Genomic DNA, 57671 nt, shown 5'->3' with positions numbered 1-57671 from the left:
TCGCGATAAAGTCGTGGCCCTGCGCGGTGAAATGCACCAGCGTCTCGTGCCCGAGCGGTTCGGTGACCGTCACGGTGCCCTCAAGGACAATCGCGGATGAGCTGCTGGGCACGCCGACCTTGAGATCCTGCGGCCGGACGCCCGCCATCACCGCCGGTTCCCCTTCCGCCAGCGTCACCACGCCGCCCGACTGCTGCGCCGGGAAAATGTTCATCGAGGGGGTGCCGATGAAGCGCGCGGTGAAGATGTCGACCGGGTTGTCGTAGATCTCCATAGGGGGTGCGGCCTGCAGAATATGGCCGTCACGCATCACCACGATGCGGTCGGCCATGGTCATCGCCTCGACCTGATCGTGGGTCACATAGGTGATGGTCGTGCCGAGCCGCTGGTGCAGCGCCTTGATCTCGATGCGCATCTGCGCGCGGAGCTGTGCGTCGAGGTTCGAAAGCGGCTCGTCGAAAAGAAAGGCCGCGGGGTCGCGCACCATGGCGCGCCCGATGGCTACGCGCTGGCGCTGCCCGCCCGACAGCGCCGATGGCCGCCGCTCGAGCAGCGGCGTCAACCCGAGCGTCGCCGCCGCCTCCTCGACGCGCTGCGCCTTTGCCGCCTTGGACAGCTTCGAGGTGTAGAGGCCAAAGGCGATATTCTGGCGCACGCTCATGTGCGGATAGATCGCGTAGTTCTGGAACACCATGGCGATGTCGCGCTGCTTGGGGTCCACCTCGTTGACCCGGCGGCCGCCGATGGAAATGTCGCCGTCCGAGACCTCCTCGAGCCCGGCGATCATCCGCAGGGTGGTGGACTTGCCACAGCCCGATGGGCCGACAAAGACCACGAACTCGCCGTCGGGGATGTCGAGGTCGATGCCGTGGATCACCCGGGTGCGCCCGTAGGCCTTGGTGAGCTTGCTCAGCTGGATGGTGGCCATCAGCGCGCCTCCGTCAGTTCGTTGAATGCCGCCTCGAGCGCGGCGGCGGCGCGGGTTTCCTTCGCGGCCTGTGCCTCGGCCCGTGCGGTGAACCCGGCCAGCGCCTCGCGGTAACTGGCGAGGGCCTCGGCCATGGCCGCGGGCGCGGGCCCGCCGAACCGGTCGCGCACCGACACGAAGTACTCGGGCGAGACGATCTCACGAAAGCTCGCCTCGTCGAGGGTGGAGGCACGCCCGGCATGGGCGGCGAAGGCCGCGGCGAAGGGCGCGAAGCCGCCCGCCGCGAGGCTGGTCTCTGCCGCCACAACCGCCCGCGCCGTATCGGCGGCGATCTCGTGCGCGAGCCGGAACGAGAGCCCCTCGCGCCGGACCAGCGTGTCGGCGAGCTCAGTGATGGTGATGCAGGCGCGGTCGATGTTGGCCGCGACCCGGGCCTCGTTGACCCGCAGGCTCGGCACCAGCGCCGCCAGCAGGCGCAGCACCCGGCTGCCGGTGTCGAAGGCGCCGTAGCCGGCGGACTGGCTCTCGCCCTCGCTGTCGTTCATGTCGGTGAAGGGCGTGTTGTGCATGATGTCCTTCATCATCCGCGCCTTGCCCACCGCCTGCGACGCGAGGTGGCGCATGTGCTCGATGGGGACCGGGTTGCGCTTCTGCGGCATGATCGACGAGATCTGCACGAAGGCATTGGGCACGTGGATCTGCGCGACCTCGAAGCTCGACCAGACCTGAAGGTCCTGCACCAGCCGCCCGAGGTGCAGGAAGATCAGCTCGACCGCGGAATAGGTCGCCGTGGTGTAGTCCACCGCCGCGATGCAGGAGTAGGAGTTGCGCTGCGGAGCAGCGAAGCCGAGCAGTTCGGCCACCAGCGCGCGGTCGAGCGGGAAGCCCGAGGTGGTGATCGCCGCCGCCCCCATGGAGCACAGATCGCAACTCTCGCGCGCCGCCTCGAGCCGGGCCATGTCGCGGATCAGAACCTCGATGGCCGCGCCGAGGTAGTGGCCAAAGGTGGTGGGTTGCGCCGGCTGGCCGTGGGTGTAGGCGACGATCAGTGTCTCGGCCTCGCGCGCGGCGGTCTCGGTCAGGGAGGCCAGCAGCGCCCTCGCCTCGGCCAGCAGCGCATCGATCCGCGCCTTCAGGGCCATCTTGAACAGCGTGTGGTCGATGTCGTTGCGCGAGCGCGCCGTGTGCAGCCGCCCGCCGGTGTCGGGGCCGACGCGTGTCTTCAGCTCGGCCTCGCGCAGGAAGAAATAGTCCTCGACCTCGCCGGTATAGACGAGCTCGGCCGGGTCGATCTCGGCATCGATGGCGACGAGCGCCCGGGCGATCTCGGCGGCGACGGCGCGCGGCAGGATGCCGGTGCGCACGAGCATGACCAGATGCGCCCGGTCGATGCGGCGGAAGCCCTCGGCGTGATCGTCCTTGGCATGGGCGAAGAGCGGAGCGAGCACCGTGTCCTTGTAGACCGGGTCGGGGAACACCGAGGTGTCGGCGTGGCTAGGATCGGTCATGCCGGTCATCCTTTCAGGCCCGCCAGCATGACGCCGCGGACGATGTAGCGTTGCAGCAGCAGGAAGACGATCAGCGTCGGGATCGTGGCCAGCGCCGCGCCGGTCATGATCATCTCCCACTGGATCGACTGCTCCACCGCGAAGGAGGTGAGCCCCACCGGAAGCGTGTAAAGCTCGCTCGAGGTGATCGAGATCAGCGGCCAGAAGAAGGCGGTCCAGTTGCCGAGGAAGGTGAAGATCGCGAGCGCCGAGAGCGCGGGGGTGACCAGCGGCATCGCGATGCGCCACCAGATGGTAAACTCGTTGAGCCCGTCGATCCGCGCCGCCTCGATGAAATCGTCGGGCACGGTCTCGAAGAACTGCTTCATCAGAAAGGTGCCGAAGGCGGTCATCATGCCGGGGAACATGATGCCCCAGTAAGTGTCGAGCCAGCCGAGGTTCGAGGCCATGAGGTACCACGGGATCACCAGCATCTCGGTCGGGATCATCAGCGTCGAGAGGATGGCGATGAACACGAACTGACGGCCGCGGAAGCGGAACTTGGCGAGCGTGTAGCCGACGAGGCTGTCGAAGAAGCAGTTCGACAGGGTGACGCAGATCGCGACGAGGCTGGAGTTCAGGAACCAGCGGAAGAATTTCCCCTCCGAGAGCACCTCGACGTAGTTGGCGAAGCTCGGCTCCTGGGGGATCAGGCGCAGGTCATAGATCTGCCCGGCGCTCTTCAGAGAGGTCGAGAACATGAACAGGATCGGCGTGATCATCAGCATCCCGCCGATGAACAGCACCGTCCAGAGCAGGATGCGCGCGGGCCGGATCTTCGACATGGGCAGCCCGGCACGGGCCTCGGCGGCGGAAGTTTCCACGACGGCCATCAGCGGCTCCTCAGGATCCAGAGTTGCAGCAGCGAGATCAGCAGCAGGATGGTGAAGAGCACCACGGTCTGCGCCGCGGCCGCGCCCATCTGGTAGGAATTGAAGGCGGTCTGGTAGATCATCAGCACCAGCGGCTTGGTCGTGCCCAGCGGCCCGCCCGGATCGTTGGTGGTCATGTTGTAGACCTGGTCGAAGATGCGCAGGAAGCCGATCGACGAAAAGACCACCAGAAAGACCGTCGTCGGCTTCAGCAGCGGCAGGGTGATCTTGCGCAGGATCGCCCAGTCTCCGACGCCGTCGATACGCGCCGCCTCGTAGTAGGTCTGCGGGATCGAGCGCAGCCCGGCCATGAAGATGATGACTTGGAAGCCAAGCCCGGCCCAGATCGCCGTCACCATGATCGAGGGCAGCGCCCAGGTGGTCGAGCGCAGGAAGTCCATCTGCCCCATGCCGAGCGCGCCCAGCACCGAGTTGATCACGCCGGTCGGCGCGGGCTGGTAGAACCAGCGCCAGACCCAGGCCATGGCCGAAGCGGTGGTGATGTAGGGCAGGAAGTAGAGCGCCCGCAGGAAGGCATGGCCAAAGCGTATCCGGTCGAGGAAATAGGCCACGGTGAACGACAGCACGAGGCTGATCGGCGTGCCGATGACCAAATAGGCGAAGGTGTTGCGAAAGACCTGCCAGAAGTCCGGGGAGGCGAACATCTCGCGGTAGTTCTTGAGCCCGATGAACTTTGGCGGCGACATCAGGTTCCAGTCGGTAAACGACAGCCGGAAGGCGTCGAGCGTCGGGTAGAAGCGGATGACCGCATAAAAGAGGACGGGAAGGGCCAGGAAGGCCCATACCCAGAGTGCGCGGCGTGTCCGCATGCTGAGGCGCGGCGCCCTGGCCGCCCGTGTGGTGTCGTCGAACGCCATGTCCGTTCCGCCCTCCGCTGCCCCTGCCTCAGTGGAAGCGATCGAGGATCGCCTGTTCTTCGGTTGCGGCCTCGGCCACCGACTCCTCGACCGACTGCCCCTGCAGGAACACACGGTTGGCCATGTCCATGGTCACCTGTCGCTGCGCCTGCTCGTCGAAGAAGGTCGTGGTGTGGGCGTATTCGAGACCCGCGAGGAACGGACCGTATATCGGATCGGCGAGGTTCTCCTCGGTGAGCGCGGCTTCGGGGCGCGCGGGAAGTTCGCCCACCACCTCGAGCCAGAGCTGCATCGCTTCGGGCGACGTCAGGTAGGTCAGGAACTTCGTCGCGGCTTCCAGCTCCTCTCCCTCGGCCCCGGCACCGATGCCGTTGGCAAAATAGGAGGCGTAGTTCGAGCGCAGCCCCTCGGCGTTCGCCGGAAGCTCGGCAACGCCCCATTCGAAATCTTCGATCGAGGAGAATGAGCCGAGGCGGAAGGTTCCGTCGATGGTCATCCCGGCGCGCCCGGCCCGGAACGCGGCTTGACCCTCGTCCATGAAGCCCGTGGCGCCGACCTTATGCTCGGTCGCCAGGTCGGTGTACCACTTGGTCGCGGCGATGCCCGCCTCGCTGTCGTAGGTGACCTTGGTGTAATCGTCGTTATAGGGCTCACCACCGAACTGGCGCACGAGCACTTCGCGCCACCACTGGTGGTCCTGTCCGCCCATCTCGACCGTCATCCCGACGGTGGTGAAGTTGCCCCCCGCATCCGTTTCCGTCAACTTCACGGCGGTATCGACCAGCTCGTCGAGCGTCGCGGGCGGCTTCTCGATCCCGGCCTTCTCGAACAGCGCCTTGTTGTAGAAAAGCGCCAGCGAGCGCACCGCGGTGGGCAAGCCGTAGTAGTCGTCGCCGCGCTTCATGGCGCCGACGATCGGGAAGAACTCGGATTCGATCATCTCTTCGGGAAAGGCATCCTTTGGCAGGGGCTGCAGCACGCCGCCGTTCACGAAGTTGTCCGTCCAGCCATAGAAGAGTTGCAGCACGTCGGGCCCCTTGCGCGCCATGTTCGCGGCGATCACGCGGGTCTGGTAGTCCGCGTAGGGGAAGGTCACCTGCTTCACCGTGATGCCCGGGTTCTGCGCCTCGAATTTCTCGATGAGCTGATCCATCGCCGTCACGCGGGTCTCGTAGATATACTGCCAGTATTCGATCTCGACGTCCGCCGCCGCCGCATGGGCGCCGAAGACCGCGGCACCGGCGAGAAGGCCGGCCTTCATCAGTGCTGGTTTCATGTTTACCTCCGTTGGAGACGGCGCGTCGCCGCCCTTTGTCCGCGCTTGTCCAGTTCGACCGGAGCCGCCTGCCGCGCCGTGAGCCGTGACGCTGAGCCGCCCGACCACCCGCAGGCTGTCGCATCGCGCCCCGACCTGTCAAATAAAATAAGTTACTTGAGTTATCTTTTGAGCCATGCCAGCGTTTCTTCGACGCCGGAGGTCTGCAGAATTCCGCTCTCTGGCAACAAGAAGGACAAAACAGTGCCGCCTCCAAGCAAGACGGGAGTCCCGCGGGCTCGCACCCCTGTCAGTGTCGCCATGGGAAAGAACCCCGGCCGCAACCGCAGCCACAACCGCAGGGTCGTGCTGGAGTTGCTCCGCCGCAACGGCCCGATGGGCCGCAAGGCCATGGCAGATCTGGCGCAGATCTCGACCCAGGCGGTCGGCAATATCATCGAGGATCTGATGGCCGAAGGGTTGTTGCTCGACCTCGGCCGGCTGCGCAGCGGACGCGGACTGCCGCCGATCCAGTACGCCCTGAACCCCGACGGCGCCATCACCCTCGGCTTCGAGATCGCGGTCGGCGAATTGACCGTCACCGTTCTCGACATCGGCGGCAACCTGCGCCACGAGGCGCATATCCCGCTGCCCGACATGGCCTCCGGCCCGGTGCTTTCGCTGGTGGCCGACAGCGTCGCTGGGCTGCGTGCCGACTTTCCCGGGAAGCTCATGGGGATCGGCGTCGTGATGCCCGGCCCCTTCGGGATCGAAGGCCTGTCCGGTGTCGGGCCAACGACGCTACACGGCTGGACCGAGGTCGCGGTGGCACAGGATCTGGCGCAGCGCTGCGGCGTTCCGGTCTACGTCGACAACGATGCCAATGCCGCCGCCGTTGGCGAGCTGCTGTTTGGCAAGGGGCAGAACGTCTCGCATTTCTGCCAGGTCTATTTCGGCGCGGGCATCGGCCTCGGCGCAATCATCGACGACCAGCCGCTGCGCGGGGCATTTGGCAACGCAGGAGAAATCGGCCACATCGTCGTCGCCCCCGGAGGGCGACCCTGCCAATGCGGACAGTCGGGCTGCCTCGAGCGCTACGCCTCGCTGCATCGGCTGCGCGAGATGCTGGAAGCCGCAGGAGAGCCCGCCACGCTGGACGACCTGCGGCGACATCACCGCGACGGGCACCCGGTGCTGGACGAGTGGCTTGCCACAGCGGCTCAGCACCTGTCGGCAATGATTGGCATCGTCGAGAACATCTTTGATCCGCAGACCGTCATCATCGGGGGCAAGCTGCCGGGCGCTGTGCTCGATGCCCTGGTCGAGCGCCTGACAATCCCCTCGACCGTCGCGAACCGCGCCGACCGCACACTGCCGCGGGTCCAGCGCGGGCAGACCGGGCAGGCTTCGGCCGCGCTCGGCGCCGCCGCCCTGCCCTTTTTCAACGCGATCACGCCCCGCCTCGACCGGGCGGAGGACGGTCTCGTGCCCACGACTGACTGACAGGAGACACAGATGACGATCCAGGACCGCCTCGCCCGGCGCGAGGCACAGCCCGCGCTGATGCGACTCGATACCGCCCTCTCGCGGCTTTCCGGATGCCTGACCGTCATGAACACCGGCGCCCATCCCGACGACGAGCACAGCGGGCTCATGGCATGGCTGCGGCACGGGCTCGGGCACCGCGTGGTGATCGCCTGCTCGACGCGCGGCGAGGGCGGCCAGAACGCGCTGGGACCGGAACGCGGCGCGCTGCTCGGCGTGCTGCGCAGCCGCGAGATGGAGGAGGCCGCGCGAGTGCTTGACTGCGACGTGGCGTGGCTCGGCTTCGGCCCTTCTGATCCGGTACATGATTTCGGTTTCTCCAAGGATGGCGACGACACTTTCGCCCGTTGGGGCGAGGCGCTGATCACCGAGCGGCTGGCATTGGCCTATCGCCGCTATAGGCCCGACGTGATCCTGCCGACCTTCCTCGACGTCCCGGGGCAGCACGGCCATCACCGGGCGATGACGCGCGCGGCGCTTGCCGCCGTCGCGCTGGCCGCGGACCCCGGCGCGCTGAGAGGCAGCCCTCTCGCTCCGTGGCGGGTTTCGCATGCCTATCTTCCTGCCTGGGGCGGCGGCGGGGGCACCTACGACGACACCCTTCCGCCCCCCGCGGCGACGCTCCGCGTCGAGGCCACGCCCTGCGATCCCGCGCGCGGCGTTCCTTATCAAGAGATCGGGCAGTGGTCGCGCCGCCGACATGCCTCGCAGGGGATGGGCGGCTGGTCCGACACGCCGCAGCGGGTCTGGGAGCTGCACCTGACCAATGGGCCTGCCGAGCGCAGGCTGGCCGAAGGCATCCCCGCCACGCTGCCCGAGCTTGCCGCGCTCGCAGGCCCCGCCGCGGCGGCGCTGCGGGACGCAGCCGCCGCGATCACCAGCGCTCAGGCGGCCTTTCCGCGTCGCGACGCGATCATTGCCGCGCTCGCCACAGCTGATGCGGCGCTCGAGTCCGCCGCTGCAAGCGCCGCTCCCAATTTCGCCGCCGCCCATAGCCACCGCCTTGCGCGCAAGCGCCGCGAGATTGCCCACGCCCTTTTCGAGGCCGCCGCCCTCACGCCGGTCTGCGCCCTCGCGCCGACCCGTCTGGCTCCGGGTGACTGCGCTTCACTGACCCTCCATCAGCCCGCGCCGACGCTTGCCGAAGAGGTCTCCGCCCGGCCCCGCATTCCCGGCTGCGCCGACGAAGCGCAGCCACTTCAGCCCGGCCTCACGACGATCCCCGTCGCCCTGCCCCGCGACATGGCGCTGCCCAGTCAGTTCTCCGATGGTTTCGATCCGCTCGGCGGCAATGGTCCGCACGTCAAGATCGCAGCGCGGATCGGTGGGCGCGAGGTTTCGCTTGCTCGTGATTTCGAGCAACCGCCAGTGATCCTCCCGGCGCAGGTCCTTGCTGCGCGCCCGGCCGCCTTTCTCCGGCGTCTTGGCAGGCCCGAGCCGCTCACCGCGACGCTCTCCTCCGAGGCGCCGGTGACCCTTGACACGGTCGAGGGCTGGGCTGTCGATCAGACAGGCCGTCACCTCACCCTCACGCCGCTGAGCGAAACGCCGGGGCTCGCGACTTTCACCCCGCGCATCGACGGCGCGCCCGCTTTCACCGAGAGCCGGGGCAGCTATCCGCATGTCGGCGACTTCGCGTTGTACGAAGCGGCCCAGCTTCGCGTGCTGAGCCTTGACCTCGCGCTGCCCGAGGCAGCGACAATCGCTTACATCGGCAGCGGAGATAACGTCGGCCACTGGCTGCAGGAGCTCGGAGCCGATGTGCGCATCATGGACGAGATCCCGCCCGACGAGGACTTCACTGGCTTCACGACGGTGCTGGTCGGTGTCGTCGCCTTTGGCAACCGCGCCGACCTGCGCGCCGCGATCCCGCGGCTCCACCGGTTCGTCGAGCGCGGCGGACACCTGGTCACGCTCTACCAGCGCCCGGACCAAGGCTGGCACTCAGAAACCACCCCGCCGCGGCCGATGCGGATCGGCACCCCCTCGCTGCGCTGGCGCGTCACCGATGCCGGCGCCCCTGTGACCGTGCTTGAGCCGCGGCACCCGCTCCTGACCACACCGAACCTTATCACGGAACGCGACTGGACCGGCTGGGACAAGGAGCGGGGCCTCTATTTCGCCGCCGACTGGGCGCCCTGCTATGCACCTCTGCTCTCGATGCACGATGCGGGCGAGGCGCCGCTGCTCGGCAGTCTCGTTTCAGGCCGGATCGGCAAAGGAAGGCACACCCACACCGGGCTTGTCCTGCATCACCAGCTCGACAAGCTGGTACCCGGCGCCTTCCGCCTGCTCGCCAACCTCGTCCAGCCCGCCAGAGCCTGACGCGCTCCAGCCGGGCGGCCCTTCCGCGGGTGTCGTCTGGCTCCTAACCGATATGACCCTGTTCACCGCGGTGCCAGCGGCGCCGAGGTGGCCGGCAATCGAGCTCAGGCACTACGCGGCGATACTCGGGATCGGCGTGATGGCGCTCGGTGATATGCCCGAGACCCCGCGTCATCTCGTACCATAGCCAGCTGTCGACACGACGTTTTGCCGGTCGCGTCAAGTGGAGAGGTGCGATGCTGCGCGTCCGGCAAGGATGCAATTCTCGAAAGCGGTCACTCACCTGGGATCAGCGCCGTCTCAAATCGTCACTCCGGGTCCGGACGGGAGCGGCGCGCGGAAATTGGGGGGGCCGGCTCAGAAGACCGTCGCCTGCATGGGCGCCGCCGGAAGGAGATGAGGTCGGAAATTGGAAGCAAGGGTGTCAAATTCAGCCGATGTCGCAAAGCCTTCAACTGATGACGCGCATGCGCCTCGCCAGAGCCAGGATATGGTGCAAGGATCGACAGCGCACCTGCTCACATAAGAAAGACGCCTCATGATTTCCGTTCTCGGCACCGTCTGGGCGCTGCTCCTCGGCATCCTGCTCATCATGCTCGGCAACGGCATGCAGTTCACTTTGATCGGCTTGCGCGGGGATCTCGAGGGCTTCTCGACCGCCGCGCTCGCGGTCATCACCTCGGGCTACTACATCGGCTTTCTTTCTGGGGCCCGCGTCACCCCCGTGCTGATCCGCCGCGTCGGGCACGTTCGCGTCTTTGCGGCACTGGGCAGCTTCATGTCGGCCGGCCTGATCGCCTTGCCGCTCGCGACCGAGATCTGGGCCTGGACGCTGTTGCGCCTGATCATCGGATTTTGCATGTCCGGGGTCTACGTGTCGGCGGAAAGCTGGTTGAACCACGCTGCCACCAACGACACACGCGGCAAGGTGCTTTCGGCATACATGTTCGCCCAAACCCTGGGCGTGATCGGGGCGCAATGGCTTCTGACCCTGGGCGATGCGGCGACCTCCGGCCTGTTCATCGTTGCCTCGATCTTGGTGTCGCTCTCCTTCGGCCCAATCCTGCTCTCGGTGTCCCCCACGCCCGCGGTCAAGGTCACGCGCGCGATGTCGCTCAGGGAACTTTTTGGCCACGCGCCTCTGAGCACTGTCGGAACGTTTCTGCTGGGCAGCATCTACGCAACCCAGTCGGGGATGGGGGCTGTCTTCGGCACGCAGATCGGGCTCTCGACACCACAGATCGCGCTCTTCGTCGCCATGCTCTTTGCGGGCGCGCTGTTCCTTCAGTTCCCCATCGGCTGGCTGTCGGACATCATGGACCGGCGCAAGCTCATCTTGGGGGCCGCCGCCCTCGGCGCGGCGGCCTGCGTGTTCGGCCTGACCACGGAAGGCCGGTCGGAATTGCTTCTGATCGCGGCCTTCCTTGCCGGTGGGGTGACGACGCCGCTGTATTCGCTCTTTCTGGCCTATGCGAATGACGACCTGCCAGCCGATGACATGCCCGCAGCGTCGGGGGGGCTGGTCTTCGTCTTTGGCATCGGCGCCATCGGAGGGCCGCTTCTCGCCGGTTGGGCCATGCAGCTCTTCGGACCTCAAGGGTTTTGGTTCTTGCTGGCGGTGACCTTCGGCGGGATCGTGCTTTATGCGCTCTATCGGATGACTCAGCGGCCGCCGCTCCAGGTCAAGGATACCGACAGCTACCTGAACGTTCTGCCGACGACGTCCATGGTAGCCATTGAGGCCGCAACGAGTTGGGCGGTGGAGCACGCGGAAGGCGAGCAGAGCGACAAGATCCCTGGGTAGGAACAGCGGGGCATGACAGGTCAACGCCGCACGCCCGGCACGAGAGACAAGACCCATCGAACGGATGTGGCCTGATATGGTAGACGTCCCACCCACATGCCGCAGCAGCCCCGCACGACGCGGGGCACCGAGAAGACGATCATTGACGATGCCCGCGAGATGCAATGCGCGAAAGGGATCACCTGATATGCCATTCACACGACGCGCCTTCTGCACGGGACTTGCCGCGCTTCCCCTGTCACGCCCCGCATGGGCGCAGGAGACGCCCCTGTTGACCGCCGGCCCCGCCACCGTCCAGCTCGCGCCCGAGGGCTATCCGGCGACCGAGGTCTGGGGCTACGACGGCCTGCTTCCCGGTCCGCAAATCCGCGTGCCGCAGGGCAGCCGCCTTTCTAGGCGCCTGGTCAACGGATTGCAGGTGCCGACCTCGGTGCATTGGCACGGCATCCGCATCGACAACGCGATGGACGGCGTGGCGGGACTGACGCAGGATCCCGTGCCGCCGGGCGGGCGTTTCGACTATGCCTTCGAGCTGCCGGATGCCGGGACCTACTGGTACCACGCCCACACCAACTCCATGGAGCAGGTGGCACGCGGCCTCTCCGGGGCGCTGATCGTCGAGGAAAGCACGCCGCCGGACATCGACCGGGACGAGGTGCTGATGCTCGACGACTGGCTGCTCGACCCGGAGACCGGCCGCTTCGCCGGGGATTTCGGCAATCCGATGATGCGCAGTCACGCAGGGCGCCTGGGCAATTTGCTGGGGATCAACGGCCGGTACGACTTCTCTCTCGAAGCGCGGCAGAACGAGCGCCTGCGTCTGCGGCTCATCAATGCCGCCAACGCCTGCATCTTCATGCTCAGGCTCGAAGGAATGGTGGGCTGGACGGTCGCGCTTGACGGGATGCCGCTGGCACAGCCCGAGCCGGTGAGCACCGAGATCATCCTCGCCCCGGCGCAGCGCGTCGATCTGATTGTCGATGTCACCGCCGAGGCGGGCACGCCCGCGGCGCTGCTCAGCTACGCCGACGACGACAGTTGGCAGGCGCTTGCCGAGGTGACTGTGACCGGCCCGAAGAGCAGCGCGCGGCGCGCCGTCCCCGCGCCGCTACCGCCCAACCCGCGCATGGATGTGCCAGGTGTCGCCGAGGCCGAACTGCGCGAGATGCGGATGGAAGGCGGTGCGATGCGTGGCATGGCGTCGGGCCGGTTCGAGGGGCAGGACATGGATTTCCAGAAGCTTGTGCAGCGTGGGCAATTCTGGGCGCTGTCGGGCCAGGTGGGGCGCGGCGAGGCCCCCTTTGCTCGCTACGCCCTCGGCGAGACCGCGCGCATCCGGTGGGTCAACGACACGGTCTTTCCCCATGCGATGCACCTGCACGGCATGCACTTCCGCACGGTCGCCGCCGATGGGTCCCAGGGGCCGATGCGCGACACGTTGCTGATCAAGCCGCAGGAAAGCGCAGAGGTCGCCTTCGTCGCGGACAACCCCGGGAAATGGCTTCTGCATTGCCACATGCTCGGTCATGCAGCCTCGGGGATGACGACCTGGATCGAGGTGGCCTGATCCGCCCAGGCCGACAGCGAAAAACACCGGCGGCGCGAGCGTCTCGCCCGCACCGCCGGTCCTTGGCTCAGGCCGTGGCCCGCACCTGAAGCTCTGTCATCATGCCGGTCGCCAGATGCCCCATGTGATGGCAATGCATCATCCAGCGCGCCGCCTCGCCCGCGTCGAATGCCACCGTGACCGAGCCCATCGCCGGCACGAAGACCGTATCGCGCAGCGCCCCCCGCACAGGCTGGTTACCGACCGCGACGACCTGGAAGACATGGCCGTGGAGGTGCATCGGATGCGCCATCATCGACATGTTGTGGAACATCATTTCGACCCGCGCACCCTGGGGCACCGTGATTGGGCTGTGATCCTCCCAGACGGCGCCGTTGATGGTCCAGACATAGGGGGTCATCGCGCCTCCGAGCATCACCATCTGCCGCGCATCCGGGGTCCGGGCTGCGAGCGGCGAGACGGCGCGCAGCGCAAGCTCCTGCCGCATGTCACCAGCGACGGGCGGGGTCTCGGTCGCGGCGCGGGTCGGCAGGCGCGGCACGGAGGCGCCCCGCGGTGCGAGAACGAGCCCGGTCTGTTCTTGCGCGCCCTCCCGCAGCGCGAGCACCGGTCGTGCAAGCCCGTCACCCGGCAGATCGAGCTCGATCTCCAGCCGTTGGCCCGAGGCGATCGGAAAGCGCGTGTCGAAAAACGGCTCGACCCTGTCCCCGTCCACCGCGAGCAGCCGGCCCCGCAGTTCCCCGGTGTCGATCCAGTAGGCGGTCATCGATGAGCCATTGATGATCCGCAGCCGCACCCGACCGTTGCGCTCGACGGTCACGACCTCCGGATCATCAAGCGTGCGATCGTTGGTGAGATAGGCGTCGAAATGGAAATCGTTGATGTCCATCGGCATGCCAGGCCCCCCGCTCATTCCGGGCATAGGGCCATTGCCCGAACTTCCGCCCGTCGGGGCCATAGCGTCCGACCTCGCCCCGCCGTGGTGCATGGTGGCATGGTTCATCGGCGCCGGAGCGTGGGCTCCGCCATGGTGCCCGCCGGTGCTGCCGGCGGTCTCTGCCAGCACCTCTTCGGGGGATTTGAAGCTGAAGTCATGCAGGAACATCACCACCTCCTGCCGATCGGCGGCCACGTCCTCGGCGCTGCGCACGATCAGCGGCGCGGCAAGCATGGCGATCTCCTGCTGTGGGATGTGGCTGTGCATCCAGAAGCTGCCCGGACGCGCCGTGAAGTCATAGGCGCGGCGTTCGCCGATCTTGAGCATCGGGTTGGTGTTGGGCGCGCCGTCCTGCGCATTGGGCGGGAGCTGCCCGTGCCAGTGGATGATCGTCTCCACATCGAGGTCATTGGTCAGATCGACGGCGAAGCGCTGGCCGGGGTCGAGGGTCAGCCCCTGCCCCCCCGTGCGATTCGTCAGCCCCATGACGGTCGCGGCGCGGCCGTTCACCTCAAGAGTGCGGGTGCCCGCGGTGAGCGAGAGCCGATCCGTCGCTGCCCGCGCCCTTGCGGGCAGCAGCAGCGCGGCAGACATGGCGGCAGAAGCGGCGAGAAAGCCGCGGCGGGAATACTGGGTCATGATGATCTCCGGAAAATGAAGTTTCGCGAGGCGGGACCGAGTCCCGTGGAGATCAGCTTCGGGGAGGCGGCGATGTGGGCGCGAAGTCCCGGGAGGACAGCGACACATCGGCCATCGACGCAACGATGCGCGACCCATGTGCCTTGCCGGGGCTGGGCAGATCTGCGCTGCGGGCCGCGTCCAGCGGCAGGCAGTGCAGTGCGCAGATCTGGGCGTGGCTCTTGTCGTGCATCGCGCCATGGCTAACGGCGGCTTGCTGCGCGGAATGGTCCGCATGCGCCATGGCCCTATTGTCGCAGCAGAGCGCGCTGGACGCCATGGCGCGCACCGGCCCGGCCGGCAAGGCGGTCCAGACCCCAAGAAGGGTCAGCAGTAGCAGGCGAAGCACAAGCTGTGTCATGGCGCAACGCTACGCCTTTCGCGGGACGGCGTCAGATCACGTTCGCGGCACGAGGGTGCGGTTTGCGCTTAGGTCCGCGAGGTCGATGCCACCGCGATGAGGGCGCACGCGCGGCTGAGTGCGCAGCGACGGCCCTGTGCGGAGGGATAAGGTCCATCGAGGAACCGTGTCAGGACGATGCGCGCTACCCGGGCGTCGCGGAGATCTCCGCCTGATGCGCGCGCAGCTCCTCCGGCCAAGTCGACTTGATGTAGGTGAAAATGGCCTCGATCTGCGCGTCTGTAAGCTGATCAGCGAAGCCCGGCATGTTGCTCTCATAGCCATTTCCGACCACGGCGGCGGTGCCCAGCTTGGTGATCCGGAAGAGCACCTCGTCGGGGTGGTGCCAGGTGTGACCGCTGGCGTCATGCGGAGGGGCAGGCAGGCGGCCGTCAGGGCCCGGGGTGCGCCAGTTCGGCTGGCCTTCGAGGCGTGCCCCGTGGCAGGCGGCGCAGGTTTCCGCGTAGAGCGCCTTGCCTTCGGCGATCTGGGCAGAGCCTGCCGGGGCACCTTCGGCCCCGACGAAGACAAACCAACCCGCGCCCGCAACAAGCACCAGCGCGACAAGACCCAGCCATTTCACAGCTTCACCCCCCGCAGTCGCAGCGCGTTTGCGATCACCGAGACCGACGAGAGGCTCATCGCCGCCGCCGCGACGATGGGCGAAAGCAGGATGCCGAAGAGCGGGTAGAGGATGCCCGCCGCCAGCGGCACGCCGGCCGAGTTGTAGACGAAGGCAAAGAACAGGTTCTGGCGGATGTTGCGCATGGTCGCCTCGGCGAGGTGGCGCGCCCGGACGATGCCGCCGAGGTCTCCCTTGACCAGCGTGATACCGGCGCTTTCCATCGCCACGTCCGCGCCGGTGCCCATGGCGATGCCGACGTCCGCAGCCGCGAGCGCCGGGGCGTCGTTCACCCCGTCTCCGGCCATGGCAACCGACAGCCCCTCGCGGCGCAATTTCTCGATCAGCGCGTGCTTGTCCTCGGGGCTGACCTCGGCATGCACCTCGTCGATATTGAGCTCCCGCGCGACCGCTTCGGCCGTGGCCTTCGCATCGCCGGTGGCCATGACGATGCGCAACCCGGCCTCGTGCAGGGCGCGGATCGCCTCGGGCGTGCTCTCCTTCACCTGGTCGGCGACCGCGACCAGCCCGGCGGCGCGCCCGCCCACGGCGACGAACATCGCGGTCTTGCCGTCGCGTTGAAGGTCGCTGGCGCGGTCATTCAAGGCGCCAAGGTCCACGTCTTCATCCGCCATCAGCGCCGCATTGCCGAGAGCCACGCGCTGTCCGCCAACGCTGCCAATCACGCCTTTGCCGGTGACCGCTTCGAAGTCCGAGGACTCGCGCTCGGGTGCCCCGGCTGCTCGCGCGCCAGCGGTGATCGCTTCTGCCAACGGGTGCTCGGACCCGCGTTCCAGCGCGGCGGCAAAGGCGAGAAGTTCGATCTTATCCGTCCCCTCGGCGGGCTCAGCGTCGGTAAGCGTCGGCTTGCCCTCGGTCAGCGTGCCGGTCTTGTCGACCACCAGCACATCGACCTTGGAGAACCGCTCCAGTGCCTCAGCGTCGCGGATCAGCACGCCCGCCTGCGCACCGCGCCCGGTCGCCACCATGATCGACATCGGCGTCGCGAGGCCAAGCGCGCAGGGGCAGGCGATGATCAGCACCGAGACCGCCGCGACGAAGGCGTAGGAAAGCGCGGGGGACGGGCCGAAGACCGTCCATGCGAGGAAAGCCAGAACCGCCACGCCCACGACCGCAGGGACGAAATAGGCCGCCACACGGTCGGCCATCGCCTGGATCGGCGCACGCGATCGCTGCGCCTTGGACACCATCTCGACAATGCGCGAGAGGGTGGTCTCGGAGCCGACATTCTCGGCCCGCATCAGGAAGCTGCCGGTCTTATTGAGCGTGCCGCCGGTGACGGGCTCACCTTGGGTCTTCTCGACCGGCACCGGCTCGCCGGTGATCATGCTCTCGTCCACCGAAGAGCGCCCCTCGGTCACCACGCCGTCCGCCGGCACGCTCTCGCCGGGACGCACGCGCAGGATGTCGCCCGAGGCGACCTCGTCCAGCGGCACGTCCTCCTCCCTCCCGCCCGTCACCCGCCGCGCCGTCTTGGGCGCGAGATCGAGAAGCGCGCGGATCGCGTCGCCGGTGCGCTCGCGGGCGGCCAGTTCCATGACCTGCCCGACCAGCACCAGCACGAGGATCACCGCCGCCGCCTCGAAGTAGACCGGCGTCATGCCCATGCCGTCGCGCATCGCTGCGGGGAAGAGGCCGGGCGCCAGCAGAGAAACGATGGAAAAGACATAGGCCGCACCGGTACCGAGCGCGATCAGCGTCCACATGTTGGGCGAGCGGTTGACGATCGAGGCCCAGCCCCGCTTGAAGAACGGCCAGCAGAGGATCACCACCGGCGTAGCCAGTGCGAACTGAACCCAGCCAAAGAGCCTATGTCCGATCCAGTCGGCGAAGGGGATGCCGATGTGCGCCCCCATCTCCAGCACGAAGACCAGCGCCGCCAGCGGCGCGGTGATCTTCAGGCGGCGCTTGAAGTCGACGTATTCGGGGTTCGGCCCGCTGTCCGCCGAGGGGGTCATCGGCTCCAGCGCCATGCCGCACTTGGGGCAGTCGCCGGGCGCATCGCGGATGATCTCGGGGTGCATCGGGCAGGTGTATTGCGTGCCCTCGGGCATCGGCTCGGGCGCGGGGCGGTGGCCGAGATAGGCCTCGGGCTCCGCCTCGAACTTCGACTGACAGCCCTCGGAGCAGAAGTAGACCTTCTGACCGCCGTGCTTGAGCATGTGGACGGCGGTAGAGCGCTCGACCTGCATGCCGCAGACAGGGTCTGTGGCGGCGAGATAGGCGTTTGGGTCTGTGCGGAATTTCTCGCGGCAGCCCTCGGAGCAGAAGTGGTAGTGGTGGCCGTCGTGCTCGAAGCCCGGCGTGTCGGCCCTGGGGTCCACTGTCATCCCGCAGACCGGATCGCGGGTCACGTCCTGGGCCGCGACTTCCGGCTCGGCATCACTTGTGTGGTCAGAATGGGCCATGGGAACCTCCGGGCGCGGGTGTCAGTGTCCCACGATGACTTGGGGGTTCCAGCAGGGGGAAGGTCAAGAAAAACTCGCACGGCGTTGGACCAGGATCTGCGCAGCCTCGGCGCTCAGCCCCTCCGGCGTGGCCCGCGCGAAGGTTGCTTCCGGACGCCTGCCGGCCCTTGGCCATCGCGCCCAATGCCATAAGCCGGGGATTGGCCGCCTTATCCCTTCCGTCCGGGCTCGGTCGCGACCACGCGCAAGGGGGCCGCCCGCGGTATGACCATGGTGTTCGGCCCGATCCTTTGGCTGATCGTCTTGGGGTTGGTTGTGGTCGCGGTTATAGGGCTTCGAGAGACACCAGGCCTGCCGGGACCGATCCGGCCCAGGTGGCCGCCCTGTCCGCAGCGGTCGAGAAGACGGTCACCGACCCCGACCAGATCGCCATGACCGAGTTCGCGGGCGTGACAGGCGCAGCGAGGCGCGCTTGGCCGACGATCGCGGTTCCGCGCCTGCAACAGACACATGCGCAGTTCCCGGCAACGGGGTGCGGGTCTGCGAAGGTCCCCGTCCCTCGGTCAGAAGCGAGCCGCTCCGCGCTGGCAACGCCGTCATCCGCGCGCCCGTGCGCCAGCCCCAGGCTCGGCGACGCGCTGCGCCGTCCCTTCGTTTGCCACGTTGAGGTGCTCTTCGATCGCGGCCAGGCGGCGGATCACCTCGTCACGGTAGGTATCCGTGGCGGCGTTCGATTCCTCCGCATGGGCGTCCTGCATCGAATTGACGATCAGGCCGACCACGAGGTTCACCACGGCAAAGGTGGTGATCAGGATGAAGGGAACGAAGAAAATCCAGGCGTGCGGGTGGACCTCCATCACGGGTCGGACGATGCCCATGGACCAGCTCTCCAGCGTCATGACCTGGAAAAGCGAATAGAGCGACCCGCCCAACGAGCCAAACCATTCGGGGAAGGTCGCGGCGAAGAGCTTGGTCGCGATCACCGCGGCAATGTAGAAGATTACCCCCATCAGAAGGAAGACCGAGGCCATGCCCGGCAGCGCTGAGATAAAGCCCTCGACCACGCGGCGTAATGTCGGCGCGACCGAGATCACGCGCAGAAGCCGCAAGATCCGCAACGCTCGAAGCACCGACAGCGCACCCGCAGCCGGCACCAGCGCGATGCCGACCACGAGCAGATCGAAGATGTTCCAGGCGCTGCGGAAGAACCGCAGCCCGCGCGCGTAAAGCTTGGCCACCAGCTCGGCCACGAAGATCGCGAGGCAGGCCGTATCCAGCGCGACGATCACCCCGCCCGCGGCATTCATGACCGATCCGGAGGTTTCCAGGCCCAGGATGATCGCGTTGAACAGGATGACCCCCATGATCGTGTAACGCGTCGATGGTCGATCAAGGAAATCGGAAAGGCGCTGGCGCATTGCTTGTCGGCTCCTGGCTAAAGTCCAGAGCCATCTATGATCGCCGACGCCGATATACCACCCTGACGCCGACGGCCTTTTCGCGGGCCGACCTCATCAATTCCTCGGCGATGGACCTGCAGGTCGAGCTAGTGGACCGGGGGCCCGCCCGAACGCTGAGGCTGCCCAGCGCGATGCTGCTGCCGGACTGGGCCCGCTGGGGGGCTCGATTGGTCGGCTTCACCCGGGAGCGCGCAGCGATCATCTACGACGAACGCCAATTCGACGAGGAAGACCTTCCGACCAGCCATCAAGACCTCGCTCCTTCATTCGCGAGAACGTCGGTATGCATTTTCTTCAGGATTGCAATCTCGTGATATCCCGCGCCGTCTGGGTTCCGAAGACCGCGCGGGAGCCGGAAAAACCGCTTCCCACGCATCCAGCAATTCTGCATCCGCCATCGTCCGCACGCCGGCAGCGACTGGAAAGGGCCTGTGGCGTCGCGCGCCGCTGCAGCAAGTGCCGGGTGGCGCCCTGCCCCATTTGCGAGCGCCCTGACCGCATTGGACGCACAATAATTGAGCACACCTGCCGAAAGTGCCGCATCCAGACCCTGAAACATTTTGACAGCCTCCGCAGGTTTGCGCAGACAAGAGGCAACATATTGGCAAAAGCGCCTCGCACCCTTCGGTCTGTCTTCGCGACACACGCTGGGTGCGAGGCGTTTTTCGTTTCAGGAGCGCCGCGTGACCCGCAGTATCGACATAGGACTTCTCTTCTCAACCTCCGGTCCCTACCGGCTCATGGGACAGGCCAGTCGCGAAGGCGCGCTGAAGGCAATCGAGCAGGTCAATGACGATGTTGAGATAGATATGGTCTTCTGTCCGGTGGAGCGTGACCCGGGCGGCGATATCGATGCCTATGCACCGCTGTGCGAAGACATCCTGAAAAACAGCTCGGCACGGCATGTGATCGGCTGCACAACCAGTTGGAGCCGCAAGGAAGTGATCCCCAGCCTTGAGAGGCTGGGTGGCGTGCTGTGGTATCCCACGCCTTACGAGGGGTTCGAATCCTCTGATCGCGTGGTCTATGCCCATGCCTGCCCCAACCAGCACCTGCTGCCGCTGCTCGAGCACGCCTTTGCAGCCTATGGCAGCCGGTCCTACCTGACGGGATCGAATTATATCTGGGGCTGGGAAATGAACCGCATCGCCCGCGAGGTCAGCGCGAAGCGCGGCGCGCATGTTCTGGGCGAACGGTACGTGCCGATCGGATCGACAGACATCGCCCGCCTTGTCGATGAAATCGCCGCGTTGAAGCCGGACTTTGTCCTGAACCAGCTGATCGGTCCGTCGCAATATGCGTTTCTCGAGGCAATGGCGCAGCTGCGCGCGGACGATCCCGCCTTCGGCGACAACGCGTGCCCGGTCCTGTCGTGCAATATGACCGAGGCCGAACTGGGCGCCATGGGCGCCGCGGCAGAGGGGGTCATCGCCGCCGGTCCATGGTTCAAGGGCATGGCCCCCGCGCTGCCGGGCAACGAGGGGCGTTTCGATTTCGGATCATCTTTCGAGGCGGCGGCGCACGCCTCTGTCATGATGCTGGCCCGCCTGTTGTCGAGCGTGCCGGACGCCGAAGCCCTGAGCCTGCCCGAGCTTTTGGCCATGCCGCGCGCGGCATCAGTGGGGATCAGCCCGCGCACACATCACGTTGCGCTGCCAGTGGCCATCGCCGCGGTGCGCAACGGCAGATTTGTCCCGATCGAGACCCACGCAAAGATCGAAGGCGATCCTTACCTGACGCAGTCGACGCAGCGGCCACAACCGATGCTGCGGGTGGTACGATGAGAGGACGTCTGAGCATTCCCGAACTGGGCGGCGCGCGCGCGGTGATCCTGCACCGGCCACATGCCAACGTGACCGCGCTGGTCCGCCAGTTGGAAGCGGTGGGGCTGCACGTCGAGTGTTGCTGGCCGGAGCTTCCGGCCTCGGTGCGCGGCGCCGACTTTCTCTTCATCGATGTGGACACCGCCTTTGACGACCAGTTTCCCTGGAGCCCGGGCGACGCGCCGCTTCCGACCATCGCGCTGATCGGGTCCGAAGCGCCCGGTCGCATCGAATGGCTGATGAACTTCGGCGTCGATGCGCAGATCCTCAAGCCTGTCGGCGACAACGGTGTCTATTCAGCGCTTCTGATCGCGCGGGCGACCTTCGATGCGCGGATCGGCTTGGCTGGCGAAATCCAAAATCTGCGCCAGCGCCTCGGCCAGCGGCAGACCGTGGTGCAGGCCGTGGCCGTGCTGGCGACGCGCGGAAAAACTGAAAACGAGGCCTACGAACAACTGCGCGGCATGGCGATGGCGTGGCGCGTCAGCTTCGAGGAGGCTGCCGCAAGGATCGTGGCCTCGGTCAGCGATGCAAGGACGGACAAGGATCATGGCTGACACGACGGTACAAGCGACATCAACCGCCTCTCCGGCCAGCGCCCTGCGGCGGCTCTTGCGCCGCAAGCTCGCGCTCTTCGGGCTTGCGATCATAACGCTGGTGGTGGGGGGTGCGGCCCTTGCACCGTGGATCGCGCCCTACGCACCTGACGAACAGCTGTTCGAGGGGCTGACGCTCTACGGCGAGCCCATGCCGCCCGGGGGCGACTTTCTCATGGGAACGGACCTGCTGGGCCGCGACTTGTTCAGCAGGATGCTCTACGGCGCGCAGACCTCTCTCATCATCGGGGTGGTCGCCAATGGCGTCGCGCTGGTCATAGGAACACTGGTGGGCGTGCTCGCGGGGTACGTCCGCGGTTGGGTCGGAGCCGTGCTGATGCGGTTCACCGACCTGATGATGGCCTTCCCGGCCCTGTTGCTCGCGATCTGTCTCGCGGCGATCTTCCAGCCGTCGCTTTGGATCGTGGCCATGGTGATTGCGCTGGTCAACTGGGTACAGACGGCGCGGGTGGTCTATACCGAGACCACATCGCTGGCAGAGCGCGAATTCATCGCCGCCGAAAAGACGCTGGGTGCGTCCCGGTCGCGCATCCTGTTCAAGCATATCCTCCCGCACCTCATCCCGACGCTGATCGTCTGGGGCACGCTGGGGATCTCGGTCACCGTGCTGCTCGAGGCGACCCTCAGCTTTCTCGGGGTCGGTGTCCAGCCGCCGACGCCCAGCTGGGGCAACATCATCTTCGAGAACCAGACCTATTTCCAGGCTGCACCCTGGCTGGTCTTCATCCCGGGCGCGGCGATCCTGCTGCTGGCGCTGGCCTTCAACCTCGTGGGCGACGCGCTGCGCGACGTGCTCGATCCGACCCAAAGGGGAAACGACTGATGCCCGGTTACCTGTTTCGCCGCATCATCCAATCCTTGCTGATCCTGCTGGGCGTCAGTTTCATCACCTTCGTGCTGCTCTACGTGCTGCCCGCCGACCCGGTGCGCCAGATCGCCGGGCGGTCCGCTACGGCGCAAACGGTCGAGAACATCCGCCAGCAACTGGGGCTCGACCAGCCGATGCTCGTGCAATACTGGCGCTACCTGTCGGGCCTTGTTCAAGGTGACATGGGACGCAGCTACCTGCAGAAGACCGAGGTCTCGACGCTGATCGCCGCGCGTCTGCCCGCCTCGCTGCTGTTGATGGCCGGCGGGATCTTCTGCGAGCTTCTGATCGGGCTCACGCTTGGTATCGTGGCCGCCCTCTATCGAGGCAAGCCGCTCGACCAGGGGCTGATGCTGACGTCCTTCGTCGCGGTCTCTGCGCCGCAGTTCGTGGTGGGCCTGCTGCTGCTCTATGTGTTTGCGGTGCTGCTTGGATGGTTCCCCATTGGCGGGTACGGCACCTTTGCGCATCTCGTTCTGCCGGCGGTGACGCTGGGGATCATGGGGTCCGGCTGGTATTCCCGCATGATGCGCTCCAGCATGGTCGAGGTGTTGCGGCAGGACTACATTCGCACCGCACGCGCCAAGGGGCTGAAGCGCTCGAAGGTCCTGATGCGCCATGCGCTGCCCAACGCCATCCTGCCCATCATCGCCATGATCGGCATCGATATCGGCATCTTCATGGGCGGCATCGTCGTTGTCGAAAGCGTGTTCGGCTGGCCCGGCATCGGCCAGCTCGCGTGGCAGGCGATCCAGCGCGTCGACATCCCGATCATCATGGGCGTCACCATGGTGTCTGCCACGGCCATCGTGCTGGGCAACCTGCTCGCAGATCTCATTACCCCGCTCATCGACCCGCGCATCAAGTTGCGTTGATCCCTGGGCATCTTCTTCAACTTTAAACCAACAGGGAACGATCATGAAAAAACTACTTCTCTCCACTGCTTTGCTGGCGGCCTCGGCTCTGCCCGGCTTTGCCGAGGGCTACACCGCTGATCCCGATGCCACGCCGGGCGGCATGATCACCGTCACCTACAAGGACGATGTGGCCACGCTCGACCCGGCAATCGGTTACGACTGGCAGAACTGGTCGATGATCAAATCCCTTTTCGATGGGCTGATGGATTACGTTCCCGGCACGACCGAGCTGCGCCCCGGCCTCGCCGAGAGCTACGAGATCTCCGAGGATGGCACGGTCTTCACCTTCACCCTGCGCAAGGGCGTGACCTTCCACAACGGGCGCGAGATGACCGCGGAGGACGTGAAATACTCGCTCGATCGCGTGACCAACCCCGAAACCCAATCGCCCGGCGCAGGCTTCTTTGCCTCCATCGCGGGCTATGATGCCATGGCCTCGGGCGAGACGGATACGCTGGCAGGCGTCGAAGTGGTCGACCCCTCGACGGTCAAGATCACCCTGTCGCGGCCCGACGCGACCTTCCTGCACGTGATGGCGCTGAACTTTGCCTCTGTCGTACCGCAGGAGGCCGTGGCCGAGCATGGCACCGATTTCGGCAAGCATCCCGTCGGCACTGGCGCTTTCAAGCTCGGGGAGTGGACCATCGGTCAGCGGCTCGTCTTCGAAAAGAACGAGGACTACTGGCGCGATGGCGTGCCGTATCTGGATGGCGTGACGTTTGAAGTGGGCCAGGAGCCCATCGTCGCCCTTCTGCGCCTTCAGAACGGCGAGGTAGATGTGCCCGGCGACGGCATCCCCCCGGCAAAATTCCAGGAAGTCATGGGGGACCCGTCGCAGGCCGCGCGCGTGGTCGAAGGCGGCCAGCTGCACACCGGCTACATCACGCTGAACGTCGGCATCGAGCCGCTCGACAAGCTGCCCGTGCGCGAAGCCATCAACATGGCGATCAACAAGGAGCGTATCACCCAGATCATCAACGGCCGCGCCGTGCCCGCGACCCAGCCACTGCCGCCCTCGATGCCGGGCTACACAGACGGCTACGAAGGCTATGCATTCGACGTCGAGGCAGCCAAGGCCAAACTGGCAGAGGCCGGCCTTGGTGACGGTTTCTCCACCGAGCTGTTCGTGATGAACACCGACCCGAACCCGCGTATCGCGCAGGCGATCCAGCAGGACCTGAAGGCCATCGGCGTGGACGTCGCGATCCGCTCTCTCGCGCAGGCGAACGTGATCGAGGCAGGCGGCGCGGGCGAAGCGCCGATGATCTGGTCCGGTGGCATGGCATGGATCGCGGACTTCCCGGACCCGTCGAACTTCTACGGCCCGATCCTGGGGTGTGCCGGTGCGGGCGAAGGCGGCTGGAACTGGTCCAAGTTCTGCGACGAGAGCATCGACGCCATGGCCACCGCCGCCGACAGCATGACCGACCCGTCGGCCCCGGAGCGCCTGGACATGTGGTCCGACGTCTACATGAAGGTCATGGAGCAGGCCCCCTGGGTCCCGGTGTTCAACGAGCAGCGCTACACCGTCAAGTCCGAGCGCATGGGCGGCGCGGATGCGCTCTATGTCGACCCGGTCTCGATCCCGGTCAACTACGACTACGTCTACGTGACCGAGTAAGCGCATGTGCAAGGCCTGTGATTACACGATCCACGGCGCGCAGCACCATTTCGGCTGGGACAATTCCATTGCCCCGGTCGAGACGGTCGCGCCCGGAACGACGATCTGCTTCAACTGCATGGATTCTTCGGCGGGCCAGCTTGGCCCGTCGAGCACCGTTGAGGACGTCAGGACGCTCGACTTCGGCAAGATCAACCCGGTTTCCGGCCCCATTTACATCGATGGCGCAGAACCGGGAGACGCGCTGAAGATCACGCTCGAGGGCTTTGCCCCGCGCGAGCAGGAGGGGTCGGCCTGGGGCTGGACAGCCAATATACCGGGCTTCGGCCTGCTGGCGGACCAGTTTCAGGATCCGGCGCTGACGATCTGGAAGTATGACGCGCAAAGCCTCGCTCCGGCGCTTTGGGGTGACATGGGGCGCGTGCCGCTCAAGCCCTTCACCGGCACCATAGGCGTAGCGCTGGCCGAACCGGGGCTGCATTCCATCGTGCCGCCGCGGCGCACCGGCGGCAATCTCGACATCCGCGATCTGGCCGCCGGGACAGAGCTGTACCTGCCGGTTGAAGTCGCGGGCGCACTGTTCTCCGTGGGCGATACCCACGCGGCGCAGGGCGATGGCGAGGTCTGCGGCACGGCGATCGAAAGCCCGATGGATGTGACGCTGACGCTCGATCTGGTGAAGGGGGCGAACCTCAAGATGCCGCGGTTCACCACGCCGGGGCCGGTGACCAACCACCTCGACCAGAAGGGCTACGAGGTCACGACCGGGATCGGGCCCGACCTGATGAGCGGCGCGCGCGACGCGGTAGCGGGCATGATCGACCTGCTCACGGCCAAGCACGGCATGTCGGCAGTGGATGCCTATATGCTGGTCTCGACTTGCGGCGATCTGCGCATCTCCGAAATCGTCGACATGCCCAACTGGGTCGTCTCCTTCTACTTCCCGCGAATGGTGCTCGAATGACCATGACACAAGCCGCAACCGCCCCTTCGGGGGCGACTGCACCCCTCCTGTCAGTGCGCGAGCTCACCGTCTCCGTCAGGGATCGCGGTGTGGTGCGCCCTCTGGTGGCGGGCCTGTCCTTCGACCTGCACGCCGGCGAAACGCTCGCGATCGCGGGCGAAAGCGGGTCGGGCAAGTCGATCACCTCGCTGGCGTTGATGGGCCTGCTGCCCAACAATGTCGCCGTCACCTCCGGGCAGGCGCTGCTGGACGGAACCGATCTGCCGAAGCTGCCCGAGCCCGAGATGCGCAACTGGCGCGGAGCCCGGCTGGCGATGATCTTCCAGGAACCGATGACCTCGCTGAACCCGGTTCACACGATCGGCAGCCAGATGACAGAGGCGATCCGCGCGCACGCGCCGGTCGCGGCCTCCGCGGCGCGCGCGCAGGCGGTCGAGGCCCTGCGCAAGGTGCGCATTCCCGAACCCGAGCGCCGGATGAAGCAATTCCCCCACGAGCTTTCGGGGGGCATGCGGCAACGGGTCATGATCGCGATGGCCCTCGCGCTGCGGCCGGCGCTGCTGATCGCGGACGAGCCGACCACCGCCCTCGACGTGACGGTGCAACAAGAAGTTCTCGAGCTGTTGCGCGACCTTCAGGCCGAGACCGGGACAGCCATCATCCTGATCACCCACGACATGGGCGTGGTTGCGGAAAGCGCTGATCGCGTCGTGGTGATGCGGCAGGGCCGCATGGTCGAAAGCGCGCCGGTCGACACGCTCTTTGCCGCGCCTCAGCATGACTATACCCGCAGTCTCCTCGCCGCGGTGCCGCGCCTTGGCGCGGGCGCCGAACGGGCCAAGCCCCTGCCACCCGTTTCAACAGCGCCTGCCGCGCGGCTGGTGGACGCCCGGGTGCATTTCGACATCGGCTCAGATTTCTTTGGACGCCCCACGCATCGCGTCCATGCCGTCGAAAAGGTGAGCTTTGACATCCGCCCCGGCGAAACCTTCGGGCTGGTCGGGGAATCCGGCTGTGGCAAGTCCACCATCGCCAAGGCGCTGTCGGGGCTCGTGCCGCACGTGGGACACATCGAGGTCGACGGCAAGGCGCTTGCCGGCCTGACCGACCGGGGACGCCGCGACATCTGCCGCGACATCCAAATGGTTTTCCAAGATCCCATGGCGGCGCTCGATCCGCGCATGACTGTCGGCGAAGCGGTCATGGAGCCGCTCTTGATCCATGGCATCGGTTCGGCCGAAGACCGGATCGCCCGCGCAACGGAGCTCTTCGAGCGCGTGGGCCTGAGCGCTGGTCAGATGCAGCGCTATCCGCATGAATTCTCGGGGGGGCAACGCCAAAGGATCTGCGTGGCCCGCGCATTGGCCCTCAAACCGAAACTGATCATCTGCGACGAGAGCGTCTCCGCGCTTGATGTCTCGGTGCAGGCACAGGTGCTGGCGCTGCTCGAGGAGTTGCAGCAGGAAACGGGGGTGTCCTACCTGTTCATCAGCCATGACATGGCCGTCGTGGAAAATGTCGTGGATCGCCTCGCGGTCATGTACCTGGGGCAAATCGTGGAAATGGGCACCCGTGATCAGGTGTTCGGCAACCCGCAGCACAGCTATACCCGACGCCTTCTGGATGCCGTGCCGATCCCCGATCCGTCGCGCAAGGGCCGCCCGCATGCTCGGCGGGCCACGGACCTTCCCTCGCCCATCTGGAAAATCAACGAGGGGCCTACGCCTGTCAGCCTCCGGGACATCGGTGCCGGCCATCTGGTCGCCGAGGACGGGTGAGGGAACCGAGGGCCTTGATCGGTCGAGGCGCACCAGGCGCATGGACCGCACCCGGCGGCACGCTCAACAGGCAAGCTGAGCCGCCGCACTCCTCGCCGGGAAACGGCTCACCTCACTCCAGCAGCTGCATCAGCCGGTCCGTGTCCAGCGCCCGGCAGATGCCCCCGGCGGGGCGCGCCATGGGCACATCCTCCGCGGCGCAGAGCGCGTTGAGCACGGCCTCGTCCACCGCCTCGACGGCAGCCATGTAGACCGGGTCGAGAAGCTCGTCGTTCAGGCAGGTCATATGCCGCCACGGGCCCGAGAGCTGCGGCAGCGGCATCTCGTTGGCGGTCGAGAAGGCGAGGAAGATGTCCCCCGAGTTGTTGCCCCCCGGCGTCCCGGCGCGCCCGATGCCGATGGCGGCGCGGCGCGACAGCCGTTCAAGCTGGCTCGACGAAAGCGGCAGATCGGTGGCGAGGACCACGATGATCGATCCGCGCTCGGTCACCATGTCCATGACCCGGTGCTCGGGCATCTGTTCGCCGACGCGGCGCCCGGCGACGGTGAGCCAGGGCCGTAGCCCGTGGTTGGCCTGCACCAGCGCCCCGAGGGTGAAGGCTTGGCCGTCGACCTCGAGCTGCCGCGAGGCGGTGCCGGTGCCGCCCTTGAACTCGTAGCAGATCATCCCCGCGCCGCCGCCAGAGTTGCCCTCGCGCACCGGCCCGGGCCGGGCCGCGTCGAGCGCCTGGCGCGCCAGGTCCTCGGTCACATGCAGCCCGTTGATGTCGTTGAGCACGCCGTCATAGGTTTCTGCCACCACCGGCATTGCCCAGAGGTGATTGTCCTCCCAGGTCGCGCCATAGGTCTCGACCATCCAACGCACCGCCGCCGTGTGGCAGGGACCGATGGCATGCGAGTTGGAGATCATGATCGGCCCGGCCAACCAGCCGCCGTCGCGCACCCAGTGGGCGCCGGTCATCTCGCCGTTGCCGTTCAGGCTGAACTGCCCGGCCCAGACCGGCTTCGGCTCGGGATCGCGGCCGCGCGGCAGGATCGCGGTGACCCCGGTCTGCACTTGGATGCCGCGGGTGGCGAGCGACGGATCGCGCGCCGACAGCAGTTCGGTCGTGCCCACCTCGAGGCCCGGCACATCGGTGATGGCGTTCAGCGGACCGGGCGTGCCCGGAAGCGGAATCCCCAGCGCGCGGGCGCGAGGTTTGGTATTGCAGGTCATTTCTGTCGTCTCGATCTGAAGTAGAGGCCGGCGGCGGCGATCACCAGGGTGAAGAGCAGCATCAGCGTGGCGATGGCGTTGATCTCGGGCTTGATGCCGCGACGGAGCAGCCCCCAGATGTGGATGGGCAGCGTGGTGTTGCCGGTGCCGGCGATGAAATAGGTGATGACGAGGTCGTCCATCGAGATGATGAAGGCCAGCAGCCAGCCCCCGAGGATGCCCGGCGCGATGCCCGGCAGGGTCACCTTGCGGAAGGTCTGCGCCGGGGTGGCGCCAAGATCCGCCGAGGCCTCCTCGACCGAGGTGTCGACCTCGGCCAGCCGGGCGGAGACGGTGACGAAGACGTAGGAGATCAGGAATGTCGACTGGCCGATGATGATCGTCAACATCGACAGGTTCATGCCGATGGTGATGAAGAAGATCAGCAGTGCGATGCCCAGCACGATATCGGGCATGATCATCGGCAGCATCATCAGCGTGCGGTAGAAGCGCGCCAGCCGGAAGCGGTAGCGCGCCACGGCGAGCGCCAGCGCGGTGCCGCAGACGGTGGAAAAGACCGAGGTCGAGAGCGCGACGAACAGGCTGGTGCGCACCGCGCCCCAGAGTTGGTCGGTGCTGTCGACATAGGTCGCGCTCTGGGTCAGCGAGGTCTCCATGCCGAAGAGCTGGCGGTACCAATCCAGCGTGAAGCCGTCCCAGATCATCATGTTCAGCGTGTTGGCATTGAAGGAATAGACCACCACCAGCAGGATCGGTGCGTAGACAAAGACGAAGAAGAACAGCCCGTAGAGGGTGAGCAGGCGGCGCAGGATCATGACTGCGCCTCCTTCTTCGCGAGGCGGAACTGCGCGATCAGCAGGATCAAGACCGCGCTCATCACCAGCATCGCGAGCGCCGAGCCGAAGGGCCAGTTGCGCGCCGACAGGAACTGCTGCTCGATCAGGTTGCCGATCATCAGCACCTTCGCCCCGCCCAGCACCGAAGGCACGATGAAGTTGCCCAAGGCGGGAATGAAGGTGATCACCGAGCCTCCGACGATGCCAGGCAGCGTCGCGGGCAGGATCACCTTGCGGAAGGTCTGGACGCGGGTGGCGCCAAGGTCCGACGAGGCCTCAATCTGCGCCATGTCGAGCTTTTCGATCGAGCCGTAGAGCGGCAGGAACATGAAGGGGATGAAAACATAGGTCATCCCCAAGATCACTGCGAAATCGGTGTAGAGAAACTCGATCGGCGCGCCGGTCAGCCCCAGCCCCATGAGCCCCTGATTGAGGAACCCCGTGGGCCGAAGGATCAGCACCCAGGCAAAGAGCCGCACGATCAGGCTGACGAAGAAGGGCAGCGTGACGAGGAAGATCGCGAAGTCGCGCATCCCGGGCCGCATCCGGCTGATCCAGAAGGCGGCGGGATAGCAGACCAGCAGGCTGGCCAGCACGGTCAGCGCCGCCAGCTTCAGCGAGCGCAGGAAAATGGCGATATAGACCGGGTCGAACTTCTCGTAGCGCGTGTCGGCCCAGCCGAGGATGCGTCCGTAGTTGAGATGCGAGAAGATCCAGTCGACCCCGCCGTAGAGCCCCGGAGTCAGGAAGCTGTAGACCAGCATGATCAGCAGCGGACCGAAGAAGAAGACCAGCAGGAAGACCGTCGGCGCACCCAAGAGGCCGACGAGCTGCAGCAGCTTGCGGTGGGCTAGGCTCATGCGGCCACCTCGTCGATCAGGTGCAGACCGTGAGCGGCGGCGTACAGCGTCATTTCCGAGCCGACGCCGGGCAACGCGCTGCTGCTGCGCAATAGAGCGTGCAGCGTGCCGTGGGCGGTCGTTTCCAGCGCGATCTGGTGGTCCGTGCCGGTGTAATAGGTCTCGCGGATGATGCCGGTGAATTTGAGCGCCTGGCCCTCGGGCGGCGCGACAGAAAGCGCCTCGGGGCGCAGCAGCAGCGTCGCCGCACCGGAAGCGTGGGGTGTGGCAAAGCCCTGGCCGTCGGACAGACTGGCGCTGCCGCCGGTGACCGTCACGGGCAAAAGGTTGCTCTCCCCAAGGAAGTCGGCGGTGAAAAGGTTGGCCGGGGTCTGATACAGCTCTGTCGGCGCGCCGATCTGCTGGATCTGCCCATGCGCCAGCACGGCGATCCGGTCCGACATGGTCAGCGCCTCTTCCTGGTCGTGGGTGACGAAGATGAAGCCGATGCCGAGCTCCCGCTGCAGCGCCTTCAGTTCCTGCTGCATCTTCTGTCGCAGGTTCTTGTCGAGCGCCGAGAGCGGCTCGTCGAGCAGCAGCAGCTTGGGTTTCGCCGCCAACGCCCGCGCCAGAGCGACGCGCTGCTGCTGGCCACCCGAGAGTTGCTGGATGGACCGCTTCTCCATCCCCGCCAGGCCGACCAGTTCCAGCATCTCGCCGACGCGGGCGCGGATCTCGCGCTTGTCCCGACCGGCGATCTCCAGCGCGTAGCCGACGTTGCGCGCCACGCTCATGTGGCCGAATAGCGCGTAGCGCTGGAACACGGTGTTCACCGGGCGGCGATGCGCCGGCATCTGGGTGACGGCGGCACCGTCGATCAGCACCTCGCCCGCGTCCAGCGTCTCGAAGCCGCTGATGGTGCGCAGAAGCGTGGTCTTGCCGCAGCCCGAAGGGCCGAGCAGGGTGACGAACTCGGCGCTGGCGAGCCTCAGAGAGATGCGGTCGAGCGCGGTCATGCTGCCGCCCTCGGGGGTGCGGAAGGTCTTGCGGGCGTCGATGATTTCAAGCGGAGAAGGCATGGGCGTGCGGTCCTGCGTGCCGGCGGAGAAGCCCCCCGCCGGTTGGGTGTCAAAGGGCGTCATTGCGCGGTCTTGATGCGGGTCCACTCGGAATTGTAGAGCTGCAGGTCGCGGCCCAGGTCTTCGAAGATCTGCAGCTTTTCCATGACATCCTGCGACGGGTAGATCGTCTCGTTCCCGGCGATCTCTTCGGGGATCAACTCCCGTGCGGGCAGGTTGGGGGTGCCGTTCATCTGCTGCTCGACGTTCAGTGCCGCTATCTCGGGGCGCAGGTAGAATTCGAGGAACCTCTTCGCGGCCTCCTTGTTGGGCGCGGATGCCAGCACGCACATGTCCTCCTGGTACAGGGTCGCGCCTTCCTCGGGGATGATGTAGCCGATGGTGTCGGGGTTCTCGGACACGTAAAGGTTTGCGCCCACGTACCAATGCGCCGCCGCCACGTCGCCCGAGATAACCTGCGGCACCGAGTCGTAGGTGAAGGCGGTGACGCCGCCGATGTGGTCGATGATGTAATTCGCCGCGGCCTCGACCTCGGCCGGATCGGTGGAGTTGACCGAGTTGCCGTTCACGATAAGCCCGATGCCGATGGTCTCGCGCAGGTCGTCGAGCAGCGTGATCTTCTTGCCCGCGGCGCCGAGCGCGAAGAAGTCCTCCCAACTCTTGATGTCGCCGGCCAGTTCCTTGTTGTAGACGATGCCGACGTTGCCCCAAGCATAGGGCAGGCAATATTTGGCGTCGGGATCGGTCTGGGCACGGACGAACTGCGGGTCGATGTTCTCGAAGCCCGGGGCCTCGCCGATGTCCGTCTGCGCCAGCAGGCCGAGCTGGAACATGATGTCGTGCATGTGGACGGAGGGGAAGACGATGTCGTAGCCGGTCGCCCCGGCCTGGATCTTCGCCAGCATCTCCTCGTTCGAGCCGTAGCTGTCGAGCGAGACCTCGATGCCGGTCTCTTCGGTGAAGGCCTCCAGTACGGCGGGGTTGATGTAGTCGCCCCAATTATAGAGCGACAGCGTTTCGGCGGCGGCCGCCAGCGGCGCGAGGGTCAGCGCCGTCGTCGCGGCAAGATGCATCTTCTTCATGTGTTCAGTGGCTCCCTGTCAGGCTGTTTTTCGGTTTTGCCTTGAGTCGCCAAAATGGTTCGTTACTGTCATTTTCGTCAAATGTTAGTTTTCTGTCATATGGAGATCCGCCATGACGCAGGGGTTTGCATCCTACGCCGAGGCTCCGATTGATGAATTCGTGAGCAAAGTCGAAGAAGGCATGGCCTCGCTGCCCAAGCAGGAGGCGAAGGTCGCGCAGTATTTCCTGCTCAACCTCAACTCGATCTCCTACGAGACAGGAAAGTCAATCGCGCAGAAGGCGGGGGTTGCCGAGATCACCGTGGGCCGGATGTTGCGCCGGTTCGGCTGCGCCGGGATGAAGGAGTTCAAGGCAATGCTGCGGCACCGCTACTCGGTCACCGGCGAGAGCCTCGCCGAGGAGGGCTTCGAGCTGCCCGAGGACTGGCAGGAGCAGATGACCGCCGAGCTGCGCGCGATCAGCACCGTCTATTCCAAGATGGGAAGCCCCGCCTTCCAGGCCGCAGAACGCTACCTGCGCGAGGCCGATGAGGTCTATGTCACCGGCTTCCAGACCGTGCGCGGCCTTGCCGAGGACACCGCCCGCCGGCTCGCCCTCGCCCGCCCGCGCGTGCGGTTCCTGTCGGGCCATGACAGCATGCTGTCCGAATGGCTCGACCCCCCTGCCCCCGGGAGCAGCTGCCTGCTTGTGATCGATGTCATCCCTTATGCAGCCGAATGCGAGACCATCGCGCGGCTCGCGCGCGAGCAAGGCCGGACGGTGGTGGTGGTGACTGATGAGTACTGCCATTGGGCGCATGAGGTCACCGACGCGGTGATCAACACGCCGTCCAAGACGGGGCTCTTCCTGGAGTCGCTCCTCGGGCTGACCGCAGCGACCGGCCTGCTCATCCACGCCACGGCCAACGCCGCAAACCACGACCTGGACCAGCGAATGCGCGACTGGAAACGGCTGGCGACGCGGATCGGGATCTTCTAGCCCTGCGCGCCCTTGCCCCAATCGGCGCGACGCAGCGGCATTGGGTCTGATGCACTTCCGGAGAGCTCGCGTCGATCATCGCGGCGCAGGCGCTTCTGCGGCGGCCGTAGTCTTGCCCTGACCGCCCTGGGCAAACTTCGACCCTGCTCCCGGCCGCAGGCCTCGGACGAAGTTCCTGGCGCCCAGGTCTCGGTAGCGCCTCGCGCAGCCCTCCTGTCGAAAGGCAGTTTTGGGTGCCGTCGTGCGGCCCACCAATCTCACGCTCGATCTTGGCGGCTGGAGGGTTGCCTTGTTGAATGTGCGTTGGTCTGACACGCCGCCCCGCCGAAGCCCAAGATCACAGTTGACCCAACGTTGGTATACCATATACCGTTTGGTCATGTTGAGGAGGCATTACCGTGGATGGACCGACCCTGCGTGACGGCGCGCCGAAGCTCTCCGACCGAGCCCGCGAGGCGATCCGGGAGCAGATCATCTCTGGCGATCTGCCCATGGGCTCTGCGCTGCGGGAATCCGAGCTGGCTGCGAGTCTCGGCATGTCGAAGATCCCCCTGCGCGAGGCGCTTGTGCAGCTCGAATGCGAGGGAATGATCACCACCAGGCCCAACCGCAGCCCGCGCGTCTTCGAAATGTCGCAGGAGGACATCGGCAGTCTCGGCGAGTTGCGCGAAATGCTCGAAACCGAGGCGCTGCGGCTCGCCATTGCCCGCCGCGCCCTGCCGCTCGCCACCCGCCTGCGCGAGATCACCGCGCAAATGGCCGAGGCGCTCTCCACCCGCGACGCACGCAGTTACAAGCTGCTCGACAACGCCTTCCACCACGCGATTTTTGCCGAATGCGGCAACGTCTACCTGGAAAAGACGCATCACATGCTGTCCTTCCGCATCCAGGCGCTGCGCAACAAGCTGAGCCGCGAGCATGAGCTGAACGAACGCTCCCTGGCGGAGCACCAGCAGCTTGCCGCGCTGGTCGCCGACGGCGACACCGAGGCGGCCGAGACCCTGATGCGCAGCCATATCCGGGACACCACGCAGAACTACCTGGCGCAGGACAGTGCCGCGAGCGCCGCGCCGCGCCCGCCCGAGCGGGTGATGCAGGCCGAAATGGAACGCTTCGCCGACGCCGCGCTGGCCGCAGCCGGCTGCGATGATCGAACCCGGACGGCGGTCATCAGGGCGCTCAGCCATGCCTCGTCGCTTGGGGTCGACACCCATGGATACAGGCTGCTGCCGCATTACCTCGATGGTTTCACAAAAGGCCGACTGAACCCCGCACCAGAGCTGCGTTTCGTCCGCGAAAGCGCCGGCGCCGCGCTGCTCGACGGCGGCGATGCGCATGGCGCGCGGGCCACCTATGCGGCCGTCGACAAGGCGGTCGAACTGGCCCGCGCCAGCGGCTCGGGCGCGGTGGCGATCCGGGCCAGTTCCCACTTCGGTGCGGCGGGGGCCTACGCGCGCGCTATCGCCGAAGAGGGGCTCCTTGGCTTCTGCTTTTGCAACTCCGACAGCTTTGTTCGCCTGCACGGCGGGGCCGAGAAATTCCACGGTACCAACCCGATCTCGATGGCCGGTCCCGCCGGGATTGGCGAGGAGCCCTGGCTCTTCGACATGGCGACAAGCGCCATCCCCTTCAACAAGGTGCAACTCAGCCGCGCGCTCGGCATCGAGTTGCCCCAAGACACGGCCTCGAACGGGCTTGGCGAGAACGTCACCGACCCCGAGCGCGCCGAGATGCTCGCACCGCTCGGCGGCGAGTTCGGCTACAAGGGCGCGGGGCTGGCGGGGATCTCCGAAATCCTCAGCACCGCGCTCTCGGGTGCCCCGCTCAGCTTCGAGCTGCCGGGCATGATCTCCGACGACATGTCCACCCCGCGCGGGCTGGGCGCCTTCGTCATGGCCTTTGACCCGGCGGCCTTTGCCGGGCTCGAGGTCTTCACCGCCACGCTCCGCCGCTACCGGACCGCCATTCGCCGCTCAAGCACCGCGCAGGGCGCCGAAGTCATGGCGGCGGGGGACAGGGAATGGGCGGAAGGCAGGCGCCGCGCGGTGCAGGGCATGACGCTCGATCAGACGGCTGTCGAGGCGCTGGCGCGCTTCGCAGAGGAGAAAGGCATCCCGCCATTGGAGGTGGTGGGCGGCTGAAAAGACCACGGTTTTGGGAATTTAGGGAGGAGAACCAAATGACCCGGATTACGAAGACACTGGCATTCCTAACAACGGCGGCGGCCGCTTTGGGAGCGGCGTTGCCCGCGTCGGCGCAGGCCGAGCGGGTGCTCAAGTTCGCGCATGTCTACGAGACCGCCGAGCCCTATCACACCTGCGCGGTGGCGGCGAATGACGCGCTGACGGAGGCCACCGACAACCGGCTCGGCATCGAGGTCTTCCCGGCCTCGACGCTGGGCAAGGAGTCGGACATCAACGAGGGGCTCAGCCTCGGCACTGTCGACATCATTTACACCGGCCAGCTTTTTGCCGGGCGCTACTACGGCCCGCTCGCCATCGGCGGCGCGCCCTTCATGTTCCGCGACTACGCGCATTGGGATGCCTACCGCACGTCCGATCTCTTCGACGAGCTGACCCAGGGCTACGCCGATGCCACCGGCAACCACGTGACTTCGCTTACCTACTACGGACAGCGTCACGTGACCTCGAACAAGCCGATCCTGACCCCGGCAGACATGAAGGGGCTGAAGATCCGCGTGCCGAACGCGCCGCTCTACATGATGTTCCCGAAAGCCACCGGGGCCAACCCCACGCCGATCGCCTTTGCCGAGGTCTATCTCGCGCTGCAGCAGGGCACCGTCGACGCGCAGGAGAACCCGCTGCCGACGATCCAGGCCAAGAAGTTCTACGAGGTGCAGTCCGACATCAACCTCACCGGCCACATCACCGACGCGCTGCTGACCATCGTCGGCGGCCCGACCTGGACGAGCCTCTCGGAAGAGGACCAGGCGGCGCTCGAGCAGGTGCTGGACGACACCGCGACCTGCGCAACCGAGCAGGTGATCGAGGCCGAGAACAACCTCAAGCAGTGGTTCGTCGACGAAGGGGTGACGGTCAACGAGGTGGATCGCGGCCCGTTCATCGAGGCGGTGAAGGCGGTGCACAACGGCGACATGGCGACCTGGGATCAGGAGACCTATGACCGCCTGCAGGCCATCGGCCAGTAATCCGTCGCGCCGGGGGCGGCCGTCGCGCCGCCCCCGGCCCACCGACCCTCAGACTAGGCGCCCCCATGCATGACGACACCGACCCGGGCAAGACGCGCCCGATGTCCGGCCCCGAAACCGGCCCCGAGGATTTCACCCTGCACCTCGCCGAAGAGGACGCGCAGGAGATCGACCTTTCCGACATCCGCTGGCAGGACGCGCTTGTGCTGGCCCTGTTCTGGGTGCTGGCCGGCGTGGTCTTCCTGCAGTTCTTCACCCGCTACGTGCTGAACGACTCGCTGGGCTGGACCGAGGAGATCGCCCGCTACCTGCTGATCGCCGTGACCTTCGCCGGATCGGTGATGGCGGCGCGCAAGCACAGCCACATCGCGGTGGAGTTCCTCTACCGCTGGGTGCCCCGCCCGCTGCGCCGGCTGATGCAGGGCGTGATCGACCTCATCACCACCGGTTTCTTTGCGACGCTCGCCTGGCTCTCGGGCCAGCTGGCCACCCGCACCGGGGGCATGATGGTCTCGATCGACGTGCCCAAATCCTATGTCTACTGGTTTGTCGCGCTCTGCTTCGCGGGCATGGCGATCCATTCCGCGATCAACGGCGTGCGGCACCTGACCAGTGGCACCAGCCGGCTCATCGATCCCGAAGCCCACGCGGATGAAACCCGCGCCATCGACTAGGACCCGGACATGACAATCGCACTTCTCTTCGTCCTGCTCTTCGTGCTGATCCTCATCGGCGTGCCGGTGGCCATCGCGCTGGCGGGGGCCTCGCTCGCGTTCATCCTGTCGGGCACCGTGCCGCCGATGGTGGTGGCACATCGCATGGTGAACGGCGTCGACAGCTTCCCGCTGCTCGCCGTGCCCTTCTTCATCCTCGCCGGCAACCTGATGAACACCGCCGGGATCACCGAGCGGATCTTCAACTTCGCGCTGTCGCTCGTGGGCTGGATGCGCGGCGGGCTCGGCCATGTGAACGTCGGCGCCTCGGTGATCTTCGCGGGCATGTCCGGCGCGGCGGTGGCCGACGCCGGCGGGCTTGGCGCGATCGAGATCAAGGCGATGCGCGATGCGGGCTACAAGACCGACTTCGCCGTCGGCATCACCGCGGCCTCGTCGACCATCGGCCCGATCATCCCACCCTCGCTGCCGATGGTGATCTACGGCGTGGTCGCCAGCGCCTCGATCGGCCAGCTTTTCGCCGCGGGCTTCATTCCAGGGCTGGTCATGGCCGTGGCGCTGATGCTCATGGTGGCCTATTTCGCCCGCCGCGACGGCTTCAAGCGTGACCAGCCCTTCGCGATCCGCATCCTCGCCATCAGCTTCAAGCGCGCCTTCCTGTCGCTGCTGACGCCGGTGATCATCGTCGGCGGTATCCTCACCGGAGCCTTCACCCCGACCGAGGCCGCGGTGGCCGCCTGCGCCTACGCGATCTTCCTCGGGGCCGTGGTCTACCGCACGCTGACCCTGCGCCGCCTGATCCGGGTCAGCTACGACACGATCGAGACCACCTCGGTGGTGCTGCTGGTGGTGGGCGCCGCGTCGATCTTCGCGTGGATCCTCACCTCGAACCGGGTTCCGGAAATGGCCGCGACCCTGCTTCTGGGGGCGTCGGACAACCCGTGGGTGATCCTGCTTCTGATCAACCTCGTGCTGCTGATCGTCGGCTGCTTCATGGAGACCGTGGCGGCGATCACCATCCTCGTGCCGGTGCTTCTGCCGGTGGCGGTTCAGCTTGGTGTCGATCCGGTGCACTTCGGGGTGATCATGGTGCTGAACCTCATGCTCGGGCTGCTGACGCCGCCTGTGGGCATGGTGCTTTACGTGCTGAGCCGGGTCGCCAACATCCCCTTCGAGCGCGCGCTCGCGGGGACGGCGCCCTTCCTGATCCCGCTGGTTCTGGTGCTGCTTCTGGTGACCTTCGTGCCGGGCGTTACCATGTGGCTGCCGACCCTGATCTACCGCTGATCCCGGCAGCACGACGGCGAGGGTCGGTCTGGACGAAACGGCTCGGAGGCCGGGCGGCATGTCCGCGCCTCCGGGGACGTCGCGATCTGTGCGGCAGCCCTGGTCCGGCCGATCTTCGCGGCGCGAGGCTCCCAGTTCCGAGCTCGTGCCAATACACAGCGCTTCGACCGGGCAGGCCTGCGGCGTCTTACGATGCGACCATACAATTCTGCCTGTCGATCAAGATCCTGATCAACCTGCCGCTTCGCCAGGTCTCTGGCATGGCGGCGAGCCTGCTGAAATAGATCCCGGAGGCAGACCCAATCGGCACAGAGAACGCGGACGGCGCACGACGAACGCGACAATCGTCGTCAACTCCGTTGTCCGAAGCCCCGAGCTGTTCAGCGGCATCCAGCCTGTTCAGGAAATGCTCGGCCACCTGTCTGAGTGCATGTCGAAGCATCACGCTAAACGCGCGGAGGTTGAGTCAATGAACCGCGAAACAGTGCTGCTGCTACCAGATTTCGGAAACCAGCTTCCCGAAATTGCGAAGCATAAGACGGCGAGGTCGCTAAGTGATTGAAAATGGTGGGTGATGAGGGACTCGAACCCCCGACATCTTCGGTGTAAACGAGGAAACAAGCATCCTAAGCACATGAATATTCGGGAGAACCGTTTCCCAGACCCCTAGCAGAACACGCCGGACAAAAGCGAAACGAAGCGCGAACTTGGGAAACACTGCCGGACAGCTTTAACGCGAGTATCACAGTCCTATTGTTGTTAGCCAGACCGAGCTGAGAGCATCAATATTTAAGTTCCACACGGGCTGGCAGAAAGCCGAAATTTCTCAATAAAATCAGTCTGCAGGTGACCCATTTGTTCGGCGACGCGCGCCTAGCTGAATCAATGGGTTACAGAGAAAGTGTCCCACGTTTCGCAGGCGCCTTTATACCCCCATATCGACCGCACGCGGCATGAAGCGCCCACTGGCCGCTCAGCGAAGGAAGCCGACATTGCGAAGGGACGACAGGTGGTCGCCCTTCATGACGTAGCCGGCCCTTTGCTGCCATTCATACTTGACGCAGCAGATGGCCGGTCCCAGCCCTAAGTGGACCTGTGCTCTTGGCGCAGCAAGGTCAACAGGGCCGACACGAAGGGCGGGAAGCTGTCGTTCGCTGCGTCCTGGACGAACGGCAGAGAAGCGCAGATTGCGCCCTTTGCAAAGTTCCGCTCGCAGACCATCGTGGCGAGGTGGGACCGGCCCAGAGCCGCCGTTCCATGGGAGCAGAAAGCGGTGCCGCAGCACTCGGTTTTCAGACGTTCGAACACCGTAGAGAATTATGTTGAACGCTTTGCTGATGAGTAGCCAAAACGGCTCATTAGTTGAATGGTTCCTCCGAAACATGCGCCCGTGTAGACATGCAGCCACAGTGGGCAACTGACGTCACCGATTAAAGTGACAATAGACAAATTGCCAGTTAGGCAAGCAGCGTAAGCGATCACGTGTTGGGACCGAACAGCAAGATCGTCGGGCGAAAGGAGTGAATAGATGGTGACGCTAAACGATACAGAAATTCGAACCGAATTCGAAGCGGGAAGGTTAATAAAGAATGCTAATCCCGGCGGCGCGACAGGAGCCTGCTACGAACTTCGGATGGGTAGCATCTACTATGACCTGACGGAAAACGGCGCCAGATTTGACCTGGAAGAAGGCGAGAAAATTCTAATTAAGCCGGGCCATCAGGTTGTCCTCATTACTCTGGAAGATCTGGATATACCGGTGAACGTTTTGGTGCGAATCGTGTCGAAGGGCTCACTATTTAGCATTGGGTTGAGTCCAGTGGCGACATACGCGGATCCTGGGTTCAAGGGCCATATTGGCATTGTTACTCAAAACATGAGTGATAAGTATATCGAGTTGCCTCAAGGTGAGCCAATAGCGAAAGCCGACTTCACAAGGCTGTCTGCGGCCGCGTCGACTCCCTATCATGGCCAGCATGGCTTCCAAGCAAAAATCTGGCCAATTAAAAGTTACCTACAAAAAAGCCACAAAGATGTAAAAAATGATAAACGTGTAGGCACTGAGCGGAATGAAGCACTCGCCCTTCTCCCTGATGCAACACGCACAATAATAAGAAGGCTGGAAAATACGCAGGCTTGGATCAACGTTGGCCTTGTCTTTGCGATTTTCATTAACGCTGTCGCCCTCTTTGCGCTGGAGAGGCAATGGATGGACGCACTTTCTGCAATTGCCATTAATCTCGGAAGCAGCGCCATATTGGGCATCGGCGCGCTAATCACAGCCTATATCAGGAGGATTTAGCGATGGAACTTTCCAAGCTTATACGAGAACAGGTAGACAGGGATCGCAAGCGCGGATTTAGCGTGGATTTCGAAGCTGATGCGGAGCGCGAAGAGCAGTTAATGCGCGACGTAATTGGATTGGTAGGGGAAGTTGGCGAGTTCTCTAATCTTCTAAAAAAAGTCATGCTTACACGAACTGTAGCCGGTTACGATGGTCCGGATTTGACGTCAGCAGGCCCGGAACTTCGTGAAGAGTTAGCCGACGTAGCGATTTATGTTTTTCGGCTCGCAACCATCCTTGGAAGCGATCTTGAAGAAGATATTCTCGCAAAGATTTCCAAAAACGATCAGAGATACCGGCGTCTTGAAAAATAAGCTCACCTTTTTCGTAGGCGTTAATACCGGCTACGTCACAGATGGCTTGCCGGACGATAGGTATGTTGAATTCTATCGCCGTCGGTCGTCGCCACGCCTGCACTGTGCGATTATCGGAAATGTTGTGATCCCTGAGGGTCATGGAAGCAACTCTTCTACTCCAATGCTCACGCAAGACCAAATCTGGGGAAGAATTGCTGCAGAGATTGCTGATCAGGGGACCGTCCCTGGCATCCAACTGGCCACGACCTGGCGTGATTATCAAGGCATGCGAAGCTTTGTAGGGCAGGATCATGAAGCAGTCATTTCTTCTTCCAGAGATATTGTAAGGTCTATTGGACGGCGTGGTGCCTTGAAAGTTATCTCTGCATTTGGAGAAGGCGCCAATCTTGCTATTGATCACGGATTCCGGCACATCCAAGTCCATGGCGCTCACGGATATCTCCTTAGTTTGTTGATCGATCAGCGCATAAACCCCCATGCCGATGAAGTTCTCAAAGAACTTAGTGAAGCGGCATCCAATTGGATTTCTAAGGGCGTGGATGTTTCCATTAGGGTTTCCCTTCGCACTGGTGCGGAGAATTTTGATCTTGATGGAGCCGATGAATTTAATGATAATATTGCATCAACACCGTTTAATTACGTAGACCTGTCGTCTGGGTTCTATAATATTGATAAGCGGCTGATCTACCCCTCTCGGCCTGATATTGTAGCATCCCGGTTGAGCGAAACGTTGGCAGTTGCATCGAGGCATCCGAGGAAGAATTTTATTTACTCGGGGAAAGCCGTGAGTAATGTTGCCCATCTTGTTGCAGATAACGTGCACCTTGGGATTTGCAGGGACATAATCGCAAATCCAGACTTTCTAAACGATGGGGCGGAGAATTGGGGCTGCAAAAATAAGAGTAAATGCCACTATTTTTCACGCGGCATGCAATCTCTTACTTGTGCGCTGTGGGAAAATAATAAGATTGAGAAATGAAGTCGCAATGCACGCTGCCTGACGGACTTTCCAAATCTGCTCAGGGAGTTAGGTGAGTTTGGGCCGATTTTCCAGCTGAATGTCCGGTCCTGCCAATGACGAGATATGCCCTCGCGACTGCGGTGAAACACGGAATGCGCCCGACGTGACTGACCACACGCTCAGGTTTTGGTGTGCCGGGCAAGTCCGCTTCGGGCTGGAACACCGACAATCCGCTGCGCCGATCATGAATGTCGGCAGAGGGCCGGCAGCGACGGGCGCTGCTGCCCGTCATGTGTGGGGCTCGCTGCACTGCCGCAAGCCCGCTCCCAGCCCTTCCATGAAATTAGTGCAAGCCGCAGCATGACGCCAGGCAGCGAAAAGAAGGGCGGACAGCGGCCGTTCGCTGCGCATATCACGAACGGCAGCAGCGTGCACGAAGCAGCCGGTGAGATGCAGGCCGCCTATCCTAGATAGACAAGTTCCTTCACGTCAAAGCGGTCATTCGGGACGATCTTGTGCAGCCCTTCGGCATATCGAGCACGTATCCATGTTCCATCAGACCGGTAAGTCCAGAAGACGTTGCGGTATTCGCGATGTTGAACCCGGATTTTCTCCACGTTCCGGTCCGACTGTAGACGCCCTGTTTCGCCGTCATCCTTGATCTCAACCAATGCAATAGCGTCTGGCGTTGTTCGACCGCTGACACCCACAACGAAGTCTGGGAAAAACCGGTGGCCGGACGGCAGTATCAGCCGAGTTGCCCACGTCTCATTCTCTGGGTTTCGCATCCACCACTTAACCGTCCCGGTTTTGTCTGCGTCCAGAAACGCCGCGAAGTCCTGTTCTTCCTTGTTAAGACGATGCGGGAATACACCATAGGCTGACTTCACGGCTTCGCTCAGCCCGTCCGGTCCGAAATATTGCTCTGGCACGGGTTCGCTGGTGTCAGTTCGAACGTTGCGAGCCTGCGCGGTCTTGATTGCCTCTTTCAGCTTCTCCGGTTCCATCATCCCGGCCAGATCAATGGCGCGGCGCAGGTCACGTTCCTCCGCTTCAATGCCCTTGTCGTCCACGATGCTGCGCAGTTCCTCCACCAGCGCCCGCTTCAAAAGGCGCGGGTCGATGGCGTCATTGAAGTTGAAGGCCAGTTGCGCCTTCTCAGCCACCCTCGCATTGGATAGTCGCAAACGCAGGTCCACCGTTTCTTGTAACTCGGCAGCGAACAGGTCGCGCAAGTCGAGATGCGCCTTTGTCAGCTTGCGTTGCAGCAGGCCGGGCATATCCGTAGAGCGGCAAAACTCGCGGGCTATGTCGTGTACCAGATCGTTCAGCTTCATCGGATCGGGTGGCAGTTCCCGAACCAGCGCCTTGGGCAAGTCCAAGTCCTTGCGCAGCGGATAGTGCCGGAAGTTCGGTTTGCTCGGCCCTTTGTCGGTTTCAGGCTTCTTGCTTTCCGGCAGATCACCAAAGAGCGGCGTGTCGCTCATATTCTGCCAGGTCTCACCCGCGACAATAGCACTGTCCTTTTCCGTGTCGGGCATGTTCTGTACATCAGCTCGCACCACGCCTTGATTGATCAGGTAAGTCAGGCGCTCTTGCCGCTCAGTCTCGTTTTCGGGCGGCTTCGGTGTGAAGGTGGGTTTGGGATCGTTCGACACGACCTCCTGCTTCTCGGCATTGCCAAACTCGTACACGTCGAGATTGTCAGTTATCAGTTCGATGCTTTCGCGCACCGCTTTCAACTCGTCCACAGCAGCTTGTAGACCAGCCTGCATGTCCGGGTCGGTCAGCAGGACGTAGCCGCTGTCCAGCAAAGCATCCTGCCCGTGGATAGGCCGCACGCTGGGATGCACCCGCATGATGCGGCCCACGATCTGCATACCGAAATCGCGGCCCCGGTTCGGGCGCACCGACACCAGCGTCCATGCCCGGGGAGCGTCAAAGCCTGTGGCCACGGCCACCTTGAAGATCAGCACATGGGTGTCGGGGTCATAGGCCAGCGAGTGAAAGTCCGGGTCGGGTTGACCGGATGTGTGGGTTGCGATGGCCGCGTCATCGACGCCGATCTCCACCAGTTTGTCCCGCACCCGCTTTACCGGGTCTTCCGCACCCTTGGCTTGGTCTTCCACCTGCACCAACATCAGCGGCGAAACAGCCAGCCCGTGTTCCTTGAGCCGTTCGCGCACCCGGCAATGCTGCGTCCACCCGGCCTGCAAGGTCGCCTGCTCATGGTCGATCAGGTCGCGGTCGCCTTCCTTAAAACGGATCACACCCAGCTTGAGGCCTACCTTGTTCAATCCGGCGTCTACCACCTCGGCGCGGGGCACGACAACACGACTGGCCACTTCGATACCGGCGGTGCGCTCGAAGGCTTCCAGCTTCTCGTCGCTTGGTGTGGCGGTGGCGAGGATCGTGAAATCGGGCTGGATATGGTCGAGGTAGAAGCCCGCCGCGACCTTCGCGGACGCCCCAAAGTTCAGATGCGCCTCGTCTATCACCACGCCGACGAAGAACCCTGCGTCTCGCCACGACGCAATCAGGTCGTCAAAGGACAACGCCGTCTCGGACGTGCGGCGGACCTTTCGGGCATCTTTGTTGCTGGCCGCGACCGTCGCCCATGTCTGGATGAACACATCACCGTCGCGGGTGCCCTTGGGTTCCCGGTCCTTCGCCACATCACGGACACGCAGTCCGCCGCATTGCGCGACCAGAGCCTCGCGCGTTTGCGTCACCAGCCCGGAATAGGGCGCGAACCAGAGCCACACCACGGGGCGACTCAGCGCGCCGCGCAAGCCTTCCAACACCCGCCCCAGCACCAGCGTCTTGCCCGACCCCGTGGGGCTTTGCAGCAGCGTCACGCCGCTTTGCAAGGCGATACTCTGCCGGTGCGCCGGGTCGCGGTCGTGCAACTCGGCCACCTTGCGGATCACACCCGACAGCGCGTCCACCGCGCGGGTCTGATAGGCGGCAAGGGACAGACGCTCACTCATTGCCGGAACCGCTTCACCAACGTGTCGCGGACGGGGCGGATGTCCACATGGGTGCCGTCAAGATGCTGTGCGATCTGGCCCGGTGCCCAAGCATAGACGAACAGGTTCTGCCGGTCGCGCCCCATGAGCCAGTCAAGCAAGCCGGGGTCGAAGCGGTCCACCAGCACCAGCGAGGTTGTCTCGCCTTCATGCAGATTCCACGGCACTTGGCCGTCATAGAGGGTCAGCGGCAGGTCGTGCATGGCTTCCAGCGCGGCCCAGGCATCGGCGGGTTCAAGATCGTAGTCGAGGTCTTCAAAGGCGATCTCATGGGTGCGCAGATAGGCAAAGCCTGCGGAGAGGTTCGTAAACCTTGCGTCATCGCTGGCGTTGAGCAAGCGGATGCGTTCGGCGGTCACGTCACGGCAGAGGTTCTTGTCGGGGTCGTCTTCCGTCGCCTCGGTAGAGGATACCATGATAAACTTGCGGCTTCCCCCGTCTTCGGCGTTGAGTTCCATAACAGCATGAGCAGTGGTTGCGGAGCCAGCAAAGAAATCCAGCACTAAGTCATCGGGCGCGGTGCACTGATAAACAAGTTGCTTTATAAGTGCCTTTGGCTTCGGGTTCTGGAAGGCTTTGGACCCGAAGATTGACTGTATCTCATTTGTGCCCGCGCCACCTGAACCGGTTCGCAAAGTCCACAGTCCTTCAATCTCATCCTCATTCATTCGAGCAATCCAACTGCTTAATGGAGAGACATGGCTACGAAGTTCTGTCCAAAACTTTTTGTATCCGGGGCGACCAAAGCCAACTTTCCTCCCCACCCAAAACTCTGGATCGGTGTCGTGTCGGATCAATGGTTTCTTGTCTCTAGGCGTGACCGGAACGTCGCCAGTCTTAATAGCTTCAAGAACGTCTTCCAGTGTTTCCCAGACGACGACTCTTTGCTCTGAAGGAAAGACAACTAGGTTGTCTTTTATCTGGTCCTCGATAGGAAGTGAGCGCGTCTTCTGGCCTTCTTTAAGCCGTTCTTTTGAGGCGTATGCCCAAACCCGGTCAGGGTCACACGGATACCAAATATCTGTGTTCGGGTCATGCAATGGGTAATACAAGTTCTCCCGGTCAGTGCGGTCAAACGCCAATGTCAACGGGTCAGTGTTCCAAATGCCTCGTGGATCATTGTCGGGGTTCTTGTACTTTTTCTTCGACTTATCCGAGCCACGAAAAATGAAGTTCGGCTTCGCATAAACTAGAACGTGCTCGTGAACATCACTAAAGTTGCCTCCCTTCGCGCTAGTTGTGTCTCGTGTTCTCCAGACCAGCGAACCAAGGCGCATTCCGGGCATTGCTTCCTCGAGCAACAACTCTAAGATTGCTCGCTGGTCGTCATTTATTGAAGCTAGCAATACCCCGTTCTCTGCCAGTAAGTCCCGTGCCAGCGTCAAGCGGCGGTACAGAAACTCCAACCAAGTGGAGTGCCGGAACTGGTCGTCCTTGCTCATATACCGGTCGTTATAAACCCAGTCCTTACTTCCCGTATTGTAGGGCGGGTCGATGTAGATGCACTTCACCCGGCCTGCATGGGTCATCCGCAGCCAGCGCAGCGCGTCGAAGTTGTCGCCTTCGATCACCAGATTGTCCCACGGCGCGGGCTTGTCCGACAGCGCCTCGTCGATGCGGCAGGCGATGAAGTTGGCATCCACCGCCGCGTCCACCTCGATCTCGTCCCGTTCCCACACCAGCCCAAGCTTCTTGGTCCGGTCGCGCCTTTCCAGCAGTTCGACAAGTTGCGCGTGGGTGAGGTCGTCGTATTTTCCGGCCATGTGCGAGGGTCTGCCCTTGTCCTTGTTTTCCGTCACCTTAGCGGTCCAAACTGGCGAACGGAAGTCGCGGTGTTCGTGATAGCCAACGGAAAACAGGTAGCAATGCCCCATGCCTTCCTGCTCGTTTGACCCGCAGTGGAACGCATACACCCCGATCATGGCCGCTTTTAAGGATTGTCCACGTAGGTTTCGCCGCTGTGCCGCAAGTCCGTTTATCGCGGTCGGTTCCACCAGACACGTCGAGCACGGCGCGGTCGGGACCGGCCGGTAAAGGCTGCAAGCAGTCGAACGCCCTTGTCCAGAAAACCCGGATCAGCCGACCCGGCGCCGCACCTCATCCAGCGCTGCGTCCATGCTCGGCGCATACCCGTGCCCCGTTGGCCCGACCTGGACAATCCACATCCACCTCAACGTCGGGTTGCTGATGTGCGTGGCATAGACGCGCCCGATCGTCTGCCCGTCCTTGAGCACCAGCCAATCGTTGTCGCCGTCGGTGCGGCCCGCGATAATCGTTCGCTTCCGTGTCCACATGGGACGCAGATAGATAGAGAACAAAACGAGATCAAGAGATGAGAAAGCCCGGCGCGACGGCCGGGCTTTCGTCATTCTGCGCACCCCCACATGTCGCATGCGCGGTCCTGGTACAGGACCCATTCGCCGAAGGGCCGGTCAGCTTTCAGCGCGTCAAGCGTCTCGGGCCGCGCGTCCGGCGGCCGGCGGGACACATCCGCGAAGAGCGCCCCCTCACCGCCCGGGGGACAGCCGCCCATCAAGCTCATTGCCAAAAGCGGCATCATCCAGACCCTGAACATCGTCGGTCATCCTCTCGCGGTCGTTGATGGTTTCGATCCTGCCCTCGGCGGCGCGCAGCGCGGCGCCCTGGCGCTCACTCCTGCCCCCGGCCAAATACCCGGCCGAGAACATGGACACGGCCACCAGCGCGCACGCCAGCGGCCACTGCAGGCTCTTGGGGATCATCTCAGGAGCCTCCAATTGCGGTGCGCGACATAAGCGGTCACCGCCCCCGCCACCCACGGCAGCAAGGGCTCGCCAGTGCGCACCGCGATCCACGCGACACCGGCGGCAAGCCCGAGCTTGGCGATGATCCAGCCGCGGCCGAGCCGGTCCATGAAGAACCGGATCACCGGGTTCTCCTCCCGGCCCCCGGCGGCGAGCACGCGCTCGGTGGTCCAAACGTCCGCCAGCTGCGCAAGCGCGAAGAGGATGAGACCCCAGAGCATCAGCGCATCCCCGGTTTGGTCGAGTAGGGTCGCGCCGCGCCGCGCCGCTGGTGCGCCACGATCAGACCCGCGATCACGGCCAGGCCCCGCAGGATATCCTCGCCGGTCTCGGCCGGAATCCCGGTGATCGCCTCGATCACCCGCGCCACCGGACCGACTGTCTGCTCGGAGCCGATGGCCAGAAGGAGGTCGGCCCCAGCGATCACGAGGGGAAGGATGCCAAGCCAAAAGCTCCGCGCCCAAAGGATGAAGATCGGTTCCTGGTTCATGCCATAGCCCTCTTGCTGAAGATGGAAGTGAGGAAGGCCAGAACGGCCTCGACGAGGCTGGCGCCTTCGAAGGCCTTGGCGTGGGCACCGTCCTCGATCGGCTTCGGAGCCGGGATGCTGGCCCGGCTGCGCGCGACCATAACTGCCCGATCTACGACGCCAAAATCTCCGTTCTGCACGCCGAGGTGCTCGCCCATCACCCGCCGGGTCCAACCAGTGCCGAAGGTCTTGAAGATCGAAAGGGTGCGCATCCAGCGCAGCCGCTTGGAACAGAGAGCCACGATCAGCTGCGCCGGGTCGTGCTCGAGAATGGCTGCGAGAGTCTGCACCCCCATCACGCCGTCGACGTCTCGGCCGGAGAACCCGACCAGCTCTTGCGCGAACTTGACCGCCCGGGTCGGGCCGGAGTTCACCGCGAAATCGTAGAGCGCGTAATCGACGCCCGTCGGGAGCCGGTCTCCCCAGATCTTGTCCCAATACTGGTCGCGGTAGATCGCATCGCGCTCCTGCGGCTCCAGGAGCTTGACGGTGCGTGGGGCTAGACCCGTCACGCGCCGCCATGCGTCGTAGGTGCGCTGGGTGATGCCCTGGTTGGTTGCGCCGCCCGGGTCCTCGGGGTGGTTCACGAAGCCCCCCTCATGGACGAGGAGCCACGGGTGGCAGATTTCGAAGGTCGCTTGCATGCTCGGTCTCCATACGAAAAGACCCCGCGCGAAGGCGGGGCGTGACAATGCTGAGTTCAGCGTTAAATTGAGCCTCGAGCGCGGCGCGGACCCTCTCCTTCATCCCCAAATCTCGGGAGGGTTCAGGCCTCGGAATTTCAACCCTTAGCGGTATTTTCGAGCCAACGAGGCCGAACGCCGCGCTCACCTTCCTGTAGCTATTCGGGACGCTTCAAATTCCGTGCTCCACCTCGGGAACTCGGCGAGGCTCATCGCGGTATGTCTCAGGGCGCGGCGGTTCTTGCCTAGAAGCCGTATCCGAGGCCATCCATTCCAGGCGACCAGAAGATCGTGCTCGAATGGATGAGCTGCCGCGCTCACCTACCCTGTTGAGATATCCGATCGAGCTTGCTGTCTATCTTCAGGAGCGTCGCCTGGATGCTTCGCAGGTCCGACGCCTGCCCCGCCTGGGTCAGCTCGGCCGCCCTCAAGCGCGCGTCGAGTCCGCGCGAGCCTTCCTCAAGCCTTGCGATCGACATCGCCTGGCTCTCTTGTGTGTTCGTCAGCGTCACATAGCCCGCCGTCACGGTGACCATCATCGCGAGGATCGACAGGATATTGCCGGTGCTGACGGTGCTGTCGAACTTGATGTTGGGCATAGTGTTCCTTCCCATGAAAAAGCCCGCCGGCGGCGGGGTCATTGCAGGCAGGCCTGCAGGTCGAGTGAGCCGGTCTCGCTTAGGACGGCCAGAGCACGTCGTCGGTGATGTCGCTCGGCGCTTCCGGCATGTCCTTCAGCGCGCGGGCCGCGAAGATGTGCGCTTGCTTGTGCGCCATCGCGGCCTGGCCGAAGGCGAGCATCGTCTGCGCATCCATCGGCACCAGCGTGTTGTCCTGCGCGATCCACGCAAAATCGCTCTCCCCGCCGTGCCAGCGAAGGTCGCCCGGCTGGGCCCCGTCGGTGATCGCCGCGAGCGCGCTGGTCGCCGCGCCGGCCATGTTCTCGCGATCCTCGGGGCGGGTCTGATAGACCACCCCGCCGAAGGTAAAGCCGCCGTTGATGCGCCGGTCCCGTTCCGCATTGATCGCCGCGAGAAACTCGTCGCTGGAAGCGTCGAGCGTCCATTCCCCTGTCACCGGATCGAGCCGCTTGCCCGGACCCTCTCCCACCGGCACAGGCAGCCACGCCTCGCCGTTGTGGTAGAAGTCCCGAGGGTTGCTCACTGGGTCCATTTCCAGTTCGCCGTCTTCGAGCGGCGACGAGGACCACCGGGCGGGGCGGCCTTCGTCATCGAGCTGGACGTACAGCCGGCGCACCGGCTCCAAGGCTTCTTCGGTCATCTCATCACCTCATTGCCGCAATGGCGGACAGGTTGCAGTTCTGGATGCCCGCCCCGCCAAAGTGGTTGATCTCGAATTTCACCTCGACGTTCCCAGCCGCCGCGCCCTGCAGCGTGAAGGCGCGAATGTGGTAACGCTGAGCACTGGTGTAGAAGCCCGCCGAGGTAAAATTCAGCAGCAAGCGCACACTGCCTTGCACCACAACACGGAGGTTCCAGTTTTGTCCGGGTATGCCTGTCGGAATTGTGGTCAGATCAAACGAGACGATGCCCTGGACATAGGAAGGCTTTGGCATACTCGGCAGAGTGAATGCGGCCACGGTCGTCCACGTCGCACTGTCGTTCGTCACCAGGCCCGAGCCAGCCACGCCCTGCCGGGTAATGCCGTCAGCTATGATCTCCTCAGCGCTGAGGGTGCCGACCGCAACCTCAGCCGCCGTCAGCGACCTTGCCTTGAGGACATCCGCTTCCATGGACCTGGCAACCATCCGGTCGCCATAGACCGACGCGGTGCGGATGATGTCGCCGTCGATGAAGGTCGCACCCCCCGGACCATAGGGGGTGAGCTCGGTGGCGTTGACCGGGCACTCGCAGAGCATCGGCTTGTGGAAGAAAAGGTAGCTGCTGGTGCTCGACTGAGTTCCGAGTTTGCGGATGTGGATGCGCGCATAGGCTGCCCCGGTGGGGGCGATCCCGCGAACCCCAATACGCTGCCATTCGTCAGGGTTGTCGGCAGACCCGGAATTGGTGGGGATAGTAACCGGGCCGGAGTAGGTGATCGTATTGCCGCTGGCATCAACCCACTGGATACGCAGCTGACCAACGCACCGATGCGTCGACACATAAACAGACGCTTCCCATTTCTGGTTCGCCCTGCATGCCGCTCCCAGACCGTTACCACCATCGGCAGTGTAGGAAGGGGTCGAGACAAAATCAGCATAGCCATCGGTCGCCGTGCCAGCTTGGTATATGTACAAGGTTGGATACCGAAGGCCCGCATAAGAAGACCCCGGCGAGCGGACCAGAAAGCTGCTCTGTGCGCCGACGCCGCCCCCCGCGTTGTTGCTCCAATCGTTCAAGCCCGCCCAGAAGGCAGTGTTGGTCAGCTGATTACCTGCAAAGCCAACCGCCAGCTTCCGCGTGGTGAGCGTGCCATCGGCGATGACGTCATCACCCTTAAGAACAACAGCCGAGCCGCTCGAACCATCCGGGTCATCATAGCTAGTCAGCCGCAGTTCAGCGACTTCGGTGTTGCCAGCACTGGTAACCGCAGCCGTGATGCCAGTGCTGGCCCGCACCTTGCCGTCAAGCGTTGCAAGGGTCTGCGTGTCCTGCGCCACGGTGGCGGCCGTGTCGAGGTTCTGCAGGTCTTGCGGCGTAGCCGCCCGGATTTGGAAATAATGGAACCGGATGTGCTTGCGCTGGATCGGCCCCAAACCGTTGCCATCATAGTTGGCCATGAGCCAGGCATCATGCGTGGTGAAGTTTCCGGGGAACGAGGCCGGGCGTTTGAGGATTGCCGAGGCGAAGGTCGGCACGCCTGCCTTCAATCCACCGGCAATCATGTCTTCCAGCTTTATCGCAGCTCGGCTCTCACCGCTGCTGTGGTTCCAGTCGAGCAGGATGCCAGCACCGCCAATTCCGGCGCCACCAACGTAGGTGAAGATCACCTCCACAACATATGCCGCTTCGTTCTGAGGCCCCTTCCAGCCGACGGAGGTTTGCATCCGCACACCAGAGTGAGCCGTCAAGTCGGTGTAATTGAAGCTGAGCGACTTCCCGACCGGGAAAATCTGGTTGGCCGCCGGGGGTTGGGAGTCGGGACCGCCGTCGAAGTCCAGCCACATCGACCCCGCTTCGCCGTAGGGGTCTCCGTAGGTGTCGAAGTAGGCGTCTGCGAGACACCCCACCCCCTGCCCTGTGATGCGCGCGGCGGTCTGCGAGTAGGTCGCCGCGGCAACTGCGGAGCCTTTGGCGGCATTCTTACTGAGAGCAGCCGCCTCGGCGTGATTGAGCGCGTAGCCCGCCTGGGTCTGGGCCGACTGAGCATGGGTAGACGCGGCCCCCGCGAAGCTGCCGGCCTGGTCCTTGCTGGTGCTAGCGTTCTCCGCGCTCGTATTGGCCGCCATAGCGGCCTCCGAGGCATTCTCCTCCTCGGTCACGTCGTGGCACTGGAAGTCATAGACCCGGATTGTGCCGCCGTCGGTTAGATCGAAGCCTGGCGCGAACCGCACGTAGCTGGTTTGCGTGACCTCGATAACGTCCTCGAACACAGCCCACGGCTGACCTGCTGGGAAGTTGAACGAACCCACCGTCTGCAACGGGTTGCCTGCTTCATCTTCACCGCGCAGCGTAAACCGCGAGACGGCCCCGGTGTCGATCGTCCGAACCGTGGCCTTGAAGCGATATTTGCGGCCGACCGGGTTGCCGACATACCAAGGCGCCGTCGCCGCGCCATCGGCGAGGTCCAGGCTGCGATCCGTCTCGGGCACGCCACCGGGGCGCCCGTCCACCACGGTCGCGCGGTTGTTCCAAAACTCCGGCTGAGCGCCCACCGGCACGTCGTTCACATCCGGCTGCACCACCAGATTGCGCGTGCTCGCCGCGCGCTGCGTGATCGAGGCAAGGCGGCTGAACTCAGACGCACTGTTGGCCGCGCCTTCGGCGTCAGCCTTGGCCGTCGCCGCCTGCCCTGCGTAGGTCGAGGCCTGCCCGGCCGAAGTGGCCGCCTCGCCTTTGCTCTCATTCGCCGCGCTGGCAGCCTGCGATGCTCCGCTCTCGGAGGCGGCAGCACTCTGCGCGTGCGATGCCGCGGCTTCGGCGGCGTCTTGCGCCTGCTTCTGCGCGGTCACGTCCTCGACCTCGAAGCTCAGAACCTCGACGTCGCCCGTGCCCGTGTAGGCCGAGGGCCAATAGGCAAAGCCGAGCATCCACGGGGTCAGGCCGTTCTGATCGGTGATCTCGTAGCTGAAGGTCTCGACCGTGTTCGCCGCCGCGAAGATGCAGTCTTTCGTCCAGGTCGCCGTCGTGCTGCTGAAGTCGCCGTTGATGCGACGGAACTGCAGGCGCAGAGCCGCATTTGTCTGGTCTCCCAGCGCCCCCACATAGCGCGCCCGAAGCGTCATGCGGAACGTCTTGCCCGGCGCGTTGCGCAGGTAGAACTTCGGCACCAGGTGCGAGTTGCTCGCCAACGGGAGGCTCCGGTAGATCACCCGCCCGTCCGGCGTATCGCGGAACGCGTCGACCTTGTCCGGTTTCGCCTTGGGGTCACCGGCAATCGCGTCCGACCAGAACTTGCCGTCGAGCGCGAAGTCAGACGGGTGCACGTAGAGCCCGGCGGTGCTGGCCACCAGTTCCTCGGAAGACGCCGCCGCCGCCGCTGCCCCTTCGGCGTCCTGCTTTGCGGCCGCAGCGCTCTGCGCGAAAGTAGAGGCGTTGCTCTCGGAGGTGGCGGCAGCATTCTTGGCTGCCGTAGCAGCGCTCGCTTGCTGTCCTGCTTCGGTCGCGCTCGATTCCGCCGCGCTGGCCGACGACGACGCGGCATCGGCCGCACTGCCCGCGTTGGTCTCAGAGAGGGCCGCAGCCGCCTTGGAGGCCGCTGCGCTTTCCTTGGCAAGCACCGCCGCGTCACGCGCCGTCTGGGCGTCCTGCGCCGCCTTCTGCGCGGCGTCATAATCGACTGTGAGGCTCGCGACCGCCGCGTGCAGCTCATCCGACACCGCGTCTGCCGCCTGATGCGCGTCTTCCGCATCCTGCAGCGCCTGGTTGGCGACGGTCGACGCCTCGTCGAGCTGGTCTGTGAGCGCTGTATCAAGATCGTCTCTGGCAAGCCGCACGTCGTCGGTCGTCACGTCCATCCAGCTCGTCCAGCTTCGCTGATCGGACGCGCCCGTCACAAAGCTTGCCCTGACCTGATAGGCAACGTTGGGCACGAGACCATCGGAGATCAGCACGCTGCCCTCGGAGGCCTCGGCGAAGAGCCCGCGCTGCACCAGCGCGCCCGTCGCTGCAATGCGCAGCTGCCACGTCACCCGGAGCGACTTGTTGGGCGGCACCACCCAGCTCAGCAGGATGCCGGGACGCCGGCCCCTGCCCGCGGCATCGGGGATCTCGAAGGCCGCAGCGCTAGCCGAGATCAGCGGCGGCGCCGGCGGCGCCATGGTGGCCGTGACCATACCCGCAGAGACCCAGCCGCGCGTCTTCCCATCCGCCCCAACCGCGCTCACCTCGACGCGGTAGCTCTCACCCTCCTCGAGCGCGCCCGTCAGCAGGGTGTATTCGCCCGCGGCGACCTTTTCCCCGTAAACCCACGCGGCCTCTGCCTCGGCGTCGGACCACCGCAGCTGCAGGCTCACGCCCTCGGCCGCCGAACCGGTCACGAAGGGCGCGAGCTGCACCGCGATGCGCGGGCGCACCGACAGGTCGGGCAGCACAATCTGGGTGAGGCTCGAGGAATAGGCCGAGATCACAACCGGCGCCGGTGGCAGACCTGCAGTGGCCGGATCGCGCGGCTCGGTGATCACCGGGCTGTAGGGCGGGATCGCTCCGTTGTCCGCGTCGAGGACGGCGGGCACCGCGTCCACCAGCTGCAGCTCGGCGCTCTCATCCGGCTTTGGCCGCACGCTGGTGACAATGAGGTCCACGCTTTCCTGCATCAGCTCTTCGACGATCACCAGGTCACCGACCGCAATGTCGCCCGCCGCCACATTGGTGGCCGGCGTCCAGACGCGCGTCTGGGGATCGACTGGCGAAAACGCGGTGAAGCTCTGATTGCCGCCGACGTTCCGGACCAGCATGCGGAAGCTGGCTTGATCGAAGTCGAAGACATCGTCGAGCGTGAGGCTGTCGACGAACCCGTCGCCGCCCAGGGTGATTGCCTTGATGCGCGCCTGCCCCACGCCGATCAGCGGCACGTCGTGCACGAAGCGCACCTTGTCGCCGCGCGTAACGCGCAGGTGCTCCCAGCCGACCTGCAGTGTGTAGGTGGCCGGGCGGTTCAGCGCGGTTGCGAGATGATACCGACCGAGCCGGTAGACGTTGCCCTCGTCTTCATCCTCGGTGGTCACCACCACGCCGGGCAGATCGAGCGTCTCGAGCTCACTTGCTGTCTTGCGGGTGAAGCCATCGGCGAGAACGAGGATCTCGTCTTCCTGCCACTCGAGGCGCTCGGAGCGCGCCTTCACACGGAAGCCGTGAATCTTGCGCGGGAAGCGGTGCTCGGCCTTGAAGCCCCAGCTGTTGCGCGGCGTGAACACCTGGCGCACCGGGCCCGCGGCATTGTCGCGGATGATCGACCACTTGAGATCGGTGAGCGTGCGCTTGGCACGGCCCGCGGCGGCGATGATGTCGAGCACCTCGCCGAGCTGGGTTGCGGTGTCGACCACGTAGTCGCAGGTCCAGTGCGGCTCTTCCGTCGCCCAGGCTCGGAACGCCTCAAGATCGATCCGCTCGTCGCGCACCGGCCTGCGCAGGTGCTGGCCACGGATCGCCTGCAGAAAGCCCCAGGCCGGATGGCGGACCGGTTGTGGGGCGGTCCACCCCGATCCGGTCCACACCGGCGCCAGCTGCTGCACGATCGCATTGAGGCTGTCCACCCGCCCGTTCAGCTGGTCGGTCGCCATGATGCGGAACGCGACCTCGGCAATCCCCTTAGGGCTCGGCAGCTCGCCATCTCGGAACGAACGGATCGCGCTGAGCGTGGCGGTGTTCACATCTCCGGGGTCTTCGTCAATCAGCCAGCGCCGGGTGATCCGGATCGCGTATTCGCCGGGTTCCGGGAAGGTGATGGTTTTTGTCCAGCGGAAGAGCGTGGTGCTTTTGGCGTGAATGTTGTCGAGCCCGAGATCGATCCAGTCCGCCTCGTTGAGACCGCCTTCGGTGGACTGGTATTCGAACTGGAAGTCGGTGCCATGCCCGGACACCTTGCCGCTGCTGCGCGTCTTGTAGAGGCCCTGCGGGAAGCTCAGGTCGATCGCCGCGCTCGAGGTGTCGATGCGGGTGTATTTGACGACCGGCACGTCCTGCTGCGGGACGTCGGAATAGACATCCTCGGCCACGTCGCGCGGATAGAGGCGCATCGTCTCCGATCCCGAGCGCCATCCGGCTTCGGCCTGCTGATAGGACGCGCTGGCGCTGGTGACGGTCAGCCCTTCGTTGCTGCGCCTGCGCGAGACCTTGGGCGCGACATCCGCCTCGGTGACAGCGGTCAGGCGCACACGCCAGCTGCGCGAGATGCCATCCGCGAAAGGCCCCGCGCTGAAGGTCTGCGCGCTCGCGAGATCGTCATAGGTGGCGACTGCGGTCCATGTCCCGGAACCCGCCTCTTCCACCTCGACAACGGCGGTGAGGCCGCTGAGGTAGTAAAGCGCCGTCGGCTCAAGGGTGAGCGAGACGGATTTTGCCGCTGCACTGGGCGCATAGACGTACTGCTCGCCAACCTCCGAAAGCAGCGCCTGGGGCGCATGGCTCTCTTCGGTCTTGGGGGACACAAGCGCCTCGAGGCCCGGCATGGCAGCCAGCGTCCGCGCCTTGTCGACATTGCGGAACTCGAGCTCGACGCCGCTGAACTCGGTGATCGGCGTCGTGCCGATCCGCAGGTCCTCGAGCGCGACACCGCCGGGGGCCCAACCGAAGGTCATGCGGCCCCGATAGTAGATGTCCCGGCCCACCGTCTCCGAATAGCCGCTGGCGGTCAGCGGCGGGAACATGCGGTGCCGCCCGATCACGTAAGGAAACACGCCATAGCGGTT

Annotated in this window: 45 protein-coding genes and 1 pseudogene (1 of these 46 running past the window's edge); 21 read left to right on the top strand and 25 right to left on the bottom strand. The window is 64.7% G+C overall.

Annotated elements, in window-relative coordinates; all coding sequences use genetic code 11:
* The 5 genes in view from G0Q01_RS12085 to G0Q01_RS12065 are tightly spaced (at most 28 nt apart) and all read right to left on the bottom strand, a layout consistent with a single transcriptional unit that may run on beyond the window.
* A protein-coding gene (locus G0Q01_RS12085; protein ID WP_164196101.1) for an ABC transporter ATP-binding protein crosses the window boundary here: on the bottom strand, positions 1-928 show its 5' portion. It extends 113 nt beyond the left edge of the window; 928 of the gene's 1041 nt are visible here — the first part of the coding sequence; its start codon is at positions 926-928; the stop codon falls past the left edge of the window.
* Positions 928-2436 (bottom strand): argininosuccinate lyase, encoded by a 1509-nt coding sequence (argH, locus tag G0Q01_RS12080; RefSeq protein WP_370457259.1) that lies wholly within the window; start codon positions 2434-2436, stop codon positions 928-930. Before argH ends, G0Q01_RS12085 begins: the two co-directional genes overlap by 1 nt.
* 5 nt (positions 2437-2441) lie before the next feature.
* Positions 2442-3308 (bottom strand): carbohydrate ABC transporter permease, encoded by an 867-nt coding sequence (locus G0Q01_RS12075; RefSeq protein ID WP_164213405.1) that lies wholly within the window; start codon positions 3306-3308, stop codon positions 2442-2444.
* A complete protein-coding gene (locus tag G0Q01_RS12070) occupies positions 3308-4225 on the bottom strand; it encodes a carbohydrate ABC transporter permease (RefSeq protein WP_164213404.1) in 918 nt (305 codons plus the stop codon). Before G0Q01_RS12070 ends, G0Q01_RS12075 begins: the two co-directional genes overlap by 1 nt.
* Positions 4226-4253: 28 nt before the next feature.
* Complete coding sequence (locus G0Q01_RS12065) at positions 4254-5501, bottom strand: extracellular solute-binding protein (RefSeq protein ID WP_164196093.1); 1248 nt, start codon at positions 5499-5501, stop codon at positions 4254-4256.
* 300 nt (positions 5502-5801) lie between these two features.
* Here G0Q01_RS12065 and G0Q01_RS12060 point away from each other — a divergent pair, with 300 nt between their 5' ends.
* From G0Q01_RS12060 to G0Q01_RS12045, 4 genes are all read left to right on the top strand, one after another.
* Complete coding sequence (locus G0Q01_RS12060) at positions 5802-6983, top strand: ROK family protein (RefSeq protein WP_203595000.1); 1182 nt, start codon at positions 5802-5804, stop codon at positions 6981-6983.
* 12 nt (positions 6984-6995) lie between these two features.
* Positions 6996-9350, top strand: a complete 2355-nt coding sequence (locus tag G0Q01_RS12055; protein WP_164213403.1) for a PIG-L family deacetylase — start codon at positions 6996-6998, stop codon at positions 9348-9350.
* Between the two features lie 538 nt (positions 9351-9888).
* The gene (locus G0Q01_RS12050) at positions 9889-11154 is read left to right on the top strand and encodes an MFS transporter (RefSeq protein WP_164196087.1); all 1266 of its coding nucleotides are present in this window, start codon (positions 9889-9891) and stop codon (positions 11152-11154) included.
* 187 nt (positions 11155-11341) lie between these two features.
* A complete protein-coding gene (locus tag G0Q01_RS12045; protein WP_164196085.1) occupies positions 11342-12721 on the top strand; it encodes a multicopper oxidase family protein in 1380 nt (459 codons plus the stop codon).
* 67 nt (positions 12722-12788) lie between these two features.
* Here G0Q01_RS12045 and G0Q01_RS12040 read toward each other — a convergent pair whose 3' ends face one another.
* The 5 genes from G0Q01_RS12040 to G0Q01_RS12020 all read right to left on the bottom strand — a co-directional run bounded on the left by G0Q01_RS12040 (position 12789) and on the right by G0Q01_RS12020 (position 19205).
* Positions 12789-14297 (bottom strand): multicopper oxidase family protein, encoded by a 1509-nt coding sequence (locus tag G0Q01_RS12040; RefSeq protein ID WP_164196083.1) that lies wholly within the window; start codon positions 14295-14297, stop codon positions 12789-12791.
* A gap of 52 nt (positions 14298-14349) precedes the next feature.
* Positions 14350-14697: a hypothetical protein gene (locus tag G0Q01_RS12035; protein WP_164196077.1), complete on the bottom strand. Its 348-nt coding sequence runs from the start codon at positions 14695-14697 to the stop codon at positions 14350-14352.
* Between the two features lie 184 nt (positions 14698-14881).
* Complete coding sequence (locus G0Q01_RS12030; RefSeq protein ID WP_164196076.1) at positions 14882-15319, bottom strand: c-type cytochrome; 438 nt, start codon at positions 15317-15319, stop codon at positions 14882-14884.
* On the bottom strand, positions 15316-17787 hold the full coding sequence (locus G0Q01_RS12025) for a heavy metal translocating P-type ATPase (protein ID WP_164196075.1): 2472 nt from the start codon (positions 17785-17787) through the stop codon (positions 15316-15318). The genes G0Q01_RS12030 and G0Q01_RS12025 overlap by 4 nt, the downstream gene beginning before the upstream one ends.
* A gap of 596 nt (positions 17788-18383) precedes the next feature.
* On the bottom strand, positions 18384-19205 hold the full coding sequence (locus G0Q01_RS12020; protein ID WP_164196073.1) for an ion transporter: 822 nt from the start codon (positions 19203-19205) through the stop codon (positions 18384-18386).
* On the opposite strand from G0Q01_RS12020, the gene G0Q01_RS12015 reads away from it, so the two are divergent.
* The 8 genes from G0Q01_RS12015 to G0Q01_RS11980 all read left to right on the top strand — a co-directional run bounded on the left by G0Q01_RS12015 (position 19205) and on the right by G0Q01_RS11980 (position 27835).
* The gene (locus G0Q01_RS12015) at positions 19205-19561 is read left to right on the top strand and encodes a hypothetical protein (RefSeq protein ID WP_164196071.1); all 357 of its coding nucleotides are present in this window, start codon (positions 19205-19207) and stop codon (positions 19559-19561) included. The two genes, G0Q01_RS12020 and G0Q01_RS12015, sit on opposite strands and share 1 nt — an antisense overlap.
* A 246-nt stretch (positions 19562-19807) precedes the next feature.
* The gene (locus tag G0Q01_RS12010; protein WP_235940090.1) at positions 19808-21031 is read left to right on the top strand and encodes a transporter substrate-binding protein; all 1224 of its coding nucleotides are present in this window, start codon (positions 19808-19810) and stop codon (positions 21029-21031) included.
* Positions 21028-21627: an ANTAR domain-containing response regulator gene (locus G0Q01_RS12005; protein ID WP_164213402.1), complete on the top strand. Its 600-nt coding sequence runs from the start codon at positions 21028-21030 to the stop codon at positions 21625-21627. Before G0Q01_RS12010 ends, G0Q01_RS12005 begins: the two co-directional genes overlap by 4 nt.
* Positions 21620-22510, top strand: a complete 891-nt coding sequence (locus G0Q01_RS12000; RefSeq protein WP_164196068.1) for an ABC transporter permease — start codon at positions 21620-21622, stop codon at positions 22508-22510. The genes G0Q01_RS12005 and G0Q01_RS12000 overlap by 8 nt, the downstream gene beginning before the upstream one ends.
* Complete coding sequence (locus G0Q01_RS11995; protein WP_108968722.1) at positions 22510-23430, top strand: ABC transporter permease; 921 nt, start codon at positions 22510-22512, stop codon at positions 23428-23430. Before G0Q01_RS12000 ends, G0Q01_RS11995 begins: the two co-directional genes overlap by 1 nt.
* Before the next feature lie 43 nt (positions 23431-23473).
* Positions 23474-25093 carry an ABC transporter substrate-binding protein gene (locus G0Q01_RS11990; protein ID WP_164196067.1) on the top strand — a complete coding sequence of 540 codons (1620 nt, stop codon included), beginning with the start codon at positions 23474-23476 and terminating at the stop codon, positions 25091-25093.
* Between the two features lie 4 nt (positions 25094-25097).
* On the top strand, positions 25098-26057 hold the full coding sequence (locus G0Q01_RS11985) for an acetamidase/formamidase family protein (protein WP_108968719.1): 960 nt from the start codon (positions 25098-25100) through the stop codon (positions 26055-26057).
* Positions 26054-27835 (top strand): ABC transporter ATP-binding protein, encoded by a 1782-nt coding sequence (locus G0Q01_RS11980; protein ID WP_164196066.1) that lies wholly within the window; start codon positions 26054-26056, stop codon positions 27833-27835. The genes G0Q01_RS11985 and G0Q01_RS11980 overlap by 4 nt, the downstream gene beginning before the upstream one ends.
* A gap of 112 nt (positions 27836-27947) precedes the next feature.
* Here the strand turns inward: G0Q01_RS11980 and G0Q01_RS11975 are convergent, their stop codons facing one another.
* The 5 genes from G0Q01_RS11975 to G0Q01_RS11955 are packed head-to-tail and all read right to left on the bottom strand — an operon-like array spanning position 27948 to position 32887.
* A complete protein-coding gene (locus tag G0Q01_RS11975; protein WP_164196065.1) occupies positions 27948-29051 on the bottom strand; it encodes a P1 family peptidase in 1104 nt (367 codons plus the stop codon).
* On the bottom strand, positions 29048-29866 hold the full coding sequence (locus G0Q01_RS11970; RefSeq protein ID WP_164196064.1) for an ABC transporter permease: 819 nt from the start codon (positions 29864-29866) through the stop codon (positions 29048-29050). The genes G0Q01_RS11975 and G0Q01_RS11970 overlap by 4 nt, the downstream gene beginning before the upstream one ends.
* A complete protein-coding gene (locus G0Q01_RS11965; RefSeq protein WP_164196063.1) occupies positions 29863-30747 on the bottom strand; it encodes an ABC transporter permease in 885 nt (294 codons plus the stop codon). The genes G0Q01_RS11970 and G0Q01_RS11965 overlap by 4 nt, the downstream gene beginning before the upstream one ends.
* Positions 30744-31805, bottom strand: coding sequence for an ABC transporter ATP-binding protein (locus tag G0Q01_RS11960; RefSeq protein ID WP_235940087.1), 1062 nt, complete (start codon positions 31803-31805; stop codon positions 30744-30746). The genes G0Q01_RS11965 and G0Q01_RS11960 overlap by 4 nt, the downstream gene beginning before the upstream one ends.
* A 59-nt stretch (positions 31806-31864) precedes the next feature.
* Positions 31865-32887 (bottom strand): PotD/PotF family extracellular solute-binding protein, encoded by a 1023-nt coding sequence (locus tag G0Q01_RS11955; protein ID WP_164196060.1) that lies wholly within the window; start codon positions 32885-32887, stop codon positions 31865-31867.
* 112 nt (positions 32888-32999) lie between these two features.
* On the opposite strand from G0Q01_RS11955, the gene G0Q01_RS11950 reads away from it, so the two are divergent.
* The 9 genes and pseudogenes from G0Q01_RS11950 to G0Q01_RS11910 all read left to right on the top strand — a co-directional run bounded on the left by G0Q01_RS11950 (position 33000) and on the right by G0Q01_RS11910 (position 42636).
* Positions 33000-33866 carry a MurR/RpiR family transcriptional regulator gene (locus tag G0Q01_RS11950; RefSeq protein ID WP_164196059.1) on the top strand — a complete coding sequence of 289 codons (867 nt, stop codon included), beginning with the start codon at positions 33000-33002 and terminating at the stop codon, positions 33864-33866.
* Positions 33867-34264: 398 nt separating this feature from the next.
* Positions 34265-36007, top strand: a complete 1743-nt coding sequence (locus G0Q01_RS11945; RefSeq protein WP_370457257.1) for an Ldh family oxidoreductase — start codon at positions 34265-34267, stop codon at positions 36005-36007.
* Positions 36008-36045: 38 nt separating this feature from the next.
* Positions 36046-37035: a sialic acid TRAP transporter substrate-binding protein SiaP gene (locus G0Q01_RS11940; RefSeq protein ID WP_164196058.1), complete on the top strand. Its 990-nt coding sequence runs from the start codon at positions 36046-36048 to the stop codon at positions 37033-37035.
* A 65-nt stretch (positions 37036-37100) separates the two neighbouring features.
* Positions 37101-37709 (top strand): TRAP transporter small permease, encoded by a 609-nt coding sequence (locus G0Q01_RS11935; RefSeq protein WP_235940086.1) that lies wholly within the window; start codon positions 37101-37103, stop codon positions 37707-37709.
* 9 nt (positions 37710-37718) lie between these two features.
* Positions 37719-38996: a TRAP transporter large permease gene (locus G0Q01_RS11930; protein WP_164196057.1), complete on the top strand. Its 1278-nt coding sequence runs from the start codon at positions 37719-37721 to the stop codon at positions 38994-38996.
* 167 nt (positions 38997-39163) lie between these two features.
* A pseudogene (locus G0Q01_RS11925) lies at positions 39164-39277 on the top strand (transposase); the annotation flags it as partial.
* A 1247-nt stretch (positions 39278-40524) separates the two neighbouring features.
* Positions 40525-41298 (top strand): hypothetical protein, encoded by a 774-nt coding sequence (locus tag G0Q01_RS11920; protein ID WP_164213401.1) that lies wholly within the window; start codon positions 40525-40527, stop codon positions 41296-41298.
* A gap of 2 nt (positions 41299-41300) precedes the next feature.
* Complete coding sequence (locus G0Q01_RS11915) at positions 41301-41654, top strand: MazG-like family protein (protein ID WP_164213400.1); 354 nt, start codon at positions 41301-41303, stop codon at positions 41652-41654.
* A complete protein-coding gene (locus tag G0Q01_RS11910; protein ID WP_164213399.1) occupies positions 41590-42636 on the top strand; it encodes a hypothetical protein in 1047 nt (348 codons plus the stop codon). Before G0Q01_RS11915 ends, G0Q01_RS11910 begins: the two co-directional genes overlap by 65 nt.
* A gap of 443 nt (positions 42637-43079) precedes the next feature.
* On the opposite strand, the gene G0Q01_RS11905 is transcribed toward G0Q01_RS11910, so the two are convergent.
* The 10 genes from G0Q01_RS11905 to G0Q01_RS11860 form a co-directional block, all read right to left on the bottom strand.
* On the bottom strand, positions 43080-45608 hold the full coding sequence (locus G0Q01_RS11905) for a DEAD/DEAH box helicase (protein ID WP_164213398.1): 2529 nt from the start codon (positions 45606-45608) through the stop codon (positions 43080-43082).
* Positions 45605-47569, bottom strand: coding sequence for a site-specific DNA-methyltransferase (locus G0Q01_RS11900; RefSeq protein ID WP_164213397.1), 1965 nt, complete (start codon positions 47567-47569; stop codon positions 45605-45607). The genes G0Q01_RS11905 and G0Q01_RS11900 overlap by 4 nt, the downstream gene beginning before the upstream one ends.
* A gap of 153 nt (positions 47570-47722) precedes the next feature.
* Positions 47723-48016 carry a hypothetical protein gene (locus G0Q01_RS11895; protein WP_164213396.1) on the bottom strand — a complete coding sequence of 98 codons (294 nt, stop codon included), beginning with the start codon at positions 48014-48016 and terminating at the stop codon, positions 47723-47725.
* Between the two features lie 138 nt (positions 48017-48154).
* Positions 48155-48388, bottom strand: a complete 234-nt coding sequence (locus G0Q01_RS11890) for a hypothetical protein (protein WP_164213395.1) — start codon at positions 48386-48388, stop codon at positions 48155-48157.
* Positions 48385-48651, bottom strand: coding sequence for a DUF5658 family protein (locus G0Q01_RS11885; protein ID WP_164213394.1), 267 nt, complete (start codon positions 48649-48651; stop codon positions 48385-48387). The genes G0Q01_RS11890 and G0Q01_RS11885 overlap by 4 nt, the downstream gene beginning before the upstream one ends.
* Complete coding sequence (locus G0Q01_RS11880) at positions 48651-48920, bottom strand: hypothetical protein (protein ID WP_164213393.1); 270 nt, start codon at positions 48918-48920, stop codon at positions 48651-48653. The genes G0Q01_RS11885 and G0Q01_RS11880 overlap by 1 nt, the downstream gene beginning before the upstream one ends.
* Positions 48917-49603, bottom strand: coding sequence for a glycoside hydrolase family 108 protein (locus G0Q01_RS11875; protein ID WP_164213392.1), 687 nt, complete (start codon positions 49601-49603; stop codon positions 48917-48919). The genes G0Q01_RS11880 and G0Q01_RS11875 overlap by 4 nt, the downstream gene beginning before the upstream one ends.
* A gap of 356 nt (positions 49604-49959) precedes the next feature.
* Complete coding sequence (locus tag G0Q01_RS11870; protein WP_108968689.1) at positions 49960-50241, bottom strand: hypothetical protein; 282 nt, start codon at positions 50239-50241, stop codon at positions 49960-49962.
* 79 nt (positions 50242-50320) lie between these two features.
* Positions 50321-50923, bottom strand: a complete 603-nt coding sequence (locus G0Q01_RS11865) for a DUF4376 domain-containing protein (RefSeq protein ID WP_164213391.1) — start codon at positions 50921-50923, stop codon at positions 50321-50323.
* Positions 50924-50927: 4 nt separating this feature from the next.
* Positions 50928-57629, bottom strand: a complete 6702-nt coding sequence (locus G0Q01_RS11860) for a host specificity factor TipJ family phage tail protein (protein WP_203594998.1) — start codon at positions 57627-57629, stop codon at positions 50928-50930.
* Positions 57630-57671 lie beyond the last annotated feature (42 nt).

Origin of the sequence: Salipiger sp. PrR007, assembly GCF_010499845.1 — a bacterium.
In the GTDB taxonomy this organism is placed as follows: Bacteria; Pseudomonadota; Alphaproteobacteria; order Rhodobacterales; family Rhodobacteraceae; genus Salipiger; species Salipiger pacificus_A.
The sequence above is the reverse complement of the archived record's forward strand: the minus strand, read 5'-3'. Positions and strand labels throughout refer to the sequence as shown.

Excerpts from the sequence above, each read along its gene's own strand:
- argH (WP_370457259.1), bottom strand. The coding sequence starts at position 2,436 with ATGACCGATCCTAGCCACGCCGACACCTCGGTGTTCCCCGACCCGGTC.
- G0Q01_RS12075 (WP_164213405.1), bottom strand. The coding sequence starts at position 3,308 with ATGGCCGTCGTGGAAACTTCCGCCGCCGAGGCCCGTGCCGGGCTGCCC.
- G0Q01_RS12070 (WP_164213404.1), bottom strand. The coding sequence starts at position 4,225 with ATGGCGTTCGACGACACCACACGGGCGGCCAGGGCGCCGCGCCTCAGC.
- G0Q01_RS12065 (WP_164196093.1), bottom strand. The coding sequence starts at position 5,501 with ATGAAACCAGCACTGATGAAGGCCGGCCTTCTCGCCGGTGCCGCGGTC.
- G0Q01_RS12060 (WP_203595000.1), top strand. The coding sequence starts at position 5,802 with ATGGGAAAGAACCCCGGCCGCAACCGCAGCCACAACCGCAGGGTCGTG.
- G0Q01_RS12055 (WP_164213403.1), top strand. The coding sequence starts at position 6,996 with ATGACGATCCAGGACCGCCTCGCCCGGCGCGAGGCACAGCCCGCGCTG.
- G0Q01_RS12050 (WP_164196087.1), top strand. The coding sequence starts at position 9,889 with ATGATTTCCGTTCTCGGCACCGTCTGGGCGCTGCTCCTCGGCATCCTG.
- G0Q01_RS12045 (WP_164196085.1), top strand. The coding sequence starts at position 11,342 with ATGCCATTCACACGACGCGCCTTCTGCACGGGACTTGCCGCGCTTCCC.
- G0Q01_RS12040 (WP_164196083.1), bottom strand. The coding sequence starts at position 14,297 with ATGACCCAGTATTCCCGCCGCGGCTTTCTCGCCGCTTCTGCCGCCATG.
- G0Q01_RS12035 (WP_164196077.1), bottom strand. The coding sequence starts at position 14,697 with ATGACACAGCTTGTGCTTCGCCTGCTACTGCTGACCCTTCTTGGGGTC.
- G0Q01_RS12025 (WP_164196075.1), bottom strand. The coding sequence starts at position 17,787 with ATGGCCCATTCTGACCACACAAGTGATGCCGAGCCGGAAGTCGCGGCC.
- G0Q01_RS12020 (WP_164196073.1), bottom strand. The coding sequence starts at position 19,205 with ATGCGCCAGCGCCTTTCCGATTTCCTTGATCGACCATCGACGCGTTAC.
- G0Q01_RS12005 (WP_164213402.1), top strand. The coding sequence starts at position 21,028 with ATGAGAGGACGTCTGAGCATTCCCGAACTGGGCGGCGCGCGCGCGGTG.
- G0Q01_RS12000 (WP_164196068.1), top strand. The coding sequence starts at position 21,620 with ATGGCTGACACGACGGTACAAGCGACATCAACCGCCTCTCCGGCCAGC.
- G0Q01_RS11995 (WP_108968722.1), top strand. The coding sequence starts at position 22,510 with ATGCCCGGTTACCTGTTTCGCCGCATCATCCAATCCTTGCTGATCCTG.
- G0Q01_RS11990 (WP_164196067.1), top strand. The coding sequence starts at position 23,474 with ATGAAAAAACTACTTCTCTCCACTGCTTTGCTGGCGGCCTCGGCTCTG.
- G0Q01_RS11985 (WP_108968719.1), top strand. The coding sequence starts at position 25,098 with ATGTGCAAGGCCTGTGATTACACGATCCACGGCGCGCAGCACCATTTC.
- G0Q01_RS11980 (WP_164196066.1), top strand. The coding sequence starts at position 26,054 with ATGACCATGACACAAGCCGCAACCGCCCCTTCGGGGGCGACTGCACCC.
- G0Q01_RS11975 (WP_164196065.1), bottom strand. The coding sequence starts at position 29,051 with ATGACCTGCAATACCAAACCTCGCGCCCGCGCGCTGGGGATTCCGCTT.
- G0Q01_RS11970 (WP_164196064.1), bottom strand. The coding sequence starts at position 29,866 with ATGATCCTGCGCCGCCTGCTCACCCTCTACGGGCTGTTCTTCTTCGTC.
- G0Q01_RS11965 (WP_164196063.1), bottom strand. The coding sequence starts at position 30,747 with ATGAGCCTAGCCCACCGCAAGCTGCTGCAGCTCGTCGGCCTCTTGGGT.
- G0Q01_RS11960 (WP_235940087.1), bottom strand. The coding sequence starts at position 31,805 with ATGCCTTCTCCGCTTGAAATCATCGACGCCCGCAAGACCTTCCGCACC.
- G0Q01_RS11955 (WP_164196060.1), bottom strand. The coding sequence starts at position 32,887 with ATGAAGAAGATGCATCTTGCCGCGACGACGGCGCTGACCCTCGCGCCG.
- G0Q01_RS11950 (WP_164196059.1), top strand. The coding sequence starts at position 33,000 with ATGACGCAGGGGTTTGCATCCTACGCCGAGGCTCCGATTGATGAATTC.
- G0Q01_RS11940 (WP_164196058.1), top strand. The coding sequence starts at position 36,046 with ATGACCCGGATTACGAAGACACTGGCATTCCTAACAACGGCGGCGGCC.
- G0Q01_RS11935 (WP_235940086.1), top strand. The coding sequence starts at position 37,101 with ATGCATGACGACACCGACCCGGGCAAGACGCGCCCGATGTCCGGCCCC.
- G0Q01_RS11930 (WP_164196057.1), top strand. The coding sequence starts at position 37,719 with ATGACAATCGCACTTCTCTTCGTCCTGCTCTTCGTGCTGATCCTCATC.
- G0Q01_RS11920 (WP_164213401.1), top strand. The coding sequence starts at position 40,525 with ATGGTGACGCTAAACGATACAGAAATTCGAACCGAATTCGAAGCGGGA.
- G0Q01_RS11915 (WP_164213400.1), top strand. The coding sequence starts at position 41,301 with ATGGAACTTTCCAAGCTTATACGAGAACAGGTAGACAGGGATCGCAAG.
- G0Q01_RS11905 (WP_164213398.1), bottom strand. The coding sequence starts at position 45,608 with ATGAGTGAGCGTCTGTCCCTTGCCGCCTATCAGACCCGCGCGGTGGAC.
- G0Q01_RS11900 (WP_164213397.1), bottom strand. The coding sequence starts at position 47,569 with ATGATCGGGGTGTATGCGTTCCACTGCGGGTCAAACGAGCAGGAAGGC.
- G0Q01_RS11895 (WP_164213396.1), bottom strand. The coding sequence starts at position 48,016 with ATGACGAAAGCCCGGCCGTCGCGCCGGGCTTTCTCATCTCTTGATCTC.
- G0Q01_RS11890 (WP_164213395.1), bottom strand. The coding sequence starts at position 48,388 with ATGATCCCCAAGAGCCTGCAGTGGCCGCTGGCGTGCGCGCTGGTGGCC.
- G0Q01_RS11885 (WP_164213394.1), bottom strand. The coding sequence starts at position 48,651 with ATGCTCTGGGGTCTCATCCTCTTCGCGCTTGCGCAGCTGGCGGACGTT.
- G0Q01_RS11880 (WP_164213393.1), bottom strand. The coding sequence starts at position 48,920 with ATGAACCAGGAACCGATCTTCATCCTTTGGGCGCGGAGCTTTTGGCTT.
- G0Q01_RS11875 (WP_164213392.1), bottom strand. The coding sequence starts at position 49,603 with ATGCAAGCGACCTTCGAAATCTGCCACCCGTGGCTCCTCGTCCATGAG.
- G0Q01_RS11870 (WP_108968689.1), bottom strand. The coding sequence starts at position 50,241 with ATGCCCAACATCAAGTTCGACAGCACCGTCAGCACCGGCAATATCCTG.
- G0Q01_RS11865 (WP_164213391.1), bottom strand. The coding sequence starts at position 50,923 with ATGACCGAAGAAGCCTTGGAGCCGGTGCGCCGGCTGTACGTCCAGCTC.
- G0Q01_RS11860 (WP_203594998.1), bottom strand. The coding sequence starts at position 57,629 with ATGTTCCCGCCGCTGACCGCCAGCGGCTATTCGGAGACGGTGGGCCGG.